Origin of the sequence: Kitasatospora sp. NPDC058046, assembly GCF_042885595.1 — a bacterium.
GTDB lineage: Bacteria > Actinomycetota > Actinomycetes > Streptomycetales > Streptomycetaceae > Kitasatospora.
Genome location: NZ_JBHVRS010000003.1, coordinates 1 through 56,400, shown reverse-complemented (window position 1 = coordinate 56,400; position 56,400 = coordinate 1). Strand labels below are relative to the sequence as shown.

At 74.4% G+C, this 56,400-nt stretch carries 50 protein-coding genes (1 of these 50 only partly in view); 32 read left to right on the top strand and 18 right to left on the bottom strand.

Features of this window, described 5'->3' with window-relative positions; genetic code table 11:
* Positions 1-529 carry the 3' portion of a sensor histidine kinase gene (locus ACFVU7_RS08060; RefSeq protein WP_117491050.1) on the top strand. It extends 722 nt beyond the left edge of the window, so 529 of the gene's 1,251 nt are visible here — the last part of the coding sequence; the start codon falls outside the window, past its left edge; it ends in the stop codon at positions 527-529.
* A gap of 44 nt (positions 530-573) precedes the next feature.
* Positions 574-1,233, top strand: coding sequence for a response regulator (locus ACFVU7_RS08055; protein WP_375873384.1), 660 nt, complete (start codon positions 574-576; stop codon positions 1,231-1,233).
* Positions 1,234-1,264: 31 nt separating this feature from the next.
* Here the strand turns inward: ACFVU7_RS08055 and ACFVU7_RS08050 are convergent, their stop codons facing one another.
* The 3 genes from ACFVU7_RS08050 to modA form a co-directional block, all read right to left on the bottom strand.
* Positions 1,265-2,341: an ABC transporter ATP-binding protein gene (locus ACFVU7_RS08050; protein ID WP_388044663.1), complete on the bottom strand. Its 1,077-nt coding sequence runs from the start codon at positions 2,339-2,341 to the stop codon at positions 1,265-1,267.
* 106 nt (positions 2,342-2,447) lie between these two features.
* Positions 2,448-3,206 (bottom strand): ABC transporter permease, encoded by a 759-nt coding sequence (locus ACFVU7_RS08045; protein ID WP_234348224.1) that lies wholly within the window; start codon positions 3,204-3,206, stop codon positions 2,448-2,450.
* Between the two features lie 179 nt (positions 3,207-3,385).
* The gene (gene modA, locus ACFVU7_RS08040; protein ID WP_375873386.1) at positions 3,386-4,234 is read right to left on the bottom strand and encodes a molybdate ABC transporter substrate-binding protein; all 849 of its coding nucleotides are present in this window, start codon (positions 4,232-4,234) and stop codon (positions 3,386-3,388) included.
* A 372-nt stretch (positions 4,235-4,606) separates the two neighbouring features.
* Between modA and ACFVU7_RS08035 the strand changes: the two genes are divergently transcribed.
* The 7 genes from ACFVU7_RS08035 to ACFVU7_RS08005 all read left to right on the top strand — a co-directional run bounded on the left by ACFVU7_RS08035 (position 4,607) and on the right by ACFVU7_RS08005 (position 13,020).
* Positions 4,607-5,674 (top strand): RNA ligase (ATP), encoded by a 1,068-nt coding sequence (locus tag ACFVU7_RS08035; RefSeq protein WP_388044662.1) that lies wholly within the window; start codon positions 4,607-4,609, stop codon positions 5,672-5,674.
* Positions 5,675-5,797: 123 nt separating this feature from the next.
* Positions 5,798-7,204, top strand: coding sequence for a cytochrome P450 (locus tag ACFVU7_RS08030; RefSeq protein WP_375873388.1), 1,407 nt, complete (start codon positions 5,798-5,800; stop codon positions 7,202-7,204).
* Positions 7,205-7,536: 332 nt separating this feature from the next.
* Positions 7,537-8,430 (top strand): MHYT domain-containing protein, encoded by an 894-nt coding sequence (locus ACFVU7_RS08025; protein WP_388044661.1) that lies wholly within the window; start codon positions 7,537-7,539, stop codon positions 8,428-8,430.
* A gap of 73 nt (positions 8,431-8,503) precedes the next feature.
* A complete protein-coding gene (locus tag ACFVU7_RS08020; protein WP_388044660.1) occupies positions 8,504-11,434 on the top strand; it encodes a nitrate- and nitrite sensing domain-containing protein in 2,931 nt (976 codons plus the stop codon).
* Positions 11,431-11,841, top strand: coding sequence for a roadblock/LC7 domain-containing protein (locus tag ACFVU7_RS08015; RefSeq protein WP_049651863.1), 411 nt, complete (start codon positions 11,431-11,433; stop codon positions 11,839-11,841). The genes ACFVU7_RS08020 and ACFVU7_RS08015 overlap by 4 nt, the downstream gene beginning before the upstream one ends.
* Positions 11,842-11,966: 125 nt before the next feature.
* Positions 11,967-12,314 (top strand): DUF742 domain-containing protein, encoded by a 348-nt coding sequence (locus ACFVU7_RS08010; protein ID WP_049651866.1) that lies wholly within the window; start codon positions 11,967-11,969, stop codon positions 12,312-12,314.
* 133 nt (positions 12,315-12,447) lie between these two features.
* A complete protein-coding gene (locus ACFVU7_RS08005) occupies positions 12,448-13,020 on the top strand; it encodes an ATP/GTP-binding protein (protein ID WP_049651867.1) in 573 nt (190 codons plus the stop codon).
* A 145-nt stretch (positions 13,021-13,165) separates the two neighbouring features.
* Here ACFVU7_RS08005 and ACFVU7_RS08000 read toward each other — a convergent pair whose 3' ends face one another.
* Positions 13,166-13,537, bottom strand: a complete 372-nt coding sequence (locus ACFVU7_RS08000; protein WP_388044659.1) for a hypothetical protein — start codon at positions 13,535-13,537, stop codon at positions 13,166-13,168.
* A gap of 332 nt (positions 13,538-13,869) precedes the next feature.
* Here ACFVU7_RS08000 and ACFVU7_RS07995 point away from each other — a divergent pair, with 332 nt between their 5' ends.
* A complete protein-coding gene (locus ACFVU7_RS07995) occupies positions 13,870-14,442 on the top strand; it encodes an RNA polymerase sigma factor (protein ID WP_375873394.1) in 573 nt (190 codons plus the stop codon).
* A gap of 104 nt (positions 14,443-14,546) precedes the next feature.
* The gene (locus ACFVU7_RS07990) at positions 14,547-15,566 is read left to right on the top strand and encodes a hypothetical protein (RefSeq protein ID WP_388044658.1); all 1,020 of its coding nucleotides are present in this window, start codon (positions 14,547-14,549) and stop codon (positions 15,564-15,566) included.
* 135 nt (positions 15,567-15,701) lie between these two features.
* Here the strand turns inward: ACFVU7_RS07990 and ACFVU7_RS07985 are convergent, their stop codons facing one another.
* Positions 15,702-17,156 carry a cation:dicarboxylate symporter family transporter gene (locus ACFVU7_RS07985; RefSeq protein ID WP_117491066.1) on the bottom strand — a complete coding sequence of 485 codons (1,455 nt, stop codon included), beginning with the start codon at positions 17,154-17,156 and terminating at the stop codon, positions 15,702-15,704.
* A gap of 223 nt (positions 17,157-17,379) precedes the next feature.
* Between ACFVU7_RS07985 and ACFVU7_RS07980 the strand changes: the two genes are divergently transcribed.
* The 4 genes from ACFVU7_RS07980 (at position 17,380) to ACFVU7_RS07965 (ending at position 23,157) form a co-directional block, all read left to right on the top strand.
* On the top strand, positions 17,380-19,239 hold the full coding sequence (locus ACFVU7_RS07980) for an ATP-binding protein (RefSeq protein WP_388044657.1): 1,860 nt from the start codon (positions 17,380-17,382) through the stop codon (positions 19,237-19,239).
* Positions 19,236-19,967 (top strand): response regulator, encoded by a 732-nt coding sequence (locus ACFVU7_RS07975; protein ID WP_117491070.1) that lies wholly within the window; start codon positions 19,236-19,238, stop codon positions 19,965-19,967. Before ACFVU7_RS07980 ends, ACFVU7_RS07975 begins: the two co-directional genes overlap by 4 nt.
* 245 nt (positions 19,968-20,212) lie before the next feature.
* Positions 20,213-21,646, top strand: a complete 1,434-nt coding sequence (locus ACFVU7_RS07970) for a diaminobutyrate--2-oxoglutarate transaminase (RefSeq protein WP_388044656.1) — start codon at positions 20,213-20,215, stop codon at positions 21,644-21,646.
* The gene (locus tag ACFVU7_RS07965) at positions 21,643-23,157 is read left to right on the top strand and encodes a pyridoxal-dependent decarboxylase (RefSeq protein ID WP_234348391.1); all 1,515 of its coding nucleotides are present in this window, start codon (positions 21,643-21,645) and stop codon (positions 23,155-23,157) included. Before ACFVU7_RS07970 ends, ACFVU7_RS07965 begins: the two co-directional genes overlap by 4 nt.
* Before the next feature lie 41 nt (positions 23,158-23,198).
* Here ACFVU7_RS07965 and ACFVU7_RS07960 read toward each other — a convergent pair whose 3' ends face one another.
* Positions 23,199-23,996: an inositol monophosphatase family protein gene (locus tag ACFVU7_RS07960; protein WP_049651877.1), complete on the bottom strand. Its 798-nt coding sequence runs from the start codon at positions 23,994-23,996 to the stop codon at positions 23,199-23,201.
* Between the two features lie 339 nt (positions 23,997-24,335).
* Here ACFVU7_RS07960 and ACFVU7_RS07955 point away from each other — a divergent pair, with 339 nt between their 5' ends.
* Positions 24,336-25,193 (top strand): (2Fe-2S)-binding protein, encoded by an 858-nt coding sequence (locus ACFVU7_RS07955; RefSeq protein ID WP_388044655.1) that lies wholly within the window; start codon positions 24,336-24,338, stop codon positions 25,191-25,193.
* 66 nt (positions 25,194-25,259) lie between these two features.
* Positions 25,260-25,661: a VOC family protein gene (locus ACFVU7_RS07950; protein WP_074004433.1), complete on the top strand. Its 402-nt coding sequence runs from the start codon at positions 25,260-25,262 to the stop codon at positions 25,659-25,661.
* Here the strand turns inward: ACFVU7_RS07950 and ACFVU7_RS07945 are convergent.
* Positions 25,622-26,035 (bottom strand): DUF6191 domain-containing protein, encoded by a 414-nt coding sequence (locus ACFVU7_RS07945; protein ID WP_388044654.1) that lies wholly within the window; start codon positions 26,033-26,035, stop codon positions 25,622-25,624. The two genes, ACFVU7_RS07950 and ACFVU7_RS07945, sit on opposite strands and share 40 nt — an antisense overlap.
* A 167-nt stretch (positions 26,036-26,202) precedes the next feature.
* Between ACFVU7_RS07945 and ACFVU7_RS07940 the strand changes: the two genes are divergently transcribed.
* From ACFVU7_RS07940 to ACFVU7_RS07920, 5 genes are all read left to right on the top strand, one after another.
* Positions 26,203-26,961 (top strand): dienelactone hydrolase family protein, encoded by a 759-nt coding sequence (locus ACFVU7_RS07940; RefSeq protein WP_074004258.1) that lies wholly within the window; start codon positions 26,203-26,205, stop codon positions 26,959-26,961.
* A gap of 149 nt (positions 26,962-27,110) precedes the next feature.
* Positions 27,111-28,052, top strand: coding sequence for an alpha/beta fold hydrolase (locus tag ACFVU7_RS07935; protein ID WP_388044653.1), 942 nt, complete (start codon positions 27,111-27,113; stop codon positions 28,050-28,052).
* Between the two features lie 113 nt (positions 28,053-28,165).
* Positions 28,166-30,232 (top strand): serine/threonine-protein kinase, encoded by a 2,067-nt coding sequence (locus tag ACFVU7_RS07930; RefSeq protein ID WP_388044652.1) that lies wholly within the window; start codon positions 28,166-28,168, stop codon positions 30,230-30,232.
* A 692-nt stretch (positions 30,233-30,924) separates the two neighbouring features.
* Complete coding sequence (locus tag ACFVU7_RS07925) at positions 30,925-32,562, top strand: M4 family metallopeptidase (RefSeq protein ID WP_388044651.1); 1,638 nt, start codon at positions 30,925-30,927, stop codon at positions 32,560-32,562.
* Positions 32,563-32,957: 395 nt separating this feature from the next.
* Positions 32,958-33,896: a CPBP family intramembrane glutamic endopeptidase gene (locus ACFVU7_RS07920; protein WP_388044650.1), complete on the top strand. Its 939-nt coding sequence runs from the start codon at positions 32,958-32,960 to the stop codon at positions 33,894-33,896.
* Positions 33,897-34,022: 126 nt separating this feature from the next.
* Here the strand turns inward: ACFVU7_RS07920 and ACFVU7_RS07915 are convergent, their stop codons facing one another.
* Both ACFVU7_RS07915 and ACFVU7_RS07910 read right to left on the bottom strand, forming a co-directional pair.
* Positions 34,023-35,060: an ABC transporter substrate-binding protein gene (locus tag ACFVU7_RS07915; protein WP_388044649.1), complete on the bottom strand. Its 1,038-nt coding sequence runs from the start codon at positions 35,058-35,060 to the stop codon at positions 34,023-34,025.
* Between the two features lie 59 nt (positions 35,061-35,119).
* Complete coding sequence (locus tag ACFVU7_RS07910) at positions 35,120-35,908, bottom strand: MerR family transcriptional regulator (protein ID WP_049650639.1); 789 nt, start codon at positions 35,906-35,908, stop codon at positions 35,120-35,122.
* A 222-nt stretch (positions 35,909-36,130) separates the two neighbouring features.
* On the opposite strand from ACFVU7_RS07910, the gene ACFVU7_RS07905 reads away from it, so the two are divergent.
* Genes ACFVU7_RS07905 through ACFVU7_RS07895 form a run of 3 tightly spaced genes read left to right on the top strand, consistent with a single transcriptional unit; the run spans position 36,131 to position 39,578 of the window.
* Positions 36,131-37,702: a flavin-containing monooxygenase gene (locus tag ACFVU7_RS07905; RefSeq protein WP_388044648.1), complete on the top strand. Its 1,572-nt coding sequence runs from the start codon at positions 36,131-36,133 to the stop codon at positions 37,700-37,702.
* Positions 37,699-38,688 (top strand): alpha/beta fold hydrolase, encoded by a 990-nt coding sequence (locus ACFVU7_RS07900; RefSeq protein ID WP_388044647.1) that lies wholly within the window; start codon positions 37,699-37,701, stop codon positions 38,686-38,688. Before ACFVU7_RS07905 ends, ACFVU7_RS07900 begins: the two co-directional genes overlap by 4 nt.
* Entirely contained in the window at positions 38,685-39,578 is an 894-nt protein-coding gene (locus ACFVU7_RS07895; RefSeq protein WP_074004265.1) for an SDR family oxidoreductase, read from the top strand. Before ACFVU7_RS07900 ends, ACFVU7_RS07895 begins: the two co-directional genes overlap by 4 nt.
* Before the next feature lie 51 nt (positions 39,579-39,629).
* Here ACFVU7_RS07895 and ACFVU7_RS07890 read toward each other — a convergent pair whose 3' ends face one another.
* Positions 39,630-40,982, bottom strand: a complete 1,353-nt coding sequence (locus tag ACFVU7_RS07890) for a PLP-dependent aminotransferase family protein (RefSeq protein WP_388044646.1) — start codon at positions 40,980-40,982, stop codon at positions 39,630-39,632.
* Between the two features lie 93 nt (positions 40,983-41,075).
* Here ACFVU7_RS07890 and ACFVU7_RS07885 point away from each other — a divergent pair, with 93 nt between their 5' ends.
* On the top strand, positions 41,076-41,738 hold the full coding sequence (locus tag ACFVU7_RS07885) for a LysE family translocator (RefSeq protein WP_049650635.1): 663 nt from the start codon (positions 41,076-41,078) through the stop codon (positions 41,736-41,738).
* A 48-nt stretch (positions 41,739-41,786) separates the two neighbouring features.
* Here the strand turns inward: ACFVU7_RS07885 and ACFVU7_RS07880 are convergent, their stop codons facing one another.
* The 4 genes from ACFVU7_RS07880 to ACFVU7_RS07865 form a co-directional block, all read right to left on the bottom strand.
* Complete coding sequence (locus ACFVU7_RS07880; RefSeq protein ID WP_388044645.1) at positions 41,787-42,815, bottom strand: serine hydrolase domain-containing protein; 1,029 nt, start codon at positions 42,813-42,815, stop codon at positions 41,787-41,789.
* Positions 42,812-43,765: a DUF6895 family protein gene (locus tag ACFVU7_RS07875; protein ID WP_387820118.1), complete on the bottom strand. Its 954-nt coding sequence runs from the start codon at positions 43,763-43,765 to the stop codon at positions 42,812-42,814. The genes ACFVU7_RS07880 and ACFVU7_RS07875 overlap by 4 nt, the downstream gene beginning before the upstream one ends.
* Positions 43,762-44,475, bottom strand: a complete 714-nt coding sequence (locus tag ACFVU7_RS07870) for a hypothetical protein (RefSeq protein ID WP_388044644.1) — start codon at positions 44,473-44,475, stop codon at positions 43,762-43,764. The genes ACFVU7_RS07875 and ACFVU7_RS07870 overlap by 4 nt, the downstream gene beginning before the upstream one ends.
* Positions 44,476-44,552: 77 nt before the next feature.
* Entirely contained in the window at positions 44,553-44,678 is a 126-nt protein-coding gene (locus ACFVU7_RS07865; protein ID WP_380349161.1) for a hypothetical protein, read from the bottom strand.
* A gap of 233 nt (positions 44,679-44,911) precedes the next feature.
* On the opposite strand from ACFVU7_RS07865, the gene ACFVU7_RS07860 reads away from it, so the two are divergent.
* Both ACFVU7_RS07860 and ACFVU7_RS07855 read left to right on the top strand, forming a co-directional pair.
* Entirely contained in the window at positions 44,912-45,685 is a 774-nt protein-coding gene (locus tag ACFVU7_RS07860; RefSeq protein ID WP_074004271.1) for an SDR family oxidoreductase, read from the top strand.
* Positions 45,686-45,876: 191 nt separating this feature from the next.
* A complete protein-coding gene (locus tag ACFVU7_RS07855) occupies positions 45,877-47,715 on the top strand; it encodes an ABC transporter ATP-binding protein (RefSeq protein WP_388044643.1) in 1,839 nt (612 codons plus the stop codon).
* A gap of 112 nt (positions 47,716-47,827) precedes the next feature.
* Here ACFVU7_RS07855 and ACFVU7_RS07850 read toward each other — a convergent pair whose 3' ends face one another.
* The gene (locus ACFVU7_RS07850) at positions 47,828-48,496 is read right to left on the bottom strand and encodes a 1-acyl-sn-glycerol-3-phosphate acyltransferase (protein WP_049650628.1); all 669 of its coding nucleotides are present in this window, start codon (positions 48,494-48,496) and stop codon (positions 47,828-47,830) included.
* 176 nt (positions 48,497-48,672) lie between these two features.
* Between ACFVU7_RS07850 and ACFVU7_RS07845 the strand changes: the two genes are divergently transcribed.
* Positions 48,673-48,885 (top strand): EF-hand domain-containing protein, encoded by a 213-nt coding sequence (locus ACFVU7_RS07845; RefSeq protein WP_049650627.1) that lies wholly within the window; start codon positions 48,673-48,675, stop codon positions 48,883-48,885.
* Positions 48,886-48,967: 82 nt separating this feature from the next.
* Here the strand turns inward: ACFVU7_RS07845 and ACFVU7_RS07840 are convergent, their stop codons facing one another.
* Positions 48,968-51,175: a CDP-glycerol glycerophosphotransferase family protein gene (locus tag ACFVU7_RS07840; protein ID WP_388044642.1), complete on the bottom strand. Its 2,208-nt coding sequence runs from the start codon at positions 51,173-51,175 to the stop codon at positions 48,968-48,970.
* 902 nt (positions 51,176-52,077) lie between these two features.
* Between ACFVU7_RS07840 and ACFVU7_RS07835 the strand changes: the two genes are divergently transcribed.
* Positions 52,078-52,344, top strand: a complete 267-nt coding sequence (locus ACFVU7_RS07835; RefSeq protein ID WP_049650625.1) for a hypothetical protein — start codon at positions 52,078-52,080, stop codon at positions 52,342-52,344.
* A gap of 237 nt (positions 52,345-52,581) precedes the next feature.
* Entirely contained in the window at positions 52,582-53,043 is a 462-nt protein-coding gene (locus tag ACFVU7_RS07830) for a YjbQ family protein (RefSeq protein ID WP_049650624.1), read from the top strand.
* 66 nt (positions 53,044-53,109) lie between these two features.
* Here ACFVU7_RS07830 and ACFVU7_RS07825 read toward each other — a convergent pair whose 3' ends face one another.
* Positions 53,110-53,664, bottom strand: coding sequence for a DUF1990 family protein (locus ACFVU7_RS07825; RefSeq protein ID WP_388044641.1), 555 nt, complete (start codon positions 53,662-53,664; stop codon positions 53,110-53,112).
* A gap of 278 nt (positions 53,665-53,942) precedes the next feature.
* Here ACFVU7_RS07825 and ACFVU7_RS07820 point away from each other — a divergent pair, with 278 nt between their 5' ends.
* On the top strand, positions 53,943-54,161 hold the full coding sequence (locus ACFVU7_RS07820) for a hypothetical protein (RefSeq protein ID WP_049650622.1): 219 nt from the start codon (positions 53,943-53,945) through the stop codon (positions 54,159-54,161).
* Between the two features lie 31 nt (positions 54,162-54,192).
* On the opposite strand, the gene ACFVU7_RS07815 is transcribed toward ACFVU7_RS07820, so the two are convergent.
* Positions 54,193-56,400: SbcC/MukB-like Walker B domain-containing protein (locus ACFVU7_RS07815; protein ID WP_388044640.1), on the bottom strand; the 2,208-nt coding region annotated here is incomplete at its 5' end.

Sequence of the window (56,400 nt, the reverse complement as noted above, 5' to 3'; positions counted from 1 at the left end):
ACGCACCCTCGTGCTGCTGCGCGAGACCCCGGCCGGGGCGAACGGCGTGGCCACCGAACAGCCCGGGATCGACCAGCTGCCCGCGCTGTTCGACACCGCCCGGGCGGCCGGCAGCCCGGTGGAGGCGCGGATGGAGGTGCCACCCGGCACGCTGCCCGGGGTGCTCTCCCGCGAGTCGTACCGGATCGTCCAGGAGGGTGTCACCAACGCGCTCAAGTACGCGCCCGGCGAACCGGTCGACATCCGGATCGCCGTACGGGAAGGGCAGTTGGAGCTGCGCTGCGCCAACCGGCTGCCCGGCGCCGGGCGTTCGGCGGTCGGCGCGGCCGGGCCTGCCGGTCCGGCCGGTTCGGTACGGCCTCCGGCGGGCGGTGCGGGCCGGGGCGCGACGCGCAAGGGCGGCAAGGGGCTGCGCGGCATCCGCGAGCGCGCCACGCTGCTCGGCGGGGAGGCGGCGGCGGGGGTGTCGCAGGAGGGCGGAGGGGAGTGGGTGCTGACCGTCCGGCTGCCCCTACGCTTGGGCTCGTGACGAACGATCCTGTGACGCGAGGCCCGGCCGGAGGAGCCGCGGGGATGACGGACATCCTGCTCGCCGACGACGAGGAACTGGTCCGGGCCGGCCTGCGGGCCGTCCTGGAGGCGCAGGGGGACCTGCGGGTGGTCGGCGAGGCGGCCGACGGCGCGGAAGCGGTCGCGCTGGCCCGCGCGCTGCGCCCGCACGTGGTGCTGATGGACGTCCGGATGCCCGTGCTGGACGGCCTGGCGGCCACCCGCGAGCTGCTGCGCCCCGGCGCACCGGAGGAGCGTCCGCCGAGGATCCTGGTCGTGACCACCTTCGAGAACGACGACTACGTCTACCAGGCGTTGCGCGCGGGCGCCGACGGCTTCCTGCTCAAGCGCACCCGCCCGGCCGAGATCGCCCACGCGGTACGGCTGGTGGCGGCGGGCGAGTCGCTGCTGTTCCCGGCCGCGATCCGCCGGCTGGCGGCCGGGCACGGCAACCCGACCGCCCGGGCGGTCATGGAGCGGGCGGCGCTGACCGGGCGCGAGGCGGAGGTGCTGCGGCTGGTCGCGCGGGGCCTGAGCAACGGGGAGATCGCCGAGCGGCTGTTCCTCGGCGTGCAGACGGTGAAGACGCACGTCAGCAGCGTGCTGGCGAAGCTGGGGGCGCGGGACCGCACCCAGGCGGTGATCGCGGCGTACGAGTCGGGGTTCGTCGAGCCCTCGGAGTGACGCGGGCTGATGATGCGTCAGAAAGACCCGCTCAGGCCGGGTAGGCGTGGGTCTGGGCGGCCTTGACCGAGGCCCAGACCGCGACGCCGGGCGCCAGCTCCAGCTCCGCGACGGCGGCCGGGGTCAGGTCGGCGGCCATCGGCAGGTCGCCGGCGAGTTCGACGCGGACCTGGTCGCCGTGCAGGTCGAGCCCGGTGACCTCGGCCTCCCAGAGGTTGCGCGCGCTGGTCCGCGGACGCTCCCGGTACAGCGTCACGGCGGAGGGCGGGAAGGCGACGAAGGCCGGACCGTCCAGCTCCTCGGTGGTGGCCAGCACCGTGCCGTCCGGGAGCGTGACCCGGGAGCCCTCGGCCCGGCCCTGGTACAGGTTCAGTCCGACCAGCCGGGCGATGTAGTCGGTGCGCGGGCGCCGGGCGACCTCCGCCGGGCTGCCGGACTGCACCTCGTGCCCGTCCTCGATCACCACCAGTCGGTCGGCCAGCACCATGGCGTCCAGCGGGTCGTGCGTCACCAGCACCGCCACCGCCTCGAACTCGGCCAGGTGGCGCCGCAGTTGGGCGCGTACGTCGAGCCGGGTGCGGGCGTCCAGGGCGGCCAGCGGCTCGTCCAGCAGGAGCAGCCGGGGGCGTACGGCGAGGGCTCGGGCGAGCGCCACCCGCTGGGCCTGGCCGCCGGAGAGCCGGCCGGGGCGGACCGTGGCGTGGTCGGCCAGGCCCATCCGCTCCAGCCACTCGGCCGCCTCGGCCCGCGCCTCCCGCTTGGGGCGGCCCTGGCAGCGCGGGCCGAAGGCGACGTTGTCGAGCGCGCTCAGGTGGGGGAACAGCAGGTAGTCCTGGAACACCACGCCGACCGGCCGCTCCTCGGCCGGGGTGTGCACGCGCTGCGCCGGGTCCTCCAGGAGGCGGCCGTCCAGGCGCAGGTGGCCGCCGGTGAGCGGGAGCAGCCCGGCGAGGGCGCGCAGGGCGGTGGACTTCCCGGCGCCGTTGGGGCCGAGCAGCGCCACCACCTCGCCGGGGGCGGCGGTCAGCGTGAGGTCGAGGGCGAACGCGGCGCGCTCGACCCGCAGGCGGGCGTCCAGGGCGGGGCCGGGGCGGCTTTCGGTGCTCATCGGGGCGGCGTCCAGGTGTCCAGTGCGTCTGCTGCGTTCAGCGTGTCCGGGATGGGAGGTGGGGAGGGGAGGGCGCGTGCGGTCGGGATGGTGCGGGCGGGCGGGGTCACGGCGTCGACAGCCAGCGGTCGCGCAGGCCGACCAGGACGGCGACGGAGACCACCAGCAGCACCAGCGACAGCGCGATCGCCGCCTGTGGGTCCGACTCCATGGCCAGGTAGACGGCCAGCGGCATGGTCTGGGTGCGGCCCGGGAAGTTGCCCGCGAACGTGATCGTCGCACCGAACTCGCCGAGCGCCCGGGCCCAGGCCAGGACGGCCCCGGCGGCGATCCCCGGCGCGATCAGCGGCAGGGTGACCCGCCGGAACGCGGTCAGCCGGGAGGCGCCCAGGGTCGCGGCGGCCTCCTCGTAGCGGGGGTCGGCGGCCCGCAGCGCGCCCTCGACGCTGATCACCAGGAACGGCATCGCCACGAACGCCTCGGCGATCACGACCCCGGTGGTGGTGAACGGCAGCGTGATGCCGAAGGCCGAGTCCAGCCAGGAGCCGACGATGCCGCGCCGCCCGAGCACCAGCAGCAGCGCCACACCGCCGACCACCGGCGGCAGCACCAGCGGCAGGGTGACCAGCGCCCGGATCACCCGCCGGCCCGGCAGCTCGGTGCGGGCGAGCAGCCAGGCCAGCGGGACGCCCAGGACCAGCGACACGGCGGTGGCCGCGGTCGCGCTGATCAGCGACAGGCGCAGCGCGTCCCAGACGGCGGTGCTGGTGAGCTGCTCGGACAGGTCGCTCCAGGGCGCCCGGATCAGCAGGCCGACCAGCGGCAGGACCAGGAACGCCAACCCGAGCAGCGCCGGGAGCAGCAGGGCGACCGGGGCGCGGTGCGTCCGCGGGCGTCGGTTTCGCGGGGCGCGGCTTCGTGGGTCGCGCTTTCGTGGGTCGCGGCGCGGCAGGGCCTTCTCGGCTTCCGCCGCGCCGCCGCCGACGGTGCGGTTCCGACCGGAGTCGCGTCCGGAGCCGTCCCCGGAGCCGGTGGTGCGCTCGCTCACGGTGCCTGGAAGCCCGCCGCGGTCAGCACCTGCTTGGCCTCGGGCGACTGGACGTACGCGACGAAGGCGGCGGCGCCGTCCTTGTTCGGCGCCTTGGCGAGCGCGGCGATCGGGTAGTCGTTCACGGCCTTGTCGGCCTCGGGGAAGTCCACGCCGTCGATCTTCGCAGCATCGGCCTGCACATCGGTCCGGTACACCAGGGACGCGTCGACCTCGCCGAGTTCGACCTTGGTGAGCGCGCCCTTGACGTCCTGCTCCAGGGTGACCGGGGTGAGGTCGACGCCCGCCGCCTTGAGCGCGGTCTGGGCGGCGGCGCCGCACGGCACCTCCTTCGCGCACAGCGCGACCTTCACGCCGGAGGCGGTGAGGTCCTTGAGGCCCGCGATGTGCTTGGGGTTGCCCTTGGGGACGGCGATGGTGAGCGTGTTCCGGACGAAGGTCGTCGGCTGCCCGCTGGCACCGCCCGCGTCCGTCACGGTCTTCATGGTGGCCGGGCTGGCGGCGGCGAACACGTCCGCCGGGGCACCGGAGTTGATGCTGGTGGCGAGGCTGGAGCTGCCGCCGAAGTTGAAGGTGACCTTGGCGCCCGGGTTGGCGGCCTCGAACTTCTTGCCGAGCTCGGTGAAGGTCTCCTTGAGCGAGGCGGCGGCGAAGACGGTGATGGTGCCGGAGGCCTTCGGGACGCTGCTGCCCGCGGCGGAGGCGTTCGCGGAGGTGCTCGAAGAGGCCGAGGAACCGGAGGACTTGCCGCCGTCGCTGCCGCAGGCGCTGACTCCGAGCCCGAGGACGAGGACCGCGGCGGTGGCGACGGCGAGCCTGCGGGCGGTGGGCGTACGGGTGCTCATCGGTGCTTCCCCTCCAGGGTGCGCGCCGGGAGGGGCGCGAGGGACGAGCCGCAGGTGCGGCCATTACGGCGATCATAGTGCCGCAAATGCGAGCGATAAATCCCCTGTCGGTTCGCACAGCTGAGGGCCGCAGGGGTCTCGGGGCTGCTGTGGGATGGCTCAACCGGGACTCGCGGGGCGGGGTGAGGGCGGTGAGGCGGTCAGGCTGGTGGGGCCGGTGGGCCGGTGGGCCGGTGGGGGGCGCTGGCGAGGGGCGCGCGGTAATTGCGTCGCGCCGTGGGTGGTCGAACGGCCAGAGTGGTCGCCGTCCGTACGCACGGCCGGGCCGGTTGGACGCACGGCCGGGGCCGAACCAAGGGGAGGAGTCCGTCCATGTCCACGCTGCGCGTCACCGCCGAGAAGCTGGTCATCCTGGAGCACCCGAACGCCGATGCCCTGGAGCTCGCCCAGGTCGGCCTCTACCGGGCGGTGGTCGCGAAAGGCGCGTACCGGACCGGGGACCACGCCGTCTACATCCCCGAACAGTCCGTCCTCCCCGAGGAGTTGATCGAGGAGCTGGGCCTGACCGGCAAGCTGGCCGGCGCCCGGGCGAACCGGGTGAAGGCGGTGCGGCTGCGCGGCGAGCTGTCCCAGGGCGTCGTCTGCCGGCCCGCCGCGCTCGCCGGCACCGACCTGGCCGCCGCGGCCGAGCGCGGCGAGGACTTCGCCGAGCTGCTCGGGGTCGTCAAGTGGCAGCCGCCGGTGCCGACGTCGATGAGCGGTGACGTGGTCAGCGCGCCGGACCTGCTGCCCTGGGTGGACATCGAGAACCTCAAGCGCTACCCCGAGGCCTTCGCGCCGGGCGAGCCGGTCGTGCTGACCGAGAAGCTGCACGGCAGCTGCTGCCTGGTCACGTACACGGCCGCCACCGGCGAGGTGCGGGTGTCGTCCAAGGGCATCGGTGCGCAGGGGCTGGCGCTGGCCGAGGACGCGCGCAACCTCTACTGGCGGGCGGTGCGCGCGTACGACATCCCGGCGGTGGCGGCCCGGCTGGCGGAGCGCCTCGGGGCCGAGCGGGTCGGCATCTTCGGCGAGGTCTTCGGCGAGGGCGTGCAGGACCTGGGCTACGGCGCCTCGGCGCGCACCGAGCGGCCCGGATACGCCGCGTTCGACGTGTCGGCCCTCGTGGACGGGCAGCTGAACTGGCTTTCGGCGGCCGAACTGCTGGACGGGGAACTGCCGTTGGTGCCCGAGCTGTGGCGCGGACCGTTCGATCCGGAGACCGTGCTGGGGTTCGCGCGGGGCCGGGAGACCGTCTCCGGGCGTGAACTGCACCTGCGCGAGGGCGTGGTGGTGCGGCCGGTCACCGAGCGCTGGAGCCCGGTGCTCGGCGGGCGGGCGATCGCCAAGGTGGTCAGCGAGGCTTACCTGACCCGCAAGGGGGGCACCGAGTACGAGTGAGACGGGCCCGGATCCGGTGGCCGGGCAGGTCGGCCCGGCCGACCGGTCCGGGTGCGGCTCCTCTCGGTGCTGACCGCCCGTCGGTAGAGGCGGCGGGCGAGTCCCCGTACAGAAGGAGTGCCGATGGCCACCGAAGTCCTCCCCGTTCCCGACCCCGGCCTCGTGCCCGCCCCCACCTCCGCGATACCCGTGCCGGCCGGGAACCCGCTGGTCGGATCGCTGTTCGACCTCACCCGCCGCCCGCTGCGCAGCTACCTCGCGGCCCGCCGCGACCACGGCGACGTGGTGCGCTTCCAGGCCGGGCCGCCCGGGCTGCGGGCCGACTTCTACGGGGTGTTCTCGCCGGAGGGCGTCCGCCAGGTGCTGGCGGGCGAGGCGGCCAACTTCCGCAAGGAGGACCCGTTCTACGACGAGCTCCGGAGCAGCGTCGGCAACGGGCTGCTGACCAGCCAGGACGCCGAGTACCAGCGCCAACGCCGAATGGTGCAGCCGCTGTTCACCCGGCGCCGGGTGGACGGCTACGCGGACGCGCTCGCGCAGGAGGCGCAGTCGCTCGCCGAGCGGTGGCGGGCGGTGCCCGGCGGGGTGGTGGACGCGGCGGACGAGACGTCCCGGTTCGCGCTGCGGGCGGTCGCGCGCATCCTCTTCGGCGCCGACGTGGAGGAGGCGATAGCGGTGGTCCACCGCAGCTTCCCGGTGCTCGGCGAGTACGTGAAGGAGCGCGGCTACGCCCCGGTCCGCCTCCCGCGCACCTGGCCGACGCCGGCCAACCGGCGCGGTGCCGAGGCCCAGCGGGCGCTGTACGGGGTCTGCGACCGGATCATTGCCGAACGGGCCGCGCGGGGCGGCGGAGACGAGGGCGCGGACGACCTGCTCACCCTGCTCGGCCGGGCCCGCGACGACCACGGCGAGCGGCTGGACCCGGCCGAACTCCGGGACCAGGTCCTGGTGTTCCTTCTCGCCGGGCACGAGACCACGGCCACCGCGCTGGCCTTCGCGCTGCACCTGCTGGCCAAGCACCCCGAGCAGCGGCGGCTCGCCCGCGAGGAGGCGCGGACCGTCCTGGCCGGGCGCGCGCCGACGGCGGCGGACCTGGACGCGCTCCCGTACATCACCCGGGTGCTGAAGGAGGCGATGCGGCTCTATCCGTCGGCGGCCCTGGGCGGGCGGCGGGCGGTCGAGGAGACCGTCATCGACGGGTACGTGATCCCGGCGGGGGCACAGGTCGTCGTCGCGCCGCTGGTCACCCACCGGCACCCGGATCACTGGGAGGATCCGGAGCGCTTCGACCCGGACCGGTTCCTGCCGGAGGCGGAGCGGGCCCGGCACCGCTACGCCTGGTTCCCGTTCGGGGGCGGGCCGCGGGCCTGCATCGGGCAGCACTTCTCGATGCTGGAGGCGGTGCTGGCGCTGGGGGTGCTGCTGCGGGACTTCGAGGTGGAGGCGGTGGACCGGAGGGTGGCGCTCGCCCAGGGGATCACGCTGCGGGCGGCGAGCCCGATGCGGATCCGGGTGACGGCTGACAGCTGACGGCTGACGGCTGACGGGGTTCAGCGAACAGCGAACAACGAACAACAGACAGCGGACAGATGACAGATTTCAAACTCTGTTATCTGTCTGTTGTCATCTGTGCGCCGTCCGCTGGGCAGACGACCGGAGCATTCGAACACATCACCCGGGCCTCGCGGGCAGCTTTTCAGATCTTTGTCTGACCGATTCCGGCCCCTCGATAGCGTCCCACGCACCCCAGGCCGGAAGCGCACATGCGGTTGGCATATGCCTTCGTATGCAGTCCGCCCGGCCCGGGGAGCCCGGGCGCACCGCGTACCGCCTCCGGGCCCGACCGGTCGACCGGAGGTCCCATGGGCACCATCAACCACCTCAGCTTCGGCTGGCTGACCCCCGCCCTCTCGTACCTGATGGCCTGTGCCGGCGCGGCCCTCGGGCTGCGCTGCACGCTGCGCGGGCTGGCCGCGAGCGGCCCGGCCCGGCGGAACTGGCTGGTCACGGCCGCCGCCGCGATCGGCTCCGGGATCTGGACCATGCACTTCGTCGCCATGTTCGGCTTCACCGTCGACGGCACCGAGCTGCGCTACAACGTGCCGCTGACCGTCCTCAGCCTCGTGGTCGCGGTGCTGGTCACCGGTCTCGGCCTGACCGTGGTCTGCTACGGCCGGCACCGCGGCCTCTCCCTGCTGTCCGGCGGCGTCACCACCGGTCTCGGCGTCGCCGCGATGCACTACCTGGGCATGGCCGCCCTCCGGATGCACGGCGGGCTGCACTACGACGCCGGGACGGTCGTGCTGTCCGTGCTGGTCGCGGTCGGCGCCGCCACCGCCGCGCTCTGGGCCGCCGTCACCATCCGCAACGTGTACGCGGCCGCGGCCGCCGCGATGGCCATGGGCCTCGCCGTCAGCTGCATGCACTACACCGGAATGGCCGCCGTCCACGTCCGGTTGGAGCCGACCCGGACCGGCCTCGGTGGGGTCAGCCCGATGGAGTTCGTCTTCCCGCTCGCCGTCGGTCTCGGCTCGTTCCTCTTCCTCGCCTCGGCCTTCGTCGCGCTCTCGCCGACCGCCCAGGAGCGGGCCGGCTACCGGGAGGCCGGCGAGTTGGCCACCGAGGATCTGCCTGCCGGGCCCCCGTACCCCGAGTCCCCGTACCCCGAGCCCGCCCGGCAGGAGCTCGCCCCGGTCGAGGCCGGGCGGCGCGGCGGCGAGGGGCGCGACGGCGAACGGCACGGCCGCGCCGCCTGAGCCGCGCCCCCTCCAGCCCCCGCCCACCTGCCTCCGTCCTCCAGCCTCTCCCTGCCCGAAAGGCTCCTCACCCATGCGAGAAGACCGCGGTACCGCCCCCGGTGCCCGTCGGGGTGCCCATGCCGGGCCGCCCGCCCGTCCACCGCGGCCCGGCCCGTGGCTGCGCGGCCTGCGCCCCCGGACCGTCCGCGCCCGGATCATCGCCCTGCTGATGGTTCCGGTCGTCTCCGTCATCGCCCTGTGGGGGTTCGCCACCGTCACCACCGCCCAGGGCGTCTGGGGCCTGATGCGCCAGCGCGACGCCCAGCGCACGCTGCTCACGCCGGTCGCGGAGACGGTCGCCGGGCTGCAAGCCGAACGCACGGCCGTCGGTCAGCTGCTGGCCGCCCCGGTGGCCGCCCCCAGCGCCGTCCGGGAGAGCGCCCTGCGCGAGGCGGCGGCGGCCACCAACCGGGCGCTCACCCCGCTGTTCCCGGACCCCCGCCGCCCCGACCGGGGCTACAACCGTGCCGACGCCCAGGGCCTGGGCGGGGACGCGGCCGCCCGGCTGGACGCGCTCGGCGGCTCCCTCGCCGCCCTGCCCGTCCTGCGCGACCGGGTCCTGGCCAGGAGCGTCGGCTGGCCCGAGGCGTACGCCGCGTACGGCGAGGCGGTGGACCGGGCGCTCGCCGCCGCCGGTGCCGTCGCGCCGCTCCAGGACCGCCAGGTGGCCGCCGACGCGCGGGTGCTGCTGGAGCTGGCCCGGTCCCGGGAGCTGCTCGCCCGGGAGGACGCCCTGCTGCGTGCCGCCCAGCTGTCCGGCGGGCTCGGCGACGACCAGCTGCGGGAGTTCTCCGGCGCGGCCTTCGCCCGGCGCGAGTTCGAGCGGGGCGCCGCCGCCGAGCTGCGCCCCGCCGACCGGGCGGCGCTGCTCGCCGTCACCGGTGGCCAGGACCACCGCGAGCTGGCCGGGTACGAGGACAGGGTGCGGACGGCCGCCGACGGCCGGACGGCGGTCGCGGCGGTGCCGGCCGACCGGTGGGCGATGGTCGCGGGCAATGTGGCCGGCGGCCTGCGGACCGTCGAGGACCAGGCCGGACGGCTCGCCGCCGAGCGCCAGGACCCGTACGCCCTGGGCCTGTTCACCCCGGCGGGGATGGCAGTGCTGCTCGGACTGGTCGGCGTGGTGGCCTCGTTGGTGATCTCGGTGCAGATCGGGCGCGGGCTGGTCACCGATCTGATCGGCCTGCGCAACTCGGCACTTGAGCTGGCCGGGCGCAAACTCCCGGCGACCATGCGGAAGTTGCGTGCGGGGGAGGAGGTGGACATCGAGGCCGAGGCGCCCCGGCCGGTGGGGCGGGGCGACGAGATCGGCCAGGTGCAGCGGGCGCTGGGCACTGTCCAGCGGGCGGCCGTCACGGCGGCGGTCGAGCGGGCCGAGGTGCTCTCCGGGGTCTCCGGTGTGTTCGTCAACCTCGCGCGCCGCAGCCAGGTCCTGGTGCACCGCCAACTCACCCTGCTGGACGCGATGGAGCGCCGCACCGACGACCCGTCCGAGCTGGCCGACCTGTTCCGCTTGGACCACCTCACCACCCGGATGCGCCGCCACGCCGAGGGCCTGATCATCCTCTCCGGGGCCGCTCCCGGTCGGGGCTGGCGCCGGCCCGTCCCGCTGGTGGACGTGGTGCGCGCGGCCGTCTCGGAGGTCGAGGAGTACGCCCGGGTCGAGGTCCACCCGCTGCCACGGGCCGCGGTGGTCGGCCACGCCGTCGCCGACCTCACCCACCTGGTGGCCGAACTCGTCGAGAACGCCACCGGGTTCTCCCCGCCGCACACCCGGGTGCACATCCGGGGCGAACGGGTCGGCAACGGCTTCGCGTTGGAGATCGAGGACCGCGGCCTCGGCATGGGGCCGGAGGTGCTGGCCTCGGCCAACCGTCGGATCGCCGCCGCCGAGCAGAGCGACCTCTTCGACAGCGACCGGCTCGGCCTGTTCGTGGTCAGCCGGCTCGCTCGGCGGCAGGATGTCAAGGTCTCGCTGGTGACCTCCGCGTACGGCGGCACCACGGCGGTGGTCCTGCTGCCGACCACGCTGCTGGCCGACGAGACGGCCGACGATACGGCCGAAGTGGAGGCGGAGGTGGGGGCGGAGGAGGCGCGGTACGGCTTCGAGCCGGTGCCGCCCCTGCCGCGCGCGGCGGCGCCGGGCGGCGTGGCGGTCGGGGTGGGGCCGACGGAGCCGGTGTTCGCCGAGCGGGCACAGCACGGCGGCCCGGAGCGGGAGTTCACGCCGGTGCACGGTCACGCGGGGGAGCCGACGGGCGGTCCCAGCGGTGTCCCGAGCGGCGCCCTGAGCGGTGACCCGGGGCGCCGGGAGCATTCGCAGGGCGGGGCAAGTGACGGGCTTCCGGCGGCGGGTGGGCCGCCGCCGGAGGGTGGGGCGCTGCTGCCGTTCGGTGCCCGGGGCAGTGACCCCGGGCCGGTGCGCCGTACCCCCTACCGGGCCTCCGGTGCCCGGGTGGCCGGTCCGGCTGCGGACGGGGGCGCGGGTGCGGCCGCCCGTCCGCAGTCCGGGCCGCCGCAGCCGTACGGCGCGGAGCCGTACCGTACGGAACGCCGTTCGGAGCCGGTGCCCGGACCTGGCTTGCGCGGTCCCCGTCCAGATGGTCAACAACCGGACGGTCCCCAAGTCGACTCGGGCCCCGAGGAGTTGCCACGCCGGACCCGCCAGGCGAGCCTCGCACCGCAGCTGCGCGAGGGCCCGGCCCGTCCGACCGCGCACAGTCGTCGTACGGCCGCCGCCACTGCAGCCGTGGCCTCGGCCGGCCCCGGGTCCGGCGACGGCTTCGGCGCCGCGGGCCGCAGCCCTGAGGAGGCGCGGGCGGCGATGTCGGCCTTCCAGAACGGATGGGCGCGCGGTCTGCACCCGGAGGTTCGGCGGGACGGGCAGCCCGCCGACGCTCCGCGGCCGCCGCGGGCGCGCCACCCCCAACCCCCGTCCCGACCCGAAGGAGAGCGTCCGTGATCGCCACCACCCACCGCGCGGGGGAGCTGAACTGGCTCCTCGACGAGCTGGTCCAGCGCGCCCCCGAGCTCCGCTTCGCCGTGATGCTCTCCGCCGACGGACTGGCCATGGGCACCTCGGCCGGTCTGGCGCGGGAGGACGGGGAGCATCTGGCGGCCGTCGCCTCCGGCTTCCACAGCCTGGCCAAGGGCGCCGGCCGGCACTTCGGCGCCGGCGAAGTCCGCCAGACCATGGTCGAGTTGGAGGGCGGCTACCTGCTGGTCGCGGCGGCCGGGGAGGGCACCTGCCTCGCCGTGTTCACCACGGCCCGGGCCGACCTCGGCCTGGTCGCCTACGAGATGGCCAGGCTGGTCCGCCGGGTCGGGGAGCACCTGAGCGCCCCGCCGCGGACGGTGGGCGGCCGGTGAGTCCGGTGCCCCACCCGTACCGGGGGCGACATCCCGAGCACCCGAGGGCCGAACCCGACGGTCACCCCCGCAATCCGCTCGCGGCCGCCCACCGGGCCCGCTGGTACGACGACGACGCCGGGCCGCTGGTCCGCCCGTACGCGATGACCAGGGGGCGCACCGGGGCCGGGGAGCAGCGCTTCGACCTGATCGCCGTGGTGGTCGCCGAACTCCCCGACCCGGCGCTCGTACCGGACGCGCCCGAGCCGCCGGTCGGCCCGGAACAGGCGCGCATCCTCGCGCTGTGCCGGGGCACCCCGCTGTCCGTGGCCGAGCTGGCCGCCGAGCTCGACCTGCCGGTGGGCGTCGTGCGGGTGCTGCTCGGCGACCTGCTGGCGGCCGGGCTCATCCGGGTCCGCCGTCCCGTCCCGCCCGCCCTGCTCCCCGACGAGCGCATCCTCCAGGAGGTCATCCGTGGACTCCGTGCACTCTGACCACCCGTCCGACCTGCCTGATCCGTCGGTATCGTCCGACCCGTCCGACCCGTCCGACCCGTCCGATCCGTACGGCCGGTCCGGTCCGTACGGCGGGTCGGACCCGTTCGACGCCGATGATCCCGACGACGCCGTGCTGGCGCTCAAGATCCTGGTGGCGGGCGGCTTCGGGGTCGGCAAGACGACGCTGGTCGGCGCGGTCAGCGAGATCCGGCCGCTGCGCACCGAGGAGCGGCTGACCGAGGCCGGGCGGGAGGTGGACGACCTCGACGGCGTGGAGCGCAAGTCGACGACCACGGTGGCGATGGACTTCGGTCGGATCACCATCCGCGAGGGGCTGGCGGTCTACCTGTTCGGCACCCCGGGGCAGGACCGGTTCTGGTTCCTCTGGGACGAGCTGGCCCAGGGGGCGCTCGGTGCGGTGGTGCTCGCCGACACCCGCCGGCTGACCGACTGCTTCCCGGCCGTCGACTTCTTCGAGCACCGGGGCATCCCCTTCGTGGTCGCGGTGAACCGTTTCGCCGGGACACGGGAGTTCAGGCCGGAGGAGGTCGCCCGCGCGCTGGACCTGGACGCGGGTACGCCGGTGCTGTTGTGCGATGCGCGCCACCGGGCCTCGGGCAAGGAGGTGCTGATCAACCTGGTCGAGCACGCGGGCCGGGTGCACGCCGCCCGGCTGCTCGCGGACGTCTCTCCGGTGGGCTGAGGCGGCGGCGGGAGGTGTCGGCGGGCGGACGGCGTGCGTATGACAGCTGACAACTCACAACTAACAGATGACAGCTGACAGATTTCGAAATCTGTCAGCTGTCATCTGTCACCCGTCGTCTCTCAGCGGTTCCGGGTCCGGCGGTTCAGCTGTGCCACTGGAACACGATCCGGGTCCAGCTCGACCCGGGGCAGTTGCCCCAGACCGCCCAGGCCTGCGGCCGCGCGCCGATCCACAGGCCGGTGCTCGACGAGCCGTCGGCACAGTAGGTGATGGTGCGCAGTCGTCCGGAGTAGACGTTGCAGGTCCCCTCCCAGCGCCAGCCGTAGTCGGCGGTGATGACGCAGCGGTAGGTCGCGGTCTCGACGGTGTTCCAGTCCGTGTCGGTCTCGGGGGTGAGGGCCTGGGTCCGGACCGTCGCCGCGGCGGCCGGCAGGGCGGTGGTCCCGAGCGCGCCGAGGGCGGCCGTGGCGGCCAGCCCGAACGTGGCGATCTTCCTGGCGATGCAACCTCGCACGGTGGTTCTCCTTGCTCAGGGGTTCTCGTCGGGCGGAGCCGTCCCCGGTCGCCGGGGTGTCCGCGCGGAGGTGAAGTCCCGCTTCCTGTGCGGTTGGTGACATGGTGCACACGAATGACTGCGCACAGTGAGACGACGAACTATGATGTGACCTGTGTCACAAGTCATTCGGTCGGCTCAAGACCCCTGTGGCCAGGGCGGACCGGGTGCTCGGGGTGCCGATTTCCGGGGAGAGCGGCATGGTGGATTGCAGCGGTCGAAATGCGGGCGGCGGACGGGAAGAGGGCTTCGGTCCGAGTGGGAGTAGCGGTCAATCGGCCGAATTCAACCGAGTGTTCACGGATCTCCTGCCCAGACTCCAGCAGGCGGCGGCCTCCCTCGCCGGCGGTCCGGTCGGCGCCGGGGACGTCGTCCACGAGGCGTACCTGCGGATCGCCCGCCGGCCGGAGCGCTTCCTCGGTCATCCGCAGCCGTACGCCTACGCGTTCACCACGATGGTGAACATCCTGCGCGACCAGTGGCGCCGGGAGCGCCGGCGGGTGTCGATGCCCGAGGTGCCGGAGGTGGGCGACGCCGTCGAGCGGGACCGGGGGGAGTTCGACCCCCGGTCCGGCGGGATGGCCGAGTTGCAGGCGCGCTGGGAGGTGGTCCGCCTGCTGGGCTTCCTGACCGTCAAGCAGGCCCGCGCGGTGGCGCTGGTGGACCTCGACGGCTACAGCGTCGACGAGGCCGCCGAGCTGCTCGGGCTGCACCGCAGCACGCTGGCCGTCACCCGGCGCCGCGCCCACGGCCGACTGCGCGCCGTCCTCCAGCGGGAACGCGAACGCGAGCGGGAGGCGGGGGGCGAACGGGAGCAGGAGCGGGGGTGCGAACAGGAGCGCGAGCGGGAGCACGAGCGGAGCTGAGGGTGTGGCGGTGCGCGGGGCGGCGGGCGTACGAGCGCCGCCCCGACGCACCGAGCTGACGGCAAGTCAACTGATGCGCCGCCCCGGCCCGTACCCTGCGAATCGTGATCATCCACCAGCACGGCCGCCTGCGCGCACTGGCCGAGGACGGCCGCTGGCCCGAGCTGCTCGCCGCCTACCGGCAGGGCCGCGCGGCCGCCGTGGCGGAGGCGGGCGAGGAGGCCGCGGCCGTGCTGACCGCGCCGCTCGGCCACCTGATCGCCTACGCGGCGCCGCCCGAGCTGGCCGTCCGCCTGTTCGACCGGGACGGCGGCGCGGGGACGGCCGCCGGAGTGGCCGACCACGACGCCGGCCCGCTTTGGGAGGTGCTGGCGACCCGGCACTCCTGGCTGCGGCTGGCCCCGCTGCTCGGTCCGGTCCCGGTGCGACGACTGGTCGCGCACACCCGGGCGCTGCTCGGCGAGGACCTCTCGTACGGGGCCGAGTCCGACCCGGAGGGCGTGCCGCTGCGCCTGGAGCCGTGGGAGGCGGCGGGCTGGGACGAGGCGGCCCGGGTACGCGAGTACCTGCCCGGCGGGGGCGCGCGCAGTGCGCTGCTGACCCTGCCGGCCAGCCGGGAGGGCCTGGGCGAGGTGGAGCTGCCGCCGGTGGCGCGGTCGGCCGGACGGCCGGACGGGCCGCCGGTCACCCGGGCCCTGGAGGGGCTGGGCGCGCTCGCGCCGTGGGCGGAGACGGCCTGCGTGCGCGGTCAGGCCCCGGCGGCGGCCGCCCTGCTGGCCCGCGACCGGCGGGTGGTCGGCGGGTACCTGCCGTTCGCGCTCGTCTACCCGGCGCTGGTGCGGTCCGCCGCCCTGGAGCGGGCGCAGGGCTGCGCGCACGGGAGGCTGGGGGTGTGGCGGGCACTGGCCGCGATGGCCGGGGCGGACGGCCTGGACGGTTCGGACGGTCCGGATGGGGCGGGCGCTGCGGGCGGGGTGGACCGGGGCGAGGTGAACGCGCTGGTGGACCGGATGCGCTGTTTCACCTGGCAGGAGCCGTCGGCCGGGCTGCACCATCTGCACGTCGTGCTGGAGGACCCGGCCGGCGGGGTGTCCTGGGTGGTCAGCGGCTCGCAGGACCTGTGACGAGCAGGCCGGGGACCTGTCCGGGCCCGACCGGGAACGTCGGCCGGACGGGAAAACGAGGACCCCCGGTCCGGCGCCGTTTCCGGGGGTTGGTGGGGGCGCCGGACCGGGGGAGTGCGGGGGTCGCTTCCGGGGTCAGACCCCGGCGGTGGCCGCGCCCTGGGTGGCGGTGCCCCGGGTGGGGACAGCCTCGGGGGCGGTCTCGGGAGCGGCCTCGGGGGCGTCGGCCGTGGAGCCGTCCGACGCGGCGGCGGGACCGGAGGCCGCACCGTGGGAGTCGACCAGTGTCAGCTCGTCGAACGGCAGCTCACCGGCCAGCACCCGCCGGGCGCGCTCGGCGTCGATCTCGCCGGTCCAGTGCCCGATCAGCACGGTCGCGACGGCGTTGCCCGCGAAGTTGGTGAGCGCGCGGGCCTCCGACATGAAGCGGTCGATGCCGACGATCAGGCCGACCCCGTCCACCAGCGCGGGCTTGTGCGACTGGAGCCCGCCCGCGAGGGTGGCCAGGCCGGCGCCGGTGACCCCGGCCGCGCCCTTGCTCGCGATCACCATGAAGACCAGCAGCGAGAGCTGTTCGCCGAGCGACATCGGCTTGTCCATCGCCTCGGAGATGAAGATCGACGACATGGTCAGGTAGATGGCGGTGCCGTCGAGGTTGAAGCTGTAGCCGGTCGGCACGGTGATGCCGACGACCGGGCGGCTGACGCCCAGGTGCTCCATCTTGGCGATCAGGCGGGGCAGCGCGCTCTCGGAGGAGGAGGTGGAGAGGATCAGCAGGAACTCGCGGCCGAGGTACTTCAGCAGCGCGAACACGTTGACCCCGGCGACCAGGCGCAGCAGCGTGCCCAGCACCACGACGACGAAGAGCACGCAGGTGACGTAGAAGCCGATCATGATGACGGCCAGGCTCTTCAGCGCGGCGGTGCCGGTGGCGCCGACCACGGCGGCCATCGCACCGAAGGCGCCGACCGGCGCGACCCACATGATCATCGACATGACCCGGAAGACCAGCCGCTGCACGTGCTCGATCCCGCGCAGCACCGGCGCGCCGGCCGGGCCCATCGCCTGGAGGGCGAAGCCGGTGAGCAGGGCGACCAGCAGGGTCTGGAGCACCTTGCCCTGGGTCAGGGCGGAGAACAGCGTCTCGGGGATCATCCCGAGCAGGAAGTCGGCGGTCGACTGGGCGCCGCCGGCGGCCGCCTGGGCGTGGCCGGACTTGGCGAGCGCGGCGGTCAGGTGCAGGCCGCCGCCGGGCTCCAGCAGGTTGCCGACGACCATGCCGATGGCCAGCGCGACGGTCGACATGGCGAGGAAGTAGCCGAGGGCGAGGCCGCCGACCTTGCCGACCTTCGCGGCCTTGGTCACCGAGCCGATGCCCAGGACGATGGTGCAGAAGATCACGGGGCTGATCATCATCTTGATCAGGTTGACGAAGCCCGTGCCGATCGGCTTCAGCTCCACGGCGAAACCGGGGGCGGCCAGGCCGACCACCACACCCGCGACCACCGCGGCGATCACGGCGATGTAGAGGTAGTGGGTCCGGTCCTTGCGTCTGGGTCCCGCCGCCGCGGCGGCTCCAGTGATCGACATCTGCGGCTCCCTTGCCGTGCAGTCCTGGTGGCCCCGGGGGGATGGGCCGCTCTGACTATGGGCTCCGAGGTGACGGAGGTCACGTTTGCGTTCATAGAGTTCATGAACGGCACGGGCGGCCCGGATGTCCGACCCGGCTGTCCGGCCCGGAGGCCTGGCCCGCGAACGGTGCGGGCCGGACGGCCCTCGGGGGCGCCCGGGGGCGTGGTGCACACTGGCAGGCATGTCCGAGCGCACCGCCCCCACCGCCCCGCGCCGCCGTTCGCACCGGCCGACGGGCCGCGGTCCCCGGCGGCTGGTCCGCAGCCTGGCCGGACAGCTGTTCGTCGTCCAGGTGGTGATCGTCGCCGCCGTGGTCGCCGGTGGCGCGGTGCTCGCGTACCTCTTCACCGCCGACCGCGCCGAGGACGCCGCCCGTCGCCAGGTCACCGCGGTCGCGCACGCCGTCGCCGACTCGCCGTCCGTCCGGGCCGCCGTCGGCGCCCCCGACCCGACCGCGGCGCTCCAGCCGTACGTCGAGCAGGTGCGGGCCGACACCGGGGTCTCCTTCATCACCGTCATGGACACCGACGGCGTGCGCTGGACCCACCCGCTGCCCGAGCAGATCGGCCGGACCTACCTGGGGCACATCGACTGGGCGCTCGCCGGGCAGACCCGCAGCGAGACGTACACCGGCACGCTCGGCCCGTCCGTGCGGGTGGTCGCCCCGGTGTGGGACGAGCGGCACCGGGTGGTCGCGCTGGTCAGCGCGGGCCTCACGGTGGAGTCGATCTCCGCGCAGCTGAGCGGTCCGCTGCTCGCCCTGGTGGGGGTGGCGGTCGCCGCGCTCGCGGTCGGCGGCGTCGGCACCTACCTCGCCAACTCCCGGCTGCGGCGGCACACCCACGGGATGGGGCCGGACCAGCTGAGCCACCTCTACGAGTACCACCAGGCGACCCTGCACGCGGTGCGCGAGGGACTGGTCCTGCTGGACCGCTCGCACCGGGTGGTGCTCTGCAACGACGCCGCCCGTGAACTGCTCGGTCTGACCGGCGACCTGGACGGTCGACCGGTGGTGGAACTGGGCCTGCCGGAGGCGCTGGTGGCGGCCGTGCTGGGGGAGGAGCCCGTCCGGGACGAGGTGCACCTGACCGCCGAGCGCGTCGTGGTGCTGAACACCTCCACCATCGGCACCGGCCCCGGCCTCGGTCGGGTGGTGACCCTCCGGGACCACACCGAACTCCAGGCGCTCAGCGGGGAGTTGGACTCGGTGCGGTGCTTCACCGAGGCGCTCGGCGCGCAGGCTCACGAAGCCGCCAACCGGTTGCACGCGGTGGTCTCGCTGATCGAACTCGGCCGCCACGAACAGGCGGTGGAGTTCGCCACCGCCGAACTCGAACTCGCCCAACAGCTCACCGACCGGGTGGTCGCGGCGGTGGGCGAGCCGGTGCTGGCCGCGCTGCTGCTCGGCAAGGCCGCCCAAGCCGCCGAACGGGGCGTGGAGTTGACGCTCACCGAGGACAGCAGGATCGACGACGGGGTGCTGCCGCCTGACCTCTCCGCACGGGACCTGATCACCGTCCTCGGCAACCTGATCGACAACGCCGTGGACGCCGCCATCGCCGGCGCGGCCGAGAGCCCCGTCCCGCCGGAGGTCACCGTCACGGCGCGGATCGCCGGCGGTCGGGACTGCGGCGGTCGGGACTGCACCGGCGGCGACGGCGAAGGTCGCGACGGCGGCGACGGCGGCGATGGCGGGGATGGCGGTGACGGCGCCGGGGTGCCCGGCGACTGCCTGCTGCTGCGGGTCGCCGACACCGGCGCGGGGATCGACCCGGGCGCGGTCGAGGACGTCTTCCGGCGAGGCTGGAGCACCAAGCAGGACGGGCACGGGCACGGGCTCGGGCTGGCGCTGGTCGCCCAGACCGCCCGGCGCAACGGCGGCACCGTCGAGGTCGGACGGGAGCGCGGCGCGGTGCTCACGGTGCGGCTGCCGCTGGCCGGACGGCCGGGCGGGCCGGGAGGGCCCGGTGGCGAGCCGGGGGAGCCCGCCGACCGGCCCGGTGGGTCGAGCGGTCGGGAGCGGGAAGGGGCCCTGGCGTGAACGGCACCGCCCACACAGCCGCCGCCGGGGCGGGGATCTCCGTCCTGGTGGTCGAGGACGACCCGGTGGCCGCCGCCGCGCACACCCTCTACGTCCGGCGGGAGCCCGGCTTCCACGCCGCCGGGACGGTCCACAGCTGCGCCGACGCGCTGCGCTTCCTGGACCGGGCCCGCGCCGCCGGGACGCCCGTCGACCTCACCCTGCTCGACCTCTACCTGCCGGACGGCCACGGGCTCCAGCTCTGCCGTACGCTGCGCGCGGCCGGCCACAGCACCGATGTCATCGCGGTGACCTCGGCCCGTGACCTCGCGATGGTCCGGCAGGCGGTCTCCGCGGGCGTCGTGCAGTACCTGCTGAAGCCGTTCAGCGCGGCCGCCCTGCACGACCGGCTGGAGCGCTACGCCCGCTACCGCGACAGCCTCGGGCGCAGCGGGGAGGCGACCGGGCAGGAGGAGGTCGACCAGGCGTTCGCCCTGCTCCGTACGCCGGAGCGCAGCACCCTGCCCAAGGGGCTGAGCGCGCCCACCCTGGACACCGTCGCCTCGGTCCTGCGCGAGGCGGCCACCGGGTTGTCGGCGGCGGCCGCGGGCGCGGCGGCCGGGGTCTCCCGGATCACCGCGCGGCGCTACCTGGAGCACCTGGTGGAGACCGGGTGCGCGGTGCGGGAGCCGCAGTACGGGAGCGTCGGGCGGCCGGAGCTCTGCTACCGGTGGCGGCACCGGGCCTGAGGGGCCGGCCTAAGGCACCGGGCCTGAGGGGGCCTGAGGAGCCGGGTCTGAGACACCGGGCCTGCGGGGCGGGGCCCGACCGTCGGGTTCGGCCGGTGCGGGCCGGGCCGTGACCTTTCCGCGCGGCGCTCGTTGGAGGAACCGGGGGAGGTTCACTCACTCGGGTGGTTCTGGGACCCCGAGGGCATTCAGCCAGGTCAAGGGCAGTAAAGTTAGGCTTACCTAACTTCCCCTGGGGGTTTCTCGTGTCGCTCGCTGCCGTACCCGTCCAGGCCGCCTCCGGAGCCCCGGCCGCCGGTGAAGCCATCCTGCGCCGTCAGCGCGTCCGCGAGTCCGCAGCCAGAACCTACGCCCGCTCCTTCCCGATCGTCCCGGTCCGCGCCCACGGCATGACCGTCGAGGGCGCCGACGGGCGGCGCTACCTGGACTGCCTCTCCGGCGCCGGCACGCTCGCCCTCGGCCACAACCACCCGGTGGTGCTGGAGGCGATCCGCCGCACCCTCGACAGCGGCGCCCCGCTGCACCTGCTCGACCTCGCCACCGCCGAGAAGGACGACTTCACCAGCGCGCTCTTCGAGAGCCTGCCCGCGGAGTTCGCCGCCCGCGCCCGGGTGCACTTCTGCGGACCGGCCGGGACGGACGCCGTCGAGGCCGCGCTCAAGCTGATGCAGACCGCCACCGGCCGCTCCGGCGCGCTCGCCTTCACCGGCGCCTACCACGGCATGACCGCCGGCGCCCTCGCGCTCACCGGCAACGTCGCGGTCAAGGAGCCGCTGCCGAGCGGCGGCGAGGTCGCCCGGCTGCCCTACCCGTACGGCTACCGCTGCCCGTTCGGGGTCGGCGGCGAGGCGGGCGCGGACCTCGCCGCGACCTACGTGGAGCGGCTGCTGGACGACCCCTCGGGCGGTGTGGTCGCGCCCGCCGCGATGATCCTGGAAGCCGTCCAGGGCGAGGGCGGGGTCGTCCCCGCGCCCGACGGCTGGCTGCGCGCGATGCGCCGGATCACCGCCGAGCGCGGCATCCCGCTGATCGTCGACGAGGTGCAGACCGGAGTCGGCCGCACCGGCGCGATGTGGGCGATCGAGCACAGCGGCATCGTCCCGGACGCGATGGTCCTCTCCAAGGCCATCGGCGGCAGCCTGCCGCTCGCCGTCGTCGTCTACCGCGAGGACTACGACGGCTGGCGGCCCGGCGCCCACACCGGCACCTTCCGCGGCAACACCCTCGCCATGGCCGCCGGGGCCGCGACGCTGCGCCACGTCGCGGCGAACGGGCTGGTCGAGCGGGCCGCCGTCGTCGGCGAGCGGATGGCGGCCCGGCTGCGCGAACTCACGGCCGAACTGCCGGTGATCGGCGACGTGCGCGGCCGGGGGCTGATGCTCGGGGTCGAACTGGTCGACCCGGCGGCCGAGCCCGACGCGTGCGGCGCCCGGCCGGCCGACCCGGCGCTCGCGGTGCGGGTCCGGGAGGCGTGCCTGGCGCGGGGGCTGATCGTCGAGCTCGGCGGGCGCCACGACGCGGTGCTGCGACTGCTCCCGCCGCTCACCATCACCGACGAGCAGGTGGCGGCGGTGCTGGAGCGGCTGGCGGAGGCGATCGCGGCGGCGTCCACGGGCGGGCCGACGGGTGGTTCGGCGAGTGGTTCGGCGGGCGCGCCGACGGTGCGGGGCAACCGGTGAGCGGGCCCGGATCCGGCCCCGTCGGGCTCCCCCGGGACGGCGCCGCCACCGACGCCCTGGCGGGCGGCGCGGCCGGTCCTGGCGCGCTCGGACCGCTGCTGGCCACCGTCCTCGACTCCCTGGAGACGGGCGCCGCCATGCGCTCCGGACCGGTGCCGGCGGGCAGCCCGGCCGAGATCGCCGCACTCGTCGACGAGGCCCTGGCCACCGACGACGGACCAGGCGCGCTCGCCCGGCTCACCCAACTGCTCGCCTACGGCGCCGCCGACCCCGCGGACCCGGCCTGCGCCGCGCACCTGCACTGCCCGCCGCTGGCCGTCGCCGCCGCGGCGGACCTCGCGGTCAGCGCCCTCAACCCCTCCCAGGACTCCTGGGACCAGGCCCCCGCCGCCACCGCCCTGGAGAGCACGCTGCTCGCCGAGATCGCCGGGCTCGTCGGCTACGACCCGCAGCGCGCCGCCGGCGTCCTCACCTCCGGCGGCACCGAGTCCAACCTCATGGGGCTCATGCTGGCGCGCGACCAGAAGCTCGACGGCATCGTGGAGCTCGACGGCATCCCGGCCGGCGTCCGGCCCTGCATCCTCGCCTCCGAGGCCGCGCACTTCTCCGTCCAGCGCGCCGCCGCCCTGCTCGGCCTCGGCGAGCGGGCCGTCATCCCCGTCGCGGTCGACCGCGGGCTGCGGATGCGGGAGGACGAACTGGAACGGGCGATGGCCGAGGCCAGCTGGGCCGGACGGACCCCGATCGCCGTGGTCGCCACCGCGGGCACCACCGACACCGGAGCCGTCGACCCGCTCTCCGCCGCCGCCGACCTCGCCGGACGCTACGGCGCCTGGCTGCACGTGGACGCCGCGTACGGCGGCGGGGCGCTGCTCTCCGACCGGCTCGCCCCGCTGCTCGACGGCATCGCCCGCGCCGACTCGGTCTCCCTCGACTGGCACAAGCTCGGCTGGCAGCCGGCCGCGGCCGGGGTCTTCCTGGTGCGCCGCGCCGAGACCTACGTCTCGCTCGCCCGCCGCGCCGAGTACCTCAACCCGGTCGACGACGAGCAGGCCGGCTACCCCAGCCTGCTCGGCCGCTCGCTGCGCACCACCCGCCGGGCCGACGCCTTCAAGCTCGCCGTCACCCTGCGCACCCTCGGCCGGGACGGACTCGGCCGGCTGGTCGACTCCTGCCACGACCTGGCGCTTGCCGCAGCCGACGCCGTGCGCGCGGACCCGGCGCTCGAGCTCTACGCCGAGCCGGTGCTGACCGCCGTCCTCTTCCGCTACCGGCCCCCCGGTGTGACGGACGAGGCCGCGCTGGACGAGGTGAACGGCCGGCTGCGGCGCCTGCTGCTGCGCACGGGCCGGGCGGTGGTCGGCCGCACCGAACTCCCGGGCGACGGTCCGGGCCGGGTCCGGTTGAAGCTCACGCTGCTGAACCCCCACACCACGGTGGGGGAGGTCGGCGCGCTGGTGCGGGAGGTGGTGGGCGCCGGCCGCAAGGTCGCGGGCGAGCGGGCCGGGTAGGGCCGACGGGGGTTTCGTGGGGGCTCCGGGCGGGCCCGGCGTCAGCCGGCGAGGAGGATCGACCGGGTGAGCTCCCAGGTCTCGGGGTCGGCGGCGACCAGGAGGCCGTCCTCGCAGCCGGGGGCCTCCGGGCGGTACGGGGTGCCGTCCGGGCGGGCGGAGACGCCGCCGGCCTCGGTGACCAGGAGGGAGCCCGGGGCGTGGTCCCAGGGGAGGGTGCGCCAGTAGAGGAGGAAGTCGAAGCGGCCGTCGACGACGTCCGGGTACTCGATCCCGGCGGCGTGCCGACCGGGGGAGATCTCGCCGAAGGCCGCGATGTTGTCCTGGAGCCGGCGGCGGTGCGCGGCGTCGAGGTAGCGGCTCTTCACCGAGCCGCGCAGCTTCGCGACGTCCTTCGGTGCCGGGGGTCGGGTCAGGCGCACGCCGTCGCGCCAGGCGCCGGAGCCCAGCTCGGCGCAGTAGGCGGTGGCGGTGGCGGGCTGCCAGATCCAGGAGGCGACGGTCCGGCCGGAGCGGACCAGGGAGCACATCACGGCGTACTCGGGTCTGCCGGCGACGAAGTTGGCGGTGCCGTCCACCGGGTCGACCAGCCAGGCCGCCGGCTCGTCGTGGAGGGCCAGGGCGAGCGACGGGTCGGCGGAGACCGCCTCCTCGCCGACCACGGGGACGGGCAGCAGCTCGTGCAGTCGACGGGCGATGATCGCCTCGGCCTCGCGGTCGGCGACCGTGACGATCTCGCCGGGGGCCTTCTCCATCACCTCACCGGCGGCCAGCGCCCGGAAGCGCGGCTCCACCACCTCGGCCGACGCCTCGGCGAGTATCTCCGCCACCTTGTCCATCAGCACGTTCGCGCTCCCTTCGCTGCCTACCACTCTCCCACGAGCGGAGGAAGGGGGCGGCGGCGGTCCGGGGCGGTGGAACGGCTGACGGCCTACGGTTGATGGCTGACAGATAACAGATAACAGATAACAGCTGACAGATTTCGAAATCTGTCGGCTGTTCGCCCCCGGCCGTCGACGGCCACTTCGGCGCGTCCACGCCCGCGGCCTTCGGGCCACTTCGACCGGCGGGACCGGTGAGCCGACCGGTGGAGTTGGGCATGGTCATCGGGTGCGGTGATGCGTTGTAAGGTGAGCCTCACCTTAATCGATCATGCGGAATCGATCTCGGGAGTGCCCATGGTTCCCGGAACACCCCTGCCCGTAGCACCCTGCGCGTCCTCCGCGCTGGTCGCCGACTACCGGCGGCTGCGGGGGCTCTGCCCGGTGCTGGAGCTGCGCCTGCTCGACGCCGCCGAGCCCGCCCCGGGCGCCGCCGACGGCTGGCACTCCGGAGCCGAACTCGCCACTGACGAACGGGCGCTGGCCGCCGTCCTGGCGGGTGCGGAGGCCCGCATCGCCGACGAGCACGGCCGCGCCCCGCGACCGCACGTCACCGCCTCCCGGCTGCTCCACCACTACGTCTGGTCGGCCTGCCTGCTGATCGCCGGCCCCTGGCACCTCGCCCGCCGGGTCCCGATCGTCGACCCGGCCGACCTCTGGCTGCACGCCCCCACCGGCGCGCTCGCCCTGCGCCCGCGCGGGTACGTCACCCTCCCCGGCGACGACGAACTGCGCGCCGAGCTGCGGGCCGCCGTGGTCGCGCACCTCGGACCGGTGCTCGCCGCGTTCGCCGGTCCCACCCGGCGCCGCGACCGGGCGCTCTGGGGCATGGTGACGGACGATCTGGCCTCCGCCCTCTGGTACCTGGGGCGGATGCTCGGCGAGGAGGGTGCCGTCGCCGCCGCAGGGGAGGGCGCCGCCGTCGCGGTCGCCGAGGAGGACGCCGCCGTCGCCGCCGCCGAGGCCGTCCTGCCCGGCGGCACCCTGCCGCTCCCCGGCGGCGCCGACTTCCGCCGCCTGCACACCCCCGACGGGCGCGCCCACCACACCCGCACCCGGCTCGCCTGCTGCCTCTACTACGCGGTCGGGCCCGCGGCCACCGCCTGTCTGACCTGCCCGCGGACCTCCGACGAGGAGCGACTGCAGCGGCTCTGACGGTCCGTCCACAGCCGGGCCGCACAGCCTGGTTCGCTGTCAGTGGCATCGGCTATGGTCGCCGACATGATCGATTCCACCACGCGGGTCCGGATCGCCCGCCCCTCGCGCGACATCGCGGCGGCCGAGCGCTTCTACGTCGACGCCCTCGGCCTCGCCGTGCAGTGGCGCAGCACCGAGCGGGTGTCCGGCGAGCACGACCTGCTGATGGTCGGCCCGCCCGGCGGCAGTTGGCACTTCGAGCTGACGCACGACCCGGAGCGGCCGCTGGAGCCCACCCCGACGGTGGACGACCTGTTCGTCGTCTACCTCGGCGCCCCGGTGGACGAGGCACTGGTCGCCCGGCTGGAGGAGGCCGGCGGCACCCGGGTCGCGTCCCACAACCCGTACTGGGACGAGCACGGCGTGACGATAGCCGACCCGGACGGCTACCGGCTGGTGCTCTGCTCCCGCACCTGGGGGGCCTGAGCCCCCGGCTCCCGGGGCGCCCGGCCGGCCGTACCCGTTCCGATCCCCTCGCGCTCCGCGGGGCCGGGCGCACGTCCTCCGGCCCCGCCGGGCAGCACCGCCACGCCCCGGTCCAGGTCCACGCCGAAGTGCGGCGGCGCCCCGGCCTGTTCGTCGTCCCGGAGCACGAGCTGCTCCCGCTTCTGCTCGACCTGCACCTGCTTGCCCGGGCTGAACAGCGCGTGCAGCTCCTCCAGCCCGCCGGCACCTGCTCCCACCCCGGGCCCGCGCCGCCGCGGCCGCGACGAGGACTCGTCCTGGACCTGCCACACCGCCAGCAGCACCAGCCCCAGCACCGCCGCGACCGTCGCCGCCACACCCACGATCCACCCCATGCCCGCTCAACGCGCGCACGGGGCAACGGCGTTCCCCCGGGCGCACACGTGGGCGCGCCGCGGATTCGACGCGGGTTCGACGCGGCCGCACTGTGGCGCAAAGCGCACGGGCGGGCGGCGGGTCCACCGGATACGCTGCCGGACGAATCGGAAGGAGCACCCTCACCATGCTCGTGCGCGGAACCCTCGTGGACATCCCGACGGCGGACGGCACCGCCGACGCCTACCTCGCCCACCCCGACGACGGCCGGGCCCACCCGGGCGTCATCCTCTTCACGGACGCCTTCGGCCTCCGGCCGCACGTGGAGGGCATGGCCGACCGGCTGGCCGCGGCCGGGTACGCCGTACTCGCCCCCAACCTCTTCTACCGCGCCGGCCGCGCGCCGGTCTTCGACCTGCCGGAGCGCATCGACCTGGAGCAGGCCGACGAACTCTTCGGCCGGATCTTCCCGCTGATCGAAACGCTCACCCCGGACGCGAACTCCCGCGACGCGGACGCGTACCTGCGCTGGCTCGCCGAGTCCCCGCTGGTCCAGGACGGCCCGGTCGGCCTGACCGGCTACTGCTTCGGGGCCATGCTGGCGCTGCGCGCCGCCGCCAGCCACCCGGACCGGATCGCCGTCGCGGCCGGGTTCCACGGCGGCAGGCTCGCCACCGACAGCCCGGACAGCCCGCACCTGGGCGCCGACCGGATCACCGCGGAGCTGTACTTCGGCCACGCGGACGAGGACCCGTCGCTGCCGCCCGAGCAGATCGACCGGCTCGCCGCGGCCCTCACCGCCGCCGGTGTCCGGTACCGGGCGGAGGTCTACGCCGGCGCCCCGCACGGCTACACCCAGGCCGACACCAACCGCTACGACGCGGTGGCGGCCGAGCGGCACTGGGAGGCGCTGCTCGGGCTGCTGAAGCGGGCCCTGCCTGCCTGAGGGGCCGTCGGAGAACTGTCCGGGGCCGGTCTGATGATTGCCTGAGACCGGTACCGGACAGGTCTGAGGACTGCCCGAGGCCGCTCGCAGGCCGGTCGGAACCAGGCCCGGGGGAACGGGGCCGAACGAGGGATCCAGGGGGACGACACATGAACACCAGTCAGGGCACGCGGGGAAAGCCCGCCGGGCCGGGTCTGCGGAGCGTCCAGGAGGCCGTCGCCCGGGCGCTCGGCGAGCACCTGCCCGGCGGCGTGCGCACCGGCGAACTGGACCGGGACGGACGGGCGTTGCGCTGGGTGGAGGCCGGCCGGGGCGGCGCCGTGCCGGTGGTCCTGATCGCGGGCGCCGGGACGTCGGCGCTCACCTGGTCGGCCGTCCTGCCCGAACTCGCCCGGTACGGGAGGGTCGTGGCGTACGACCGGGCCGGGCTGGGAGCCAGCGAGCCCGAGCGGTCCACCGCCCTGACGCTGAACGGCCAGCTCGCCGACCTGGCCGCCCTCGTGCGGCACCTGGACGCGGGCCCGGCCCTCCTGGTCGGGCACAGCTGGGGCGGCCAGCTGGCCCAACTCCTCGCCTGGCAGCGGCCGGAGCTGGTGGCCGGGCAGGTGCTCGTGGACCCGGCGCACGAGGAGTTCCAGCCGCGGTCCATCCAGGTCGCCGAGGCCGTGCTGAACCGGCTCTGGCTGTACCGGCTCTGGCTGTACCGGACGGCGCTGTCGCCGACCTCGCCCGAACCGGAGGAGCCGCTCGCCCGGGCCGAGGCGGCCGTGATCGCGCACCGGCACCAGCGGTGTGCCCTCCTCGCCGAACTGGGGCTGACCGCCGCCGCCGTCCCCGAGATCCGTCGTCGCCGGGCCGGGGCTCCGCCGACCGAGGCGCCGCTGGCCGTCCTGAGCGCGACCCGGGGGCTGCCCAGGGCGATGCGCGTCCGCTGGACCGCCCTGCAGGCGGGTGTCGCGAGGAGCGCCGTCCGGGGGACGCACGGCACGGTGCTCGGCGCCGGTCACGCCATCCAGGCCGACCGGCCCCAGGCGGTCGTCTCGGCTGTCCGGGAAGTCGCGGACCATGCTCGATATTTCCTCAAGGACTGACAACTCGCGCCCAATTCCTTTTCGGACCTGCACGACTGAGTCCACGACACCCTCTGGCACACTGTGTGCCGACGACCCGCGGGGGTGGGGTCATGACACGGGGGAGCAGGGGTATGAGCGGCGCGGGCACCGTGCTCGGCGGGCGGTACGAGCTGGTCGAGAAGATCGGCGGCGGCGCCATGGGCTCGGTCTGGAAGGCCGAGGACACCGTGCTGGCGCGCAGGGTCGCGGTCAAGATCCTGCGCTCGGAGCTGCTGGAGGACGACACCTCCGCCCAGCGCTTCCGCCGCGAGGCCCAGCTGGTCGCCGCGGTCGACCACCCCGGTGTGGTGGGCGTCCACGACTACGGCGAGAGCGGCGGGGACGGCGAGGAGCGCTGCGCCTACATCGTCATGGAGCTGATCGACGGCCGTCCGCTGGACCGGGTGCTCAAGGACACCGGACCGATGGGCGTCGAGCGCACCCTCGACCTGGTGGCCGGAGCCCTGGACGCGCTGCACGCCGCGCACCAGCGGGAGATCGTCCACCGGGACATCAAGCCGTCCAACCTGATGGTGCGTTCGGACGGCCGGGTGGCCATCACCGACTTCGGCATCGCCCGGGCGCTCGCCAGCACCAAGCTCACCGCCCCGTTCGCGATCATCGGCACCGCGCTCTACATGTCCCCGGAGCAGGCCGAGGGCGTGAACCTCGGACCGGCCACCGACCTGTACTCGATCGGCGTGGTCTGCTACGAACTGCTGGTCGGCGAGCCGCCGTACTCCGGTGACGGGCCGCTCCAGATCGCGCTCAAGCACGTCAACCAGCCGGTGCCGGAACTGCCGGACACCTTTCCGGCGCCGGTACGGGCACTGGTCGCCCGGGCGCTCGCCAAGAAGCCCGAGGAGCGGTACGCGGACGCGGCGGAGATGGCGAGGGCGGTCCGGGCGGCGCTCGCGGGGGAGGGCTTCGCCGGCGGCGGGCAGACGCCGGGGAAGGCCGGCGCGGCCGACAGCGGGACCCTACCGCTCCGGCCCGGTGCGGGCCCGGCGGCCGAGGGCGGTGCGGTCCCGGGTGGTGCGGGCCCGGCCGCCGAGGGCGGTGCCGCGGAGCCCGCGAAGGACGGTGCGGCCGGGCCGGCCCAGGGTGGCGCGGCCGTGGCGCTGGTCAAGGGCGGGGCGGTGGTGGTGCCCGCCGCGGGTGGCGCCCCGGCACCGGACGAGGTGGCGAAGGTGGAGCCGCAGGCGCAGACCGAACCCGGTCGGCGGCGGTCCCGGCGCACCCTGCTGGTGCCCGTCGTCATCCCCGTGGTCATCTCGATGGGCACGGCGACCGTCCTGCTGGTCGACCGCGGGGCCGGCGGCACCGACGCGGCCCAGTCGCCCGGCGCCCAGCCGACCGTGGTGGTCACCGCCCCCGTGACCCCGGGCACCGCCACCTCGGCGCCCGCGACCACCACCGCGCCGACCACCCCGGCGCCGACCGACACCCCGGCGGCCACCCCGGGCCCCGACCAGCCGGCTCCCGGCGCCGCCCAGAACCAGCCGCAGGTCCCGGTCCCGCCGGTGTCGGCCACCGGTGGTCAGGGCGGCAGCGGCGGTTCGGGCGCCTCTGCCGGTTCGGGTGGCGCCCGGACCGGTGGTACGGGCGCGGCCGCCGGCGGGGCGTCGTCGGCCGGTCAGGGGAGCCAGCCCGGCGGCGGCAACCCGCCCAACCCGCCCGCCAACCAGAACCCTCAGCCTCCGGCCCAGAGCGCCAACGGCGGGACCACCAGCGTCCCGCAGAGCCCGCCCCGGCCCGCGTCCTGCGGCGGCACCAGCTGGAGCACCATCGTCAGCGCGAAGGACGGCCGCGCGATCGGGATGCGCGACGACAACCTGAACGGCGACAACCCGATCGTCGTCGGCGGTCACGCGCAGTACGGCTGGGTGCGCTCGACCAACCCCGGCATGTGGATCCTGTTCAACGCCTGCAACAACGGCGGCCCGCAGCTGGTCCAGACGATGGACGGGAAGGTCGTGCTGAGCAACGGCCTCAGCTTCCTCACCAACTGGACGATGCGCACCGGCAGTTCGGCCGGCTCGTACACGCTGGGCGACTACCAGAACCAGTCCTGCATGACCAACAACGGCCCCGGCAGCGCCGTCACCATGGTCTCCTGCACCCCCGGCAACGCCGCCCAGGAGTGGCGGCTGCAGTAGGGGCCCGCCCGAGGCATGAGAACTCGCGGCGCGGGGTGCGCGAGCGGCCTGTGAGGCTGCCGGTGACCACCACCACCGCCCCGTGAAGGAGGAGCCGTGGGCTCCAGCGCAGCCGTGCCGTCGCTTCCCTCTGCTGCCGTCCCCCGACTCGCGCGCAGGGAGGTGGTCCTGCGGTCCGGGCGGTGACGGTGACGGTCGGCTGACTAGCAGACGACCTCCCGGTGTTCAAGGGGGTCGAGGTGGCGGGACCTCGCCACCGGCGTGTCAAGGAACCGTATGGAGTCTTCTACACACATGTAAAAGTCGATCGACGGCCGGCCGGGCCCGCTCGTCGGGTCGGCGTGCGGCGGGCGGCGGGTGGATTCCCGTAGGTGCAGGCGACCGGGCGTCGTTCGGGACGGAGCCCTTGGCGGGATGTGGTGAATTGCCCGGGTTCGTCTGCTGATTGGAGGCTCTTTACCCGATGGCGGGACCTGGCCAATTGCTGAGCAAGACCTGTCAATTCACCTGCTGGATTGTCATGCTTCTGGTCATCCCCCAGCGGTAGCCCCACCCCCACCCATCGGTGGCGAACCGCTCGACTGCACGGGGTTCCCGCACGTCAGTGCCCGTCCCGCCCCACAGGTGCCGACCCGGCCCCCCGGGACGCGGTGCGACCGCGCCCAGACGCGGATTCCCGGAAGGACTCGTACGTGAAGCGTAAGCTCGCGGCCGTCGCCGTACTCTCGGCCACGGCCCTGTTGACCGGTGTGATCCAGGTGAGCACCGCCGCCCAGGCCGCTCCCACCCCCTCGCTGCAGGCCCAGGCCGCCCAGCAGCACGCGACCGCGCTCAAGCTGGCGGCCGGTCAGGCCGGCCCGCTGGCCAAGGCGCTCAAGCTCGGCGACAAGGAGCAGCTGGTCGCCAAGGACGCCGCGGTGGACAAGGACGGCACCCGCCACCTGCGCTTCGAGCGCACCTACGCCGGCCTGCCGGTGATCGGTGGCGACCTGGTCGTCCATCAGAAGGCCGACGGCTCGGTGAAGTCGGTCGACAAGGCGGTCGCCGCCCGGATCGCGCTGCCGAACACGACCCCGAAGATCGCCGCCGACCAGGCCGCCACGCAGGTCACCGCCGGGGTCAAGGCCACCATCGGGGCGCGCGCCGACGCCGACGAGTCGCCGCTCACCGAGGTCCACCAGGCCGGCAAGGCCGAGCTGGTGGTCTGGGCCACCGACGGCAACCCGCGCCTGGCGTACCGCACCACGGTCGAGGGCCAGCGCGCCGACGGCACCCCGAGCCGCCAGATCCTGGTCACCGACGCGGCCGACGGCCGGGTCCTCGCCACCCACGAGACGATCGAGACCGCGGCCGGCACCGGCAACGGCATCTTCGTCGGCCAGGTCCCGTTGGCCACCACCCAGAGCGGCTCGAACTACCAGCTGAAGGACGCCGGTCGCGGCGGCCAGTCCACCAGCGACCTCAACAACGGCACCGACGGCACCGGCTCGCTGTTCGCCAACACCAGCAACAGCTTCGGCGACGGCACCGTCAACAACCGCGAATCCGCCGCCGTGGACGCCCAGTTCGGTGCCGCCACCACCTGGGACTTCTACAAGAGCACCTTCGGCCGCAACGGCATCCGCAACGACGGCGTCGGCGCCCTGAGCCGGGTGCACTACGGCTCCAACTACGTCAACGCCTTCTGGGACGACAGCTGCTTCTGCATGTCGTACGGCGACGGCAGCAACAACACCGCACCGCTCACCGAGATCGACGTGGCCGGCCACGAGATGAGCCACGGCGTGACCGCGGCCACCGCGAACCTCAACTACGCGGGCGAGTCCGGCGGCCTCAACGAGGCCACCTCGGACATCATGGGCACGATGGTCGAGTGGTACGCCAACCTGCCCTCCAACCCGCCGAACTACTGGATCGGCGAGCTGATCAACCTCAACGGCAACGGCACGCCGCTGCGGTACATGGACCAGCCGAGCAAGGACGGCGGCTCGGCGGACTACTGGGACGCGAACGTCGGCAACCTGGACGTGCACTACTCGTCCGGGGTGGCGAACCACTTCTTCTACCTGCTGTCCGAGGGCAGCGGCGCGAAGACCATCAACGGGTTCAGCTACAACAGCCCGACGTACGACAACTCCACGCTCGCGGGCATCGGCCGGGACAAGGCCGCGCAGATCTGGTACCGCGCGCTGACCACGTACTTCACCTCCACCACCGACTACGCGGGCGCCCGTGCGGGCACCCTCAGCGCGGCGGCGGACCTGTACGGGGCGGGCAGCGCGGAGTACAACGCGGTCGCCGCCACCTGGACGGCCGTCAACGTCAACTGACCAGGCTCCGGGGAGACTTCGGGCATGAGTCCAGCCCGGAGCTGAACCGGGCCCGGGCCTGAACCCATCAGGCCCGGGCCCGGGGAGGTGTGGAGGGCCCCGCCGGGCCGTGGGTGCCGGCCGGCGGGGGAGTACGGCGGGGGCGACGGTGAGCGGACCACCGTCGCCCCCGCTGTGTGACGCCTGACGATACGTCAATTTTCCTTTCCGTGCAGCTTCCGTGGCGATTCGTGGCGCACGCGAGGGTGGACAGCAGGGCGCGGGGCCCTGGTAGCACCTCCGGCGGGCCCCCGTACACCCAGAAAACTCGACCATCGCGGCGGTAGTGGACAACCCCCGGGAACGGCAGTGCACTTGGTTCCGGGGCGAACCTCCGGATCCGTAGCGTCCTCAGCATGACGCTACTGACACGAACCCCGCCGAGCGCCGTCCGACGGCGCGGCCTGCTGGTCTACCTGGTGCTCGCCTACGCCGGGATGTGGGCGGCGATGACCCCGCTGCTCGCCGAGGGCTACCAGCGCACCGACGCCCGGGAGGGGGTCGGCGCGCTGGAGCAGATCTGCATCGCGGCCGCCATGCTGGCCCCGGCGCTGGCGGCGCTGCTGGTGGTCCGCCTCGTCGAGCGGGGCGGCAGGGTACGGGAGGCGCTGGCACTGCGCTGGCCGCGGCCCCGGGCCCGCGCGGTCCGGGCCTGCCTGCTGCCGCTCGGGGTGCTCGGCGGGCTGACGGCCGCGACGCTGGCACTCGGCGCGCTGGCGGGCAGCTACCCGTTCGCCGGCTTCGGCTCGCTGGACGCGGGGCGGATCGGATCGTGGGCGGTCCAGGGCCTGATCGGGATGGTGCTCTCGCTGCCGCTGTTCTTCGGCGAGGAGATCGGCTGGCAGGGCTTCCTCTTCCCCCGGTTGCTGCTGCTCGGCCGGCGAGAGGGCGGGGGTGAGGGCGCCGGTGGCAGGGTGGTGCTGGTCCGGGCGTACCTGCTCGCGGGGACGGCCTTCGCGCTCTGGCACCTGCCGACGCTGCTGATGGGCGGCCAGTACCCGGGGCGGCCGTGGTACCTGGCGGTGCCCGCGCTGACGGTCAGCTGTGTGCTCGTCCTGCCGGTCTTCACCTGGCTGAGGCTGCGCTCGGGGTCGGTGGTCCCGGCGGTGCTGGCGCACGCCTTCACGAGCAGCATGAGCGTGTCGATGGTCCGGGAGTTCGCGGACCCGGACGCCGAGCTGGACCCGCTCACGATGTCGCTGGCGGGCTGGCCCGGCTGGGTCGTCCTCGGCGGGTTCGTGGCCTTCCTCGCCTTCACCGGGCGACTGCGGCCGGGCCGGTACGGGCAGGGGTGACGCGCGCCGTGGCGGGCGGCGGATGACGGGTGACGGATGTCAGATGACAGATTTCATCATCTGTTATCTGAAATCTGTTAGCTGTCGTCTGTCGCCTGTCGTCTGTTCGCGGTCACCCGTCGTCCGTCACCCGCCCGCCGGTGCCATGTCCTTGCGGATCTCGTCCAGGATCAGCCCGGCCCCGGTGTAGCCGATGCCGAGCATCCACAGGTTGTCGTCCACCCGGAACACCCGCCCGTTGCGTACGGCGTCCAGGTTCTTCCAGAGCGCCCCCTCGGTGATCTTCCCCTGGTCGGACTTGGCCGCGTCCCCGTACACCGCGTAGAAGATGACGTCGGCCGCGGCCTGGTCCACCTGTTCGGGGCTGATCTCCATCGAGAAACCGGGCTTGTCCTGGTTGGCGGGCCGCCCGAGCCCCAGATCCTTGAACAGCGAGCCGACGAAGGTGTCGTTCAGGTAGAGCCTGGTCGGCGCACCCGCCAGGAAGCGGGCCATCTCGACCCGGGTGGCCGCCGCCCTGGCCGGTCCGCCGAGCGCGGTGACCAGGTCCCGCAGCTTCGTCCGGTACGCCGCGTCCGCCGCGTCGGCCTCGGCCTGCCGGCCCAGCGCCTCGGCGTGCAGCCGGACGTTCTCCTTCCAGGTCGGTCCGGTGGTCTTGGAGAGCACCGTCGGCGCGATCTTCGACAGTTCGTCGTACCGCTTGTCGTCGCGGACCTGGTTGCTCAGGATGAGGTCCGGCCGCAGTGCCGCGATCGTCTCCAGGCTGGGCTGGCCGATGGCCCCGACGGGCTTCGTCCCGGACAGCCGCTCGGCGGGCAGGTAGGCGGGGAACGGGGCGCCCGCGGTGACGGTGGTGGCGCCGACCGGGCTGAGGCCGAGGGTGACCACCGAGTCCAGCGCGTCGGTGTCCAGGGCCACCACCCGGCTCGCCCGGGCCGGCACGGTGCTCTCGCCGCGCGCGTGCCGGACCGTCCGGGTGCCGCCGGAGCCGGCCGAACCACCACCGGACGAACCGGAGTCGGACGAACCGGAGCCCGACGAACCACCACCGGACGAACCGCCGCCCGGCGCCGGGGAGTCGGACCCGCACGCGGCGAGCACGAGCCCCGGGGCGAGCCCGGCGGCGAGGCCGAGAGCGGCGCGGCGGTTGAGCGGTCGGGCCATCGGCGGCACCTCCAACGTACGGGCAGGGCGCGGGAATCCCTGCCCGCGCGGCGGCCCGGTTACGCCTCGGAACCGTTCTCCCGTCGCTGGCGCAGGAGTTCGAGGTACTCGACGTGCACCCGCCGGTCCATGGCGAGGGCGAACTGGGCGTCCGCGACCGTGCGCGCCAGCGGCCGAACCCGCAGGATGCGCTCGGTGAGCCGGGCCGCCTCGCCGGGCGGCAGCGGGGTGTCAGCGGCCAGCGCGCTGAGCAGGTGCTCGCCGACCACCTCGATGAAGATCTCGGCGATGGCGTCCACGTGCTCCCGGGTGCGCCGACTGGCGTCCAGCACCGCCGAGAGCGGCACCCCCTCCGCCACCAGCTCGGTGGTGGCGTCCATCAGCCGGCGGCTGACGTGGGTGATGCCGTCCTCCTCGACGGTGATGTAGCCCTGGGCGATCGACTCGGCGGTGTTCTCCTCGGTCAGCTGGTCGCCGAAGGCGGTCTTGAGCTCGTCCCAGTCCAGGCGCACCGGAGTCTCGTCGGACCACGGTGCGACGATCGCCGCCTCCAGCCCGATCAGCTCGGCGACGTCCCGCCCGCTCTCGCCGGCGCCGATCAGCTCGGCGATGCCGCCCAGGGTGTGGCCGCGTTCGAGCAGTTCGCCGATCATCCGCAGCCGGGCCAGGTGCTCCTCGCCGTACCAGGCGATGCGGCCCTCCTTGCGGGGCGGCTGAAGCAGTTTGCGCTCGCGGTAGAAGCGCAGGGTGCGGGTGGTGATGCCGGCGGCCTCGGCCAGTTCCTCCACCCGGTACTCGCGTTTTCTGTCGCCCGCAGCAGCTCTGACCTTGTCCACGGCGATCAGCATAGGTCCGTCGGCTCGGAAGGTTCCCCGAACCGGAGCGGTCGCGCTTCTTCCATCCGGTGTCAGCAAGGGCTACCCTGCCAACCATGCCAGTGATTACTGGCGCGATTGGCGGGGTTCCGGAGGCGGGCCCCGGGAGGATCCGGAGACGGGCCCCAGGAGGTTCCGGGGCACGCTCGCCGGGAGAGCGCGACGATCACCGTCCCACCCTCAGGAGGTTGCCGCATGGCATCCAGCAGCAAGCGCCCCCGCTCCGGCGCGTCCGCAGCGACCGACACCACCGCGGCGCAGGAGTCCGTCCCGCACGTCCGGGTGGCGGTGATCGGCTCCGGCTTCGGCGGACTCGGCGCCGCGGTCCGACTGCGCCGTGCGGGGATCACCGACTTCGTGGTCCTGGAGCGGGCGGACTCGGTCGGCGGCACCTGGCGCGACAACAGCTACCCCGGCTGCGCCTGCGACGTGCCCTCGCACCTCTACTCCTTCTCCTTCGCGCCCAACCCCGACTGGCCGCGCAGCTTCTCCGGCCAGCCGGACATCCGCGCCTACCTGGAGAAGGTCGCCACGGTCTTCGGCCTCCGCCCCCACCTGCGCTTCAACACCGAGGTGCTGGAAGCCCGTTGGGAGAGCGAGCAGACCCGCTGGCGGATCACCACCTCGGCCGGCCAGTGGACGGCCGACGCCATCGTCTCCGCCGCCGGACCGCTCGCCGACCCGCAGATCCCCGACCTGCCCGGGCTGGGCGACTTCCCCGGCAAGGTGTTCCACTCCTCCCGCTGGGACCACGACTTCGACCTGACCGGCAAGCGCGTCGCGATGGTCGGCACCGGCGCCTCCGCCGCGCAGATCATCCCGTCGATTCAGCCCAGGGTCGGCAGGCTGACGGTCTTCCAGCGCACCCCGGCCTGGGTGCTGCCGCGCCGCGACCGCGAGATCAGCCAGCTGGAGAAGTGGCTGCACGGCCGCCTGCCGGTCACCGCGAAGATCCGCCGCGGCACCCTGTTCGCCCTCCGCGAGCTCCAGGTGGACGCGTTCGTGCGCCGCCCCGGACTGCTGCGCCTGGTCCAGCAACTCGCCGAACGCCACATCGCCCAGGGCGTCCCCGACCCGGCGCTGCGGGCCAGGCTCACCCCGGACTACCGGATCGGCTGCAAGCGCATCCTGCTCAGCAACACCTACTACCCGGCGCTCGCCGCGGCCAACACCGAGGTCGTCTCCTCCGGCCTGCGCGAACTGCGCGGCTCCACGCTGGTCGCGGCCGACGGCAGCGAGCACGAGGTGGACGCCATCGTCTTCGGCACCGGCTTCCACGTCACCGACATGCCCATCGGCGCCCGGGTGTTCGGTGCCAACGGGACCAGCCTGGCGGAGGAGTGGAAGGACGGCATGGAGGCGCTGCGGGGCTCGACCGTGCACGGCTTCCCGAACCTCTTCTTCGTCATCGGGCCCAACACCGGCCTCGGCAACAGCTCGATGATCCTGATGATCGAGTCCCAACTGAACTACATGATCGACGCGTTGACCACGCTCGACTCGATCGGCGCCGCCGCGATGCAGCCCACCGCGCGCGCCCAGCGGCAGTGGAACCTCGAACTCCAACACCGGATGGACCGCACCGTCTGGACCACCGGCGGCTGCCTCAGCTGGTACCTCGACCCGAGCGGCAGGAACACCGTGCTCTGGCCCGGCTCCACCACCTCGTTCCGCCGGGCCACCCGCAGGGTCGACCTGGGCGAGTACGAGCTGATCATGCGCGCCGCACCGGCGGCCGCCCGCACCGTCCAGGAGGTCTCCGCGTGAACGGCGTCCGGCTGCCCGAGGAGTACGAACCTCCCGTTCCCGTGGAGGAGTTGAGCGTACGGTCGGCGGACGGCATCCGGCTGCACGTCGAGGTGCACGGCCGGCTCGACGCGCCCACCGTGGTGCTCGCCCACGGCTGGACCTGTTCGACCGCCTTCTGGGCCCCGGTGATCCGCCTGCTGGCCGACCGCTACCGGGTGGTGGCCTACGACCAGCGCGGCCACGGGCACAGCGAGATCCCGCCGAGCCGGGCCCGCTACTCGACCAGGGCGCTGGCCGAGGACCTGTCCGCCGTGCTCGCGCGGACCGTGCCGGCGGGCGAGCGGGCCGTGCTTGCCGGGCACAGTATGGGCGGGATGACGATCATGGCCGCCGGTGGCCGCCCCGAGGTCGCCGAGCGCACCGCCGCGGCCGTCCTGATCTCCACCGGGCCGGGCGACCTGGTGGCCGAACTCACCGTCCTGCCACCGGCCGTACGCGCCCGGGGCCTGCGACGCTTCCTGCACCGGCAGCTGCTGCGCTCCCGGATGCCGCTCGGACCGGTCTCGCCGGTCAGCCGGGCGGCGCTCAAGTACGCGACCATGGGCGCCGGTTCGCCCGCCGGCCAGGTCGAGGCGACGGCCCGAATCGTGCACGCCTGCCCGACCGCCGTCCGCGCCAACTGGGCCGCGGTGCTGGACCGGCTGGACGTCCACGCCGGGCTCGCCCGGATCGCCGCGCCCACGGCGGTGGTGGTCGGCACCGACGACCGGCTGACCCCGCCGGTGCACGCGCACCGGATGGTCGCCGAACTCCAGGACGCGCAGGGGCTGTTGCTGCTGCCCGGGGTCGGGCACATGTCGTCGCTGGAGCGCCCGGCGGAGGTCGCCGCGGAGATCCACCGGATGGCCTCCGGGTACCTGACTGCCGCGCCCGTCACCGCTACCGCGCCCGCCGGCGCCGTTCCCGCTTCCGCTTCCACCGACGAGAGGACCGCCGTCGCATGAACGCCATCCCGCCGTTGTCCGAGCAGGTCGTCGTCGTCACCGGGGCCGCGCGCGGCGTCGGCGCGTCGCTGGCCCGCAAGCTCGCCCGGCGCGGGGCCAAGGTGGCCCTGCTGGGGCTGGAGCCGGAGGAGCTGAAGGCCGTCGCCGCGCAGTGCGGCCCGTCCGCGACCAGCTGGGAGGTGGACGTCACCGACCTCGACGCGCTGGAGGACACCGCCCGGCGGATCAAGGAGCACTACGGGCGGGTCGACACCGTCGTCGCCAATGCCGGGATCGCCCTCGGCGGGCCGCTGGCCGACAGCGACCACCGGGCCTTCAGCCGGGTCATCGAGGTCAACCTGCTCGGCAGCGTGGCCACCGCCCGGGCCTTCCTGCCGGCCCTCGCCGAGAGCCGCGGGTACCTGCTCCAGATCGCCTCGCTCGCCGCGCTGACCCCCGCACCGCTGATGAGCGCGTACTGCGCCAGCAAGTCCGGGGTGGAGGCCTTCGCCCACTCGATCCGCGCCGAGGTGGCCTACCAGGGGGTCAAGGTCGGTGTCGGGTACCTGAGTTGGACCGACACGGACATGGTGCGCGGGGCCGACGAGGACGCCGTGCTGAAGCAGATGCGCTCCCGGCTGCCGTGGCCGGCGAACAAGACGTATCCGCTGGAGCCCGCGGTGGACCGGATCGTCGCCGGGATCGCCCGCCGATCCGCCCACGTCTACGCCCAGGCCTGGCTGCGCGGGATGCAGCCGGTCCGCTGGCTGCTGCCGAGCCTGATCGCGGTGGTCGGCTCCCGGGACGTGGCCCGGCTCGCCCCCCAGCTCGCCGCCACCGCCGCCACTCGCCTGCGCGCCGTCGGCGCCGGGGGCGCGGCGGACGACCGACGGCGGACAGTCGACAGCTGACAGATGACAGGCGACGGATAACAGCTGACAGATGACAGATTTCGAAATCTGTCATCTGTCGGCTGTTCGTCGTTCGCCGTCACCCGCCCCCGCCGCGATCCCCGCCAGCGTCTCCAGCGCCCGCGCCAGCACCGGCAGCGGCGGCGAGGCGAGCCCGACCCGGACGGCGGAGGGCGAGCGCCGGGGATCGACGGCGAAGGCCGCCGCGGGCGTGACCGAGATCCCGGCCCGCGCCGCCTCCGCGACGAAGGTCTCCGCCCGTCGGCCGGTCGGCAGCTCCCACCACAGGTAGTACGAGCACGGGTCGGACCGCAGCCGCTGCCCCGCCAGCACCTCGCGCGCCAGCAGCTGCCGGGCCGTCGCGTCGGCCCGCTTCGCCGCCTCCACCGTGGCCAGCGTGCCGTCCCCGATCCAGCGCACCGCCGCCTCCAGTGCGAAGCCGCCCGGCGTCCACCCGCCCGAGCGCAGGGCGCCCGCCACCCGTTCGCGCAGAGCCGCCGGGACGACCGCGAACCCGGTGGTCAGCCCCGGGGCGAGCCGCTTGGAGAGGCTGTCCACGAGGACGGTGCGCTCCGGCGCGAGCGCCGCCAGTGGCGCCGACTCCGGCCGCAGGAAGGACCAGACGGCGTCCTCGACCACCGGCAGGTCGAGCCGCCGCAGCAGCGCCACGAGCGCCACCACCCGCTCCTGCGGCAGGCTCGCGCCGAGCGGGTTCTGCAGGCGCGGCTGGATGTACACCGCGCGCAGCGGTCCGGCCCGGTGGGCGGCCGCCACGGCGTCCGGCAGCAGCCCGTACTCGTCCACGGCCAGCGGCACCAGCACGATGCCCAGCCGCTCCGCCGCCGCCTTGACCACCGGATAGGTCAGCTCCTCCACGCCCAGCCGCTGTCCGGGCGGCACCAGCGCGGACAGGGCCCCGGCGATGGCCTGCCGCCCGTTGCCGGCGAACAGCAGGTCCTCCGCCGCGACCTCCCAGGAGCCGGCCGACACCAGTCCGGCGAACGCCCGCCGTGCCGCGCCCGTCCCGGCCGCGCCGACCGGCCGCAGCGCCTCGCCCAGCGCGTCCGGCCGCAGCAGCGGCGCCAGTGCGCCCGCCAGCAGTTCGGCCTGCCCGGAGACGGCGGGGTAGTTGAGCTCCAGGTCCACGGGGGCGGCGGCCGGCTCCGCGAGTGCCACCCGGGTGCCGTCCGGTGCGCGCCCGGCCCGGACGAAGGTCCCGCGCCCGACCTCCCCGACGGTCAGCCCGCGCCGGGCCAGTTCCCGGTAGACGCGCCCCGCCGTCGAGTTGGCGATGCCCCGACCGCGGGCGAACGCCCGTTGGGTGGGCAGCTGCTGGCCGGGCCGCAGTCGTCCGCCCGCGATCTCGGCGGCGATCCGGTCGGCGATCAGGCGGTAGTCGTCCATCGGCGTTCGCTCCTCCAGAGCCTCGGGCGCTGGATTGCACCGAGGGCAAAGTCATCATTGCATTGACCCGATGAGCCGTCCTAGCCTCCTCGCATGGACGCGTTGACATCCGCCGTGGACGGCCGGGCCCTGCTCGGGATCGCCGCCGTGGCCCTGGGCATGGTGCTGTCGCCCGGGCCGAACATGATCTACCTGGTCTCGCGCTCGATCGCGCAGGGCCGCCGCGCCGGGCTGATCTCGCTGACCGGGGTCGCGGCCGGCTTCCTGGTCTACCTGGTCGCGGTGACGGCGGGGGTGGCCGCGGTGTTCTCGGTGGTGCCCGCCCTCTACACCGCGATCAAGCTGGCCGGTGCCGGGTACCTGCTCTGGCTGGCCTGGAAGGCGGTCAAGCCGGGCGGCACGGCGGTCTTCGCCCCGCAGCAGCTGCCGCCGGACCCGCCGCGCCGGCTGTTCGCGATGGGCTTTCTGACCTGCCTGCTCAACCCCAAGATCGCCATCATGTACATCTCGCTGCTGCCGCAGTTCGTGGCCCCGGAACGCGGTCACGTCGCCCTGCAGAGCCTGCTGCTGGGCCTGACCCAGATCGCGATAGCGATCACCGTCAACGGCCTGATCGCGGTGAGCGCGGGCAGCATCGCGGCCTTCCTCAACCGCCGCCCCGGCTGGCTGCGGATCCAGCGCTACGTGATGGGCACCGTCCTCGCGGGCCTCGCCGTGCACATCGCCGCCGACCGCGCCAAGGCCGTGGCGGTCTGAGGGCCGGGGCCGCAACGATCCAGCTGTCGGGTGGCAGGTGTTGAGTACCTAGGTGCTACGGCCGGTGGCGGTCCGCAGCACCTCGTACCCCGCCTGGACGAACCGTCCGCCCCGCTTGGGGCCGGTGTTGGCGAGGGCCGCCACCGCCGTCCCGCCCGTCGGTGAGAACCCGACGAAGGAGGTGAACCCCCGGGTCGCGCCGGAGTGGAAGTACAGGTCGCGCCCTCCCGAGCGGCGGTGGTTCCACACCAGGCACAGCTCGTCGGAGGAGTGCGGGAGCCGCAGTCTGACCCGTTGGACCTCGGCCAGTGGCGCCCCCAGCCGGCCTTCTCCCTCGCCGATGTGGGCCTGGAGGAAGCGCAGCAGGTCGCTTCCGCTGGCCCGTACCGCGCCGGCGCCCGGCAGTCCGGGGATCCGCCAGGTCGGCATCGCCCGGCCGCGCCGGTAGCCGGTCGCCCGGTTCGGCGCGTCCGGCGCGCAGGTGGTGGCGTCGAGTCCCAGGGGCATCAGGACCCGCTTGGCGAGCAGTTCCCCGTACGGCAGTCCGCCTGTCTCGGCCAGCAGCCGGCCGAGCAGTCCGACCCCGTAGTTGGAGTACCGGTGCATGCTGCCGGGCCTGCCGCGTACGGTGGTTCGGGCCAGGGCGGCTCTCAACTGGTCGTCGCCGAACGCCGCGTACGGGTTGGTCTGCCAGGTCGGCACGGCTCCGGTGAGCAGTCCGGGGGGCAGCCCGGGCAGCCCCGAGGTGTGGGTGGCGAGGTGCAGCAGCCGGATCGGCTCGGGGGAGCGGGTGGCGATCGGGCGCCAGTCGGGCGGCAGTCGGCGTTCGACCGGGTCGTCGAGGGAGAGTTCGCCGCGCGTGGCCAGTTCGGCGAGCAGCAGTGCGGTGAACGTCTTGCTGACCGAGCCGAGTTCGAAGACGGTGTCCGGGGTGCAGGCGGCCGCCCGCCCTCGGGCGAGGCGTCCGAAGCACCGCACCTCCCCCTGTCCGTCGCGCGCCACGGCCACGGTGACCGCGGTCGCGTACGGTGCGGCCGCCCGGACTGCCGCCCGGACGGCCATGTCGAGTTCGTTCATGCGGCCGCGGTGTCGGCGGTGTCGGCGCCGTTCGCGCCGCCGAGTGCCCGGGAGAGCGCGACCGTCGCGGCCACGACCGCGACCACGGCGGTGTGCTCGTGCGCGCGGATGGCCAACTCCGGGTCGTCCTCGATCGGTTCGTTGTCCCGGGGCACGAGGCCGTCCGCCCGTTGCACCGAGGCCAGGGCCTCCCAGCCGGACCGTCCGGTGACGGGTTCCCCGATGCACGAGTCGACGATCAGCAGTTCGCCGACCAGGTCCCACTCGCCGATCTCCAGCCAGATGTCGAGCCAGACCGGCAGCCAGTCGCGCAGGTAGTCCCGCATCGGTTCGGGCAGGTCCTGGGGCCGGGCGCCCCAGTCGGTGAGGTGGAAGACGGTGTGGGTGACCTGGTAGGCGGTGGACCAGGAGACGGTCCAGGGTTCGGGGAGCGCGCCGAGCCAGGTGCGGGCGGCGAGCGTGGCCCAGTCCGGCCGGTGGCTCAGCTCGATGATCCGCCGTGCGTTGGCCACGGCCAGGTGCCGGCTGCCCTGGATCTCGACGGCGTGCACGGCCCGCAGCCGGCTGAGGGATTCGAGCAACTCCTCCAGTGCGGCGTGCCGGTAGCCGAGCCGGGCGAAGTGGGCGTACGTCTCCAGCGGGTCGGTGATGGTGACGTACCGCAGCTGGCGCTCGTAGAGCATGTCGCCCTCGCGCAGCTGGCCCCAGGCGGTCGTGATGAGGTCGCGCGCGGCGTGGATGTCCTGCGGTCCGGCGACCCCGTCGCGCAGCACCAGGGAGGAGGCCATCGCGACCTCGCAGAGCGGCTTGTAGATGTCGTCCGGCTTGGAGAGGTTGATGATGGCGTTGTCCGCGAACTTGCCGTAGCTGCCCTGGTACGACGTGTGCAGCCAGGACAGCGCGCGGGTGCCGAGCTGCTGGGCGATGGTGAGCGTCTGGGTGTCGGTCATGCCGGACTTCCCTCCAACAGGCGCTGGGAGACGGCGAGTTCGAGCCTGGTCCGGACGGCGCCGATGCCGACCAGGTGGGTCCGGTCCAGGACCGGTTCGACCTCCAGCCGTAGCGGGAGGCCCTCGGTGCTCGCCCAGGCGAGCCAGCGGGCGAGCCGCACGGCGGTGGTGAAGTCCCGTCGGAGCATGGAGCGGACGGTGCCGTGGGCGAGTTGCGCGGTGCCGGCGCGGGCGGCGTCGTGCACCGGGCCGTCCAGTCCGGGCAGTGCGAGCACGGACAACTGCGCCATCCGTACCGACCAGGACTGCCAGCCCAGGTCGTCAGGTCCGGGCGGCGGGGCGGGGGGTGAGGCCGGTGCGGGGTCCCCGTACGGTGTGCGGGCGAGCAGCCGGTCGGCTGCCCAGTCCTGCCAGGCGACGACCAGCGCGGCCTCGGCGGACGTCGGTGCCGGGGCGGGGAAGGCCCGTCGGGCCTCGGCGAGCAGCGCGGCGGTGGGCCCGTCGGGCTCGGCCCCGGCGAGCAGTTGCGGAGTGAAGAGGTCGGCGCCGAGCACGCGCACCGCGGCCAGCAGCGGGCGGGGTACGGCGGTGTCGGGGTCCGCGAGTGCGGCCGCACCCCCGGCGCCCCGGAGGGCGTCGAGGGTCCGGCCGGCCACCCGCTCGACCGCCGCGGCGTACTCGTCACGGAGAGGGGTTTCGGCGAACGGCATGGTGGTGAGCTACTCCTTCAGGAGACTCGGGATGGGCGCGGGGTCCCAGGGGCACGCGGCCCGTGGGTGGGGCCCGGTTACCTGATCGGCTTCTCCTTCGGGCCCTTCGGGGAGAGAAGGACCAGGCCGAGCAGGAGCAGGAGCCCCGCGGCCTCGGGCGAGTACGTGGGCGCGTCGGACACGACGGCCTCTTCCTCCACCATCAGGCTCGCGAGTGTTTCGGCTTCGAGCGTCGCGCTGTGTGACGTCGTAGTCGTCGCGGTCCGGAACTGAGTAAGCATCAGAAGTGCCTCCTCGTCTGGATTTCACCGCCCGGTCGGACGATGCCCCCGTTCGACAGTACGAGCACCTCCCGGGGGCTGCATCCGCAACTCTCTGAGCTGGGAAATCGCCCTCGGTGTGGGTCCGGAAGCGGCGAGTCGGTACGGTCTGGGGCATGACCACAGCCTTGATCACCGGCGCGACCGCCGGCATCGGAGCCGCCTTCGCGCGACGGCTCGCCCGCAGCGGCTACCAGCTCGTCCTGGTGGCCCGGGACACCGAGCGCCTGGAGCGCGCCGCCGCCGACCTGCACGGCAGGTACGGCATCGAGACGGAGGTGCTGACCGCCGACCTCGCGACCGACGAGGGCATCGGCGCCGTCGAGGCCCGACTCGCCGACCCCGCCCGCCCGGTGGACCTCCTGGTCAACAACGCGGGCTTCGGCAACAAGGGCGCCTTCGGGACCGTCCCGCTCCAGGACGAGCTGGCCATGCTGAAGGTGCACATCGAGGCGATCCTGCGGCTGACCACGGCCGCCCTGCCCGGAATGCGGGAGCGCGGCCGCGGTGCGATCGTCAATGTGGCCTCGGTGGCGGCCTTCCTGCCGCGCGGCACGTACGGCGCGAGCAAGGCCTGGGTGGTCAGTTTCACCCAGGGCGTGCTGCGCGACCTCGGCGGTACGGGCGTTCGGATGATGGCGCTCTGCCCGGGCTTCACCCGGACCGAGTTCCACCAGCGGGCCGGCATGGGCACCGGGAACATCCCGTCCTGGTCCTGGCTGTCCGCCGAGCGGGTGGTGGACGAGGCGATGCGCGACCTGGCGCGCGGCCGGGCCGTGTCCGTGCCGGGCAAGCGGTACAAGGTCGCCGTGGCCATCGCCCGGATGCTGCCCTCCGGCAAGCTCGGCGGGGTCTCCTCGAAGGCGGCGCGCACCTACCGGACCAACTGAGGCCCGGGGCGGTCGGGGCGGTCGGGCGGCTCTGCGGGGCCCGTAGGCGCGCTCCGCTGGGCCCGTACGCGCGCTCCGCGGAGCCTGTACGGACGAGGAATAGGGCAACAGTCACTATTAGCTTATCTAACTATGAGCTATCCTCGCTATATTGCCCCGCACCCGACCGCCCCACCCAGGGAGGCCCGTCCTTGAGGCCCACCGCCATCGACTGGACCCCGCCCGAGCGCGCCGAGGGCGAACCCCGCCCACCGGCCGAGTGGCGCCGCATCCTCGCGCTCTTCCGCCCGTACCGGGCCCGCCTGGCCGTCGTCGGGCTGCTGGTCGCCGCCTCGGCCGTGGTCTCGGTCGTCTCGCCCTTCCTGCTCAGGGCGGTCCTGGACACCGCCATCCCGCAGGGCCGCACCGGGCTGCTCAGCCTGCTCGCGCTCGGGATGATCCTGACCGCCGTGGTGAACAGCATCTTCAACGTCCTCCAGACGCTGATCTCCACCACCGTCGGCCAGCGCGTGATGCACGACCTGCGCACCGCCGTCTACGGCCACCTCCAGCGGCAGTCGCTGGCCTTCTTCACCCGCACCCGCACCGGTGAGGTGCAGTCCCGGATCGCCAACGACATCGGCGGCATGCAGTCCACGGTGACCTCCACCGCGACCAGCCTGGTCTCCAACCTGACCGCCGTGGTCGCCTCGGTCGTCGCCATGGTCGCCCTCGACTGGCGGCTGACCGTCGTCTCGCTGCTGCTGCTCCCGCTGTTCGTCTGGATCAGCCGCAGGGTCGGGCAGGAGCGCAAGAAGATCACCACCGAGCGGCAGAAGCAGCTGGCCGCGATGAGCTCGGCGGTCCAGGAGTCGCTCTCGGTCAGCGGCATCCTGCTCGGCCGCACCATGGGCCGCTCCGGCTCGCTCGCCCGGGAGTTCACCGGGCAGTCCGACCAGCTCGCCGACCTGGAGGTGCGGGCCAGCATGGCCGGGCGCTGGCGGATGAACACCATCCAGATCGTGATGGCCGCGATGCCCGCGCTGATCTACTGGGCGGCCGGGCTGACCTCCGCCGCCGGTGCGCCGATCGTCTCGGTCGGTACCCTGGTGGCCTTCGTCACCCTCCAGCAGGGCCTCTTCCGGCCCACCGTCAGCCTGCTCTCCACCGGCGTGGACGTGCAGACCTCGCTCGCCCTCTTCCAGCGCATCTTCGAGTACCTCGACCTGCCGGTGGAGATCGACGAGCCGGCCGACCCGGTCACCCTGACCGACATCCGCGGCGAGGTCCGCTTCAAGGACGTCGACTTCCGCTACGACCCGGTGCAGGAGCGCCCCACCCTGGCCGGCGTCGACCTCACCGTCCCGGCCGGGAGCTCGCTGGCCGTGGTCGGCGAGACCGGCTCGGGCAAGACCACCCTCAGCTACCTCGTCCCGCGGCTGTACGACGTCACCGGCGGAAGCGTCACCCTGGACGGCGTGGACGTGCGCGAACTGTCCTTCGACACCCTGGCCCGCGCGGTCGGCGTGGTCTCCCAGGAGACCTACCTCTTCCACGCCTCGGTCGCCGAGAACCTGCGCTTCGCCAAGCCCGGCGCCAGCGACGCCGAACTGGTCGAGGCCGCCCGGGCCGCACAGGTCCACGACACCATCGCCGCCCTCCCGGACGGCTACGACACCCTGGTCGGCGAGCGCGGCTACCGCTTCTCCGGCGGCGAGAAGCAGCGCCTCGCACTCGCCCGGACGATCCTGCGCAACCCGCCGGTGCTCATCCTCGACGAGGCCACCAGCGCGCTCGACAACCGCACCGAGCACGCCGTCCAGCAGGCTGTGGACACCCTGGCAGCCGGCCGCACCACCATCACCATCGCGCACCGGCTCTCCACCGTCCGCGCCGCCGACCAGATCGCCGTCCTGGACCACGGCGAGGTGGTCGAACTCGGCACCCACGAGGAGCTGGTGGCGCTGGACGGACGGTACGCGGCGCTGCTGCGCCGGGAGGTGCCGGAGGCCGCCCGGCAGCCCGAACCGGTCGTGCTCGGGCACGTGTGACGGGGCGGGCGCGCCCGGGTTCGTGTCGAGCCGGATCGACGGGGCGGCCGCCGCGCTCGGGTGCGCGGGACGGGCCGGCGTGCGAGCGCGTGCGCCCGGGACGGGCCGGCGGTCAGGCCGCCTTCGGGACCTCGTTGTAGCTCTCCGCGACCTCCTGGCCGGAGAGCCGCTGGATGGCCGCCATCACCTCGTCGGTCACCTGCCGACGGGCCTTCAGCGAGCGGGCCTGCCCGTGCAGCTCGTCGAAGTGCAGCGGCTCGCCGAAGCGGACCGTCACCTTCTTCAGCCGCGGCAGCCGCTTGCCCACCGGCAGGATCTGCTCCGGACCCTCCAGCGCCACCGGCACCACCGGCACGCCCGCGGTCAGCGCGAGCCAGGCGACACCCGTCTTGCCCCGGTAGAGCCGGCCGTCCAGGGAGCGGGTGCCCTCGGGGTAGATGCCGAAGGCCTTGCCGTCCTCCAGGATCTCCAGCGCCGACTCCAGCGAGGCCTGAGCGGAACGGTAGGTGCCGCGCTCGACCGGCACGGCGCCGATGGCCTCGAAGAAGCCCTTGGAGAGCCGGCCCTTGAGCCCGGTGCCGGTGAAGTACTCGGCCTTGGCGAGGAAGTGGACCCGGCGCGGGGCGGTCAGCGGGATCACCACGCTGTCGATGAAGGACAGGTGGTTGCTGGCCAGGATCACCCCGCCCTTGCGCGGCACGTTCCCGATTCCCTCGATGACCGGCCGCCAGATCCCCCGCGAGACCGGTTTCAGCACCAACTTGGTGGCGAGGTCGAGCACGATTCCCTCCCTGGACGAACGATCGCCCGGGAGGAGCCCGGGCCTGCAATCAGATCCGCAGACTACGACACCGACCCCGGCGCGCGTCCACTCCCGGCGACCGTGGCGAACACCACGGCCGGGTAGGGTACGGCCGTCCGAACCGAGCGACACCCCGCAGTACCCAGGAGGGCACCATGGAGACCACCGAGGCGATCAAGGCCTTTTTCGACCGCTTCGACAAGGACGGCGACGGCAAGATCACCCCGGCCGAGTACGCTCTGGCCGCCAACGAGATGGGCGACCACGACGTCACCATCTCGATGGCCGAGGCGCTGATCCACAGCATGGACACCAACCACGACGGCGTCCTGACCTTCGAGGAGTTCCTGGCCGCCCGCCGGCGCTGAGCCCGTGCCGACGGGGCCGGTCGCCGTACCGGCGGCGCCGGCCCCGTCCGGAGGTCCCGCGGACGCTCCCGCGCCGCTCCTCCTACTTGTCCTTCTCCACCGGGAACACCCGGCGCACCACCCGCTCCGCGGCCCCGCCGTCGTCCCAGACGCAGAACTTCGCCCGGAAGTCGGCCCGCGCCGCCGGCTCGGGGTCGCCCGCCAGCAGCGCCCGCGCCAGCCCGTCCGCGTCCACCGTGACCGCGCCCGGCGGCTCCGCGAACAGGTCGAAGTAGACGCCGCGTTCCCGCTGGTACTCCTCCCAGTCCGGGGCGAAGACCACCACCGGCCGGTCCAGCACCGCGTAGTCGAACATCATCGACGAGTAGTCCGTCACCAGCACGTCCGCCGCGAGGTAGAGGTCCTCGACGGTCGGGTGCGCCGAGACGTCCACGATCCGTGCCGACTCCGCACCGGCCGCCGTCAGGTCGCCCGGGCCGTCCGCGTGGAAGTAGTGGGTGCGCACCAGCAGTGTGAAGTCCGGGCCCAGCCGCCGGGCCAGCTCCGCCACGTCGAGCAGCGGCACGTAGCCGCCCTTGCTGCCGCGGTGGGTCGGCGCGTACAGCACCGCCCGGGTGTCCGGCCGCAGCCCGAGCAGCTCGCGCATCGCCCGGACCTCGTCCGAAGTGGCGTTCGCCAGCCGGTCGTTGCGCGGGTAGCCGGTGTCCAGCATCTCGTACCGGCCGGGGAAGGCGCGGGCGAAGTGCCCGCTGGTGTGCGGGTTGGGGGAGACCAGGAAGTCCCAGCGGTCGACGGCCTCCTGGAGCAGGTCGAAGTCCATCCCCTCGGCCGCCGCCGGATGGTCGCGCAGGTCCATGCCCATCGCCTTGAGCGGGGTGCCGTGCTGGGTCTGGACGTGCACCGTGCCCGCCCGCTTCGTCATGGTGCGGGGGAAGTTGACGTTGTTGACGAAGTACTTGGCGGTCGCCATCGCCCTGAGGTAGGCGGGGGTGTTGACGATCACGTACGGCACCCCGGGCGGCAGGGTGGCGGCCTGGGCGCGGTTCTCCACCACCCACACGCCCCGCACCCGCGGGGCGAGTTCCTTCGCCTTCTCGTAGATCGCCGCCGGGCTGCACGCGTAACCCCGGTGCCAGTACGCGGCGTAGACCGCGAGGTGCTGGTCCAGCGGCAGCCGGCGGAACGCGTTGTACGCGGTGAACCGGGCGCCGCTGCGCATCCCCTTCTTCACCGCGGGCGCCACCGCCCGTGCCCCGCGCTTGAGTTCGCGCGGCAGCCGGCCGGTGCGGCGCAGCTCGGCGTACGCGATCCGGGCGCCGCGGGCGGCCAGCCGGTACTGCACGCCGCGCACCCCGCCGGGGAAGCGGTAGCCGGCCGGGCGGTGGCGGTCGAAGTGCCGGGCGATCCGCTGGAAGAAGTCCTTGCGCAGGTCGGTGGGGACCAGCCCGGGGGTGTCGTAGACGTTCAGGGCCTGGCGGACGGTCCGGTCGAAGACCAGGGTGCGCAGCGAGTCCGGGACGGGCCGGCCGGGGCGGTCCGGGCGGTCCAGGAACGCGAAGATCGCGTCGTACTGGGCGAACACGTCGGCGTGCTTGGGGGAGGCGGTGGCGGTGATCGCGCCGTCCCGGCCGCGCCGGTAGAAGTAGCAGGGGCGGTCCAGGTAGCGCAGCCGCTCGGCGGCCAGCAGCGCCGGGTAGGTGACCGAGATGTCCTCGTAGTAGCCGCGGCCGAAGGAGACGCCGAGGCCGTCCAGGAACGCGCGGCGGAACAGCTTGTTCCACACCGACATCACGGTCTGGAACAGCGCCGGGTGCTCGGCCAGGGTGCAGCCCTCGACCAGCGGGGAGTCGGCCAGCACGTGGCGCCAGGGGTTGGGCTCCGTCCCGCCGTCCGGGTACACGTGGGTGAAGCCGGTGAGCAGCACGTCGGCGGGGGTCTCCCGGAGACGCTCCCGCGCCAGCTCGTCCAGCAGCGTGCCGACCGTCCCCTCGGGCACCCAGTCGTCGCTGTCCACGAACCAGACGTACTCGCCGCGGGCCTGCGGCAGGGCGGCGGTGCGGGCGCCGCCGAGGCCCTGGTTCTCGGTGAGGTGCAGCACCCGCAGCCGGCTGTCGCGGGCCGCGTAGGCGTCCAGGATCGCGCCGGAGCCGTCGGGGGAGAGGTCGTCGACCGCGATCACCTCGAAACGGGTCTCGGCGGCGGGGACGTCGCCGAGGATCGAGTCGAGGCAGCGCGGGAGGTACCGCTCCACGCCGTGGACCGGGAGCACGATGCTGAGGAGGAGGGACACGCTGGCCGAGTGTACCGATCCACCGGGCGCGACCTGCGCGGACGTCCGGTGCGGGCCTTCCGGGGCCCTGCGGCCCTTGGGGGGCCTGGGCGGCGGTGACGGCGGCGCGGCTGCGGCGGGGGCTCGGGGGGTGTCCGGGAAGGGTGTCCGTGAAAGCCGTCCGTGGCGGACAAGCCGTCCGTGGCGGACCCGGAACCGCCGGTGCCGGGCCCCTCGCGGGGCGGCACCGGCAGTCAGGTGGCGATCCGGCCGACCCTCGACGGCCGACCGCCGGTCCGGGCACCGCGCGAGCCTGGCCACCGCAGCGTCGAGGCGGCCGGGCAGTGGCTCGCGGGAGCCGGAGTTCTTCATCACTCGAACACACGCTTGAGTGCGGTGCGGGCACTGGCGTGTGCATCCGATATTGCTTGGAGGTTCGGCGGGAGTCAATCCCTCGAATGTGTTCACTTCCTGAAGTCGGTCGGTCACGGTGTCATCGGGGTCCGCGCTCGGACGGGTCGTTCCCGGGGCGGGCCGTGCCCGATGGGCCGGTCGGTGATCGCTTTGTCGATGTGGCGGCTGTCCCCTTAATAGGGGGACGCGGGCGGGGAGCGGGCGGTGCGGGCGGTCGGTGCCGGCGGTGCCGGCGGTGCGTGGGCGGGGTGCCGCCGGGGCGCCGCTGTGCGCCGGGCGCGCGTCATGCGCAGGGTTGCCGCACTCGCGCCCGCCCGCCCTGGTGACGGATGGCCGGTCGTGCACCATCATTGATGCCTAGTCGTGACCGGCCGGGCGGCCCCTGGTGCTTCGTCAGTTGACGCCGCACGATACGGTGGCACAACACCAAGGACGGTTGCGCGAAGGCCGTCCTTCACGGATAGTCTTCGCCTCACGGCCCTGGCGCCTCGTAGGGGTGGGAAAAACTGATGGAACACATGCAAGTGCGGACTCGGCCCCGCGTGCCGGCGATCCAGTGCGGTGTCGGCACGACCGGCCGCCGGATCGACCGACACCTGGCCGTGCTCGGCGCGCCCGCACTCCCGGCGGTGGACACCGCCGAGGCGCTCGGGTTGATAAGGGAGCTCACGCCGCGCGGCGCCGAGGCCCCGACGACCCGTCGTCGCCACACCAGGATCTCGCTGCTGACGCCGCTGCGTCGGCTGCGGCGGAGCCTTTTCGGCGGGCGCGGCTAGTCCGACCGGTGCGGCACGGGTCCCTCCCCGCCGCCCGGTCGGAACCGACCCGGTGGACCGTCCGGTCCGCCGGGTCTTCAGTGTGTCCGGACGGCGTCCGGGCGGTGCCGGAGGGAGCGTCGTGGCCGTCCGGGGTGATGTGGTCTGAACCTTTCAGCCTATGCGAGTTTGCCCGCCCGGCACGGCCAGACGGCGAGGGAGTACGCCCGGCCCGCTGACCTGGGACAGGATGGCGCCATGGCGGACAACAACCACTCCACCCAGACCGGCTCGTTCCCGACCACCACCTTCCAGAGCAGCACCTTCGAGATCACCACCGGCTCCCGCGAGGTCGCGCTCGACATCACCGACCGCTGCGTCGAGTTCCTCGACGAACGGGCCACCGGGCGCGACGGCCTGCTCAACATCTTCGTCCCGCACGCCACCGCGGGGATCGCGGTACTGGAGACCGGTTCGGGCAGCGACGACGACTTCCTCGCCACCCTGCGCGACCTGCTCCCGGCCGACGACCGCTGGCGCCACCGGCACGGCAGCCCGGGCCACGGCCGGGACCACGTGGTGCCCGGACTGGTCGCCCCGCACGCGACCCTGCCGGTGCTCGGCGGTCAACTGGCCCTCGGCGTCTGGCAGTCGGTGGTCCTGGTCGACACCAACGGGGACAATCCGCGCCGGACTGTCCGGCTGTCCTTCCTCGGCTGACGCGCGGGAACGGTGGGCGGTCCGGCGGGCGGCGGTCCGGCGGGTGGCCTCGGCGGACCCGGTGGCTCAGCGGACGTGCGCGGCCACCGCGGCGAGGTAGCGCTCGATCGCCAGGTGCTGGCAGAGCAGGGCCACCGGCCGGCCGAGCCTGGCGTACCAGGCGGACAGCCGGGAGAACGCGGTGACCTCGAACCACACCTCGCCGCCGGCGTCCATCGACACCAGGAACGCCTCCTCGCCGCACTCCGGGTGCCCGGGGAGGGTGCCGTACCCGAAGCCGATCCGGTCCGGCTCCTCCGCCGTCCACACCACCCGGCAGGGGATCACCAGCCGGGGCCACCGGCTCCCTGGCAGGTTCAGCCGCAGCAGCACCGTCCCGCCCTCCCGGGCCGGGCCGGCCGGGTGCACCGCGAAGCCGGTGCCCAACTGGCTGCCCCAGCCGAGCACGTAGCGCCCGGCGCGCTCCAGCACCTCCGGCCCGTGCCCCAGGTGGACCCGCCGCCGCAGGTGGGCGTAGCCGTCCGGGAGCCGCCCGCCCCCGCCCCGGGTGGCACCCACCTCGGGGTACGACGGGGTGGTGGCGCGGGCGGCGAGCAGGCGTCGGTGCAGGTCGGTGGGCATGCCGGTCACGGTAACCGCCGGGCGGGAGGGGGCTGTCGGCGGGGCGGGGGCGGACCTGTGGCGGGCTTCAGTGAACAGGTTTCAGCGGACAGGTTTCAGCGAACGAACGTCAGCGAACAGAGTTCAGCCGACAGCTTTCAGCGAACGTTTTCTGACATCTGTTCGCTGCTGGCGAGGCGAGGCGAGGCGAGGCGGGGCGGAGGGAGAGAGGGGCGGGCGGCGGCCCGGTCACCTGCGGCGTGTTGCGGCAGGGCGGCGGCGCGGAGTAGGAAGTCGGTATGAGCGACACCGGTACGAACCAGGAAGCGGGCGTCTGCGAACTCGCGCCCGACGGCGGAGCGGAGGCGGCGCTGCGGCACGACCCGCGGGCGGCCGGGCCGCGCGCCGACTGCGTCCTGTGCGGCGAGCCGACCGAACTGCCCGCCGACCAGCCGGGCAGCACCCTCTGCCCGGTGTGCGCCTGGCAGCAGGCGCAGCGGATCGCCTGCTCGGGCTGAACCCCCGGACCAGGGTCCGGAGGTTCAGGCCCTACGCGTCCTCCCGCCCGGCCAGCGCCAGGGTCGAGCCGTGCCGCCCCTTGCGGACCAGCAACTGGGCGGGGATACGGCTGCGCAGGTCGGCGACGTGGCTGACGATGCCGACCGCGCGGTCCCGCTCGCGCAGTCCGTCCAGGACGTCCATGACCTCCTCCAGGGCGTGCTCGTCGAGGGTGCCGAAGCCCTCGTCGATGAAGAGGGTGTCCAGCGGCATGCCGCCCGCCTCGTCGGTGACCACGTCGGCCAGGCCCAGGGCGAGGGAGAGCGAGGCGAAGAAGCTCTCGCCGCCGGAGAGGGTCGCGGTGTCCCGCTCGGTGCCCGTCCAGGCGTCGACCACCCGCAGGGCCAGGCCCGAGCGCTTGGTCCCGGTGCCCCGGTCGTCGCTGTGCACCAGGGTGTAGCGCCCGCCGGACATCCGGACCAGCCGGTCGCTGGCCGCCGCCGCGACCTGCTCCAGCCGGGCCGCCAGGACGTACGACTCCAGGCGCATCCGCAGCCGGTTGTCGGCCGAGGTGCCGGCCGCGAGCGCGGCGAGCCGGTTGATCCGCCCGTACCTGTCCAGCGCCGGGGCCAGTTCGGCGGCGAGCCCGGTCAGCTGCCGCCCGATCGCGGCCAGTGCCCCGCAGCGTTCGCGGGCGGCCGCGTGGGCGGCGTGCGCCCGGCCGAGCCGGTCGGTCGCGGTGCCGAGCGCGGCCGCCACGGCGGGCAGGTCCACCGGCGGACGGACCGCGGCCTCGGCCAGCTCCGGCAGCGCCAGCTCGCGGCGGACGGCGGCGGTCTCCGCGCGGTGCCGCTCCAGCCGGGCCTCCAGCCGCTCGCGCTCCTCGCGCGGCAGTAGCACCGCCAGCGCCGCCGCGGCGTCCGGGAAGCCCGCCGCGGCGGCGGCCTTGCCCAGCTCCTCCTCGGCCTCGCCGAGCCGGGCCGCCGCCTCCGCGTATGCCCGGGCGGCGACCGCAGCCGCGGCGACCGCCTCGGTGAGCCGGGTGAGGGCCGTGGCCCGGTCGGCGACCGAGGCCGCCTCGCCCCGGGCGGCCGCCACCCGGGCGGTCAGCGCCCGCTGCTCGGTGTCGAGCGCCAGCAGCCGGTCGGAGAGGACGGCCGCGCGCTCCTTGGCCTCGTGCAGCTCGTCGACCCGGCGGGCACGGTCCTGCGACAGCCGGGCGATCTCCTGCTCGACCCGGCCGAGCGCCTCCGCCGCGTGCCGCGCCTCGCGGTGCTCGCGCTCCAGCCCGGCGAGGGCCTGCGCGAGCGCCTCCGTACCGTCCGGCCCGGCCGCGCCGGACGCGGTGGCCTCGCGCACCCGCAGCGCGGTGAGCGCCTGGTCGGCCTCCGTCCAGACCCGCTCGGCGGCGGCCTGCGCCCGGCGCGCCCGCTCCTCGTCCTCGGCGCCGACCCGGCTGCCGGGCGCGGCCTCGGCGGGCGCCGGATGCTCGGGTGAGCCGCAGACCCGGCAGGCCTGGCCCGCCCGCAGCTGCTCGGCCAGCTCGGCGGCCATGCCGCTGAGCCGGCGGTCCCGCAGGTCCAGGCTGTGCTCGCGGGCGTCCAGCGCGGCGGTGCGCAGGGCGACCACCCGGGGCTCCGCCGCGGCGATCTCGGCGCGCAGGCCGTCGCGCTCCCGGGACGCGCCCAGGCGGACGGTCAACTCGGCGCGCTGTCCGTCCAGTTGCTCGACCCGGGAGGTCGCCGACCGGGCCTCGGTGTGCTGTTGCTCCAGGCGGGCCAGCCCGTCCTCGAACTCGGCGAGCCAGTCCTCGGCCTCCTCGGCCAGCTCCTCGGCGGCTCGGCGGTCCTCCGTCAGGGAGCGCTGCTCGCGGGCGAGTTCGGCGCAGCGCCGCTCCTCCGCCCTGGCCGCCTCCAGCCGGACCACCTCGGCCCGCAGCCGCAGCTCGGCCTCGGCCAGCCCGGCGGTGTCCGCCCCGGCGAGCTCCCGGCCCTCGCCACCGGAGCCGGCCAGCGCCTCGCGGTGCCGGCGCTCCGCCAGCCGGGCGCGACCGAGCGCCTCGGCCGCGCCCTCCCGCAGCCGCAGCGCCGACTCCACCCCGACGGCCTCCTGCGCGGCGGCCAGCCGCTGCCGGTCCGCGGCCGCGGCGGGCTCGAAGCCGGCCAGCCGCTCGGCCAGGCCCACTGCCTCCCGGTGCCGGCGCTGGCGGCCGGCCAGCTCCTCGGCGGCCTCGCGCCGCTCCTGGGCGGCGCGCTGGGC

Bases quoted from the DNA above. Each gene is read 5' to 3' on its own strand.
- ACFVU7_RS07870 (WP_388044644.1), bottom strand. From the start codon at position 44,475: ATGCCGTTCGCCGAAACCCCTCTCCGTGACGAGTACGCCGCGGCGGTC.
- ACFVU7_RS07820 (WP_049650622.1), top strand. From the start codon at position 53,943: ATGAGCGACACCGGTACGAACCAGGAAGCGGGCGTCTGCGAACTCGCG.
- modA (WP_375873386.1), bottom strand. From the start codon at position 4,234: ATGAGCACCCGTACGCCCACCGCCCGCAGGCTCGCCGTCGCCACCGCC.
- ACFVU7_RS08035 (WP_388044662.1), top strand. From the start codon at position 4,607: ATGTCCACGCTGCGCGTCACCGCCGAGAAGCTGGTCATCCTGGAGCAC.
- ACFVU7_RS07910 (WP_049650639.1), bottom strand. From the start codon at position 35,908: ATGCTGATCGCCGTGGACAAGGTCAGAGCTGCTGCGGGCGACAGAAAA.
- ACFVU7_RS07935 (WP_388044653.1), top strand. From the start codon at position 27,111: ATGAACACCAGTCAGGGCACGCGGGGAAAGCCCGCCGGGCCGGGTCTG.
- ACFVU7_RS07960 (WP_049651877.1), bottom strand. From the start codon at position 23,996: ATGGACAAGGTGGCGGAGATACTCGCCGAGGCGTCGGCCGAGGTGGTG.
- ACFVU7_RS07825 (WP_388044641.1), bottom strand. From the start codon at position 53,664: ATGCCCACCGACCTGCACCGACGCCTGCTCGCCGCCCGCGCCACCACC.
- ACFVU7_RS07980 (WP_388044657.1), top strand. From the start codon at position 17,380: ATGTCCGAGCGCACCGCCCCCACCGCCCCGCGCCGCCGTTCGCACCGG.
- ACFVU7_RS07945 (WP_388044654.1), bottom strand. From the start codon at position 26,035: ATGGGGTGGATCGTGGGTGTGGCGGCGACGGTCGCGGCGGTGCTGGGG.
- ACFVU7_RS07915 (WP_388044649.1), bottom strand. From the start codon at position 35,060: ATGGCCCGACCGCTCAACCGCCGCGCCGCTCTCGGCCTCGCCGCCGGG.
- ACFVU7_RS07835 (WP_049650625.1), top strand. From the start codon at position 52,078: ATGGAACACATGCAAGTGCGGACTCGGCCCCGCGTGCCGGCGATCCAG.
- ACFVU7_RS07880 (WP_388044645.1), bottom strand. From the start codon at position 42,815: ATGAACGAACTCGACATGGCCGTCCGGGCGGCAGTCCGGGCGGCCGCA.
- ACFVU7_RS07930 (WP_388044652.1), top strand. From the start codon at position 28,166: ATGAGCGGCGCGGGCACCGTGCTCGGCGGGCGGTACGAGCTGGTCGAG.
- ACFVU7_RS08055 (WP_375873384.1), top strand. From the start codon at position 574: ATGACGGACATCCTGCTCGCCGACGACGAGGAACTGGTCCGGGCCGGC.
- ACFVU7_RS07985 (WP_117491066.1), bottom strand. From the start codon at position 17,156: ATGTCGATCACTGGAGCCGCCGCGGCGGCGGGACCCAGACGCAAGGAC.
- ACFVU7_RS08020 (WP_388044660.1), top strand. From the start codon at position 8,504: ATGCGAGAAGACCGCGGTACCGCCCCCGGTGCCCGTCGGGGTGCCCAT.
- ACFVU7_RS07940 (WP_074004258.1), top strand. From the start codon at position 26,203: ATGCTCGTGCGCGGAACCCTCGTGGACATCCCGACGGCGGACGGCACC.
- ACFVU7_RS07890 (WP_388044646.1), bottom strand. From the start codon at position 40,982: ATGGACGACTACCGCCTGATCGCCGACCGGATCGCCGCCGAGATCGCG.
- ACFVU7_RS07920 (WP_388044650.1), top strand. From the start codon at position 32,958: ATGACGCTACTGACACGAACCCCGCCGAGCGCCGTCCGACGGCGCGGC.
- ACFVU7_RS07955 (WP_388044655.1), top strand. From the start codon at position 24,336: ATGGTTCCCGGAACACCCCTGCCCGTAGCACCCTGCGCGTCCTCCGCG.
- ACFVU7_RS08050 (WP_388044663.1), bottom strand. From the start codon at position 2,341: ATGAGCACCGAAAGCCGCCCCGGCCCCGCCCTGGACGCCCGCCTGCGG.
- ACFVU7_RS07860 (WP_074004271.1), top strand. From the start codon at position 44,912: ATGACCACAGCCTTGATCACCGGCGCGACCGCCGGCATCGGAGCCGCC.
- ACFVU7_RS07885 (WP_049650635.1), top strand. From the start codon at position 41,076: ATGGACGCGTTGACATCCGCCGTGGACGGCCGGGCCCTGCTCGGGATC.
- ACFVU7_RS07830 (WP_049650624.1), top strand. From the start codon at position 52,582: ATGGCGGACAACAACCACTCCACCCAGACCGGCTCGTTCCCGACCACC.
- ACFVU7_RS07865 (WP_380349161.1), bottom strand. From the start codon at position 44,678: ATGGTGGAGGAAGAGGCCGTCGTGTCCGACGCGCCCACGTACTCGCCC.
- ACFVU7_RS08025 (WP_388044661.1), top strand. From the start codon at position 7,537: ATGGGCACCATCAACCACCTCAGCTTCGGCTGGCTGACCCCCGCCCTC.
- ACFVU7_RS07875 (WP_387820118.1), bottom strand. From the start codon at position 43,765: ATGACCGACACCCAGACGCTCACCATCGCCCAGCAGCTCGGCACCCGC.
- ACFVU7_RS08030 (WP_375873388.1), top strand. From the start codon at position 5,798: ATGGCCACCGAAGTCCTCCCCGTTCCCGACCCCGGCCTCGTGCCCGCC.
- ACFVU7_RS07845 (WP_049650627.1), top strand. From the start codon at position 48,673: ATGGAGACCACCGAGGCGATCAAGGCCTTTTTCGACCGCTTCGACAAG.
- ACFVU7_RS07950 (WP_074004433.1), top strand. From the start codon at position 25,260: ATGATCGATTCCACCACGCGGGTCCGGATCGCCCGCCCCTCGCGCGAC.
- ACFVU7_RS07905 (WP_388044648.1), top strand. From the start codon at position 36,131: ATGGCATCCAGCAGCAAGCGCCCCCGCTCCGGCGCGTCCGCAGCGACC.
- ACFVU7_RS07895 (WP_074004265.1), top strand. From the start codon at position 38,685: ATGAACGCCATCCCGCCGTTGTCCGAGCAGGTCGTCGTCGTCACCGGG.